This window comes from Leucobacter viscericola (assembly GCF_011299575.1).
GTDB classification, from domain to species: domain Bacteria; phylum Actinomycetota; class Actinomycetes; order Actinomycetales; family Microbacteriaceae; genus Leucobacter; species Leucobacter viscericola.
Genome location: NZ_CP049863.1, coordinates 2,069,136 through 2,126,806, shown reverse-complemented (window position 1 = coordinate 2,126,806; position 57,671 = coordinate 2,069,136). Strand labels below are relative to the sequence as shown.

Annotated in this window: 50 protein-coding genes, 3 tRNA genes and 1 pseudogene (2 of these 54 cut by a window edge); 34 read left to right on the top strand and 20 right to left on the bottom strand. The window is 60.0% G+C overall.

Annotated features, from left to right (window positions below):
- The 9 genes from G7068_RS09370 to rpmH form a co-directional block, all read right to left on the bottom strand.
- Nucleotides 1–127, bottom strand: partial view of an SRPBCC family protein gene (locus tag G7068_RS09370; protein ID WP_166291434.1) — the 5' end (the start) only. 326 nt of this gene lie to the left of the window's left edge; the window shows 127 of its 453 coding nt (coding positions 1–127); it begins with the start codon at nucleotides 125–127; its stop codon lies beyond the left edge, outside the window.
- 170 nt (nucleotides 128–297) lie between these two features.
- Nucleotides 298–1,299 carry a ParB/RepB/Spo0J family partition protein gene (locus tag G7068_RS09365; RefSeq protein WP_166291432.1) on the bottom strand — a complete coding sequence of 334 codons (1,002 nt, stop codon included), beginning with the start codon at nucleotides 1,297–1,299 and terminating at the stop codon, nucleotides 298–300.
- Nucleotides 1,300–1,301: 2 nt separating this feature from the next.
- Nucleotides 1,302–2,219 (bottom strand): ParA family protein, encoded by a 918-nt coding sequence (locus G7068_RS09360; protein ID WP_166291430.1) that lies wholly within the window; start codon nucleotides 2,217–2,219, stop codon nucleotides 1,302–1,304.
- The gene (gene rsmG, locus G7068_RS09355) at nucleotides 2,212–2,844 is read right to left on the bottom strand and encodes a 16S rRNA (guanine(527)-N(7))-methyltransferase RsmG (protein WP_166291428.1); all 633 of its coding nucleotides are present in this window, start codon (nucleotides 2,842–2,844) and stop codon (nucleotides 2,212–2,214) included. The genes G7068_RS09360 and rsmG overlap by 8 nt, the downstream gene beginning before the upstream one ends.
- 93 nt (nucleotides 2,845–2,937) lie before the next feature.
- Entirely contained in the window at nucleotides 2,938–3,441 is a 504-nt protein-coding gene (locus G7068_RS09350) for a Jag family protein (protein ID WP_166291425.1), read from the bottom strand.
- Between the two features lie 2 nt (nucleotides 3,442–3,443).
- Complete coding sequence (gene yidC / locus G7068_RS09345; RefSeq protein WP_166291423.1) at nucleotides 3,444–4,397, bottom strand: membrane protein insertase YidC; 954 nt, start codon at nucleotides 4,395–4,397, stop codon at nucleotides 3,444–3,446.
- Nucleotides 4,398–4,401: 4 nt separating this feature from the next.
- Nucleotides 4,402–4,710: a membrane protein insertion efficiency factor YidD gene (gene yidD / locus G7068_RS09340; RefSeq protein ID WP_166291420.1), complete on the bottom strand. Its 309-nt coding sequence runs from the start codon at nucleotides 4,708–4,710 to the stop codon at nucleotides 4,402–4,404.
- Entirely contained in the window at nucleotides 4,707–5,057 is a 351-nt protein-coding gene (rnpA, locus tag G7068_RS09335; RefSeq protein WP_166291418.1) for a ribonuclease P protein component, read from the bottom strand. Before rnpA ends, yidD begins: the two co-directional genes overlap by 4 nt.
- Before the next feature lie 19 nt (nucleotides 5,058–5,076).
- Nucleotides 5,077–5,214 (bottom strand): 50S ribosomal protein L34, encoded by a 138-nt coding sequence (rpmH, locus tag G7068_RS09330; RefSeq protein WP_010155609.1) that lies wholly within the window; start codon nucleotides 5,212–5,214, stop codon nucleotides 5,077–5,079.
- Nucleotides 5,215–5,561: 347 nt separating this feature from the next.
- Between rpmH and dnaA the strand changes: the two are divergent.
- From dnaA to G7068_RS09275, 11 genes and pseudogenes are all read left to right on the top strand, one after another.
- Nucleotides 5,562–6,978 (top strand): annotated as a pseudogene (gene dnaA / locus G7068_RS09325) (chromosomal replication initiator protein DnaA).
- 383 nt (nucleotides 6,979–7,361) lie between these two features.
- Nucleotides 7,362–8,504: a DNA polymerase III subunit beta gene (dnaN, locus tag G7068_RS09320; RefSeq protein WP_166291416.1), complete on the top strand. Its 1,143-nt coding sequence runs from the start codon at nucleotides 7,362–7,364 to the stop codon at nucleotides 8,502–8,504.
- An 8-nt stretch (nucleotides 8,505–8,512) separates the two neighbouring features.
- Nucleotides 8,513–9,691, top strand: a complete 1,179-nt coding sequence (recF, locus tag G7068_RS09315; protein ID WP_166291414.1) for a DNA replication/repair protein RecF — start codon at nucleotides 8,513–8,515, stop codon at nucleotides 9,689–9,691.
- Nucleotides 9,688–10,179, top strand: a complete 492-nt coding sequence (locus G7068_RS09310; RefSeq protein WP_166291412.1) for a DciA family protein — start codon at nucleotides 9,688–9,690, stop codon at nucleotides 10,177–10,179. Before recF ends, G7068_RS09310 begins: the two co-directional genes overlap by 4 nt.
- Nucleotides 10,180–10,423: 244 nt before the next feature.
- A complete protein-coding gene (gyrB, locus tag G7068_RS09305) occupies nucleotides 10,424–12,418 on the top strand; it encodes a DNA topoisomerase (ATP-hydrolyzing) subunit B (protein WP_166291410.1) in 1,995 nt (664 codons plus the stop codon).
- 16 nt (nucleotides 12,419–12,434) lie between these two features.
- Entirely contained in the window at nucleotides 12,435–14,978 is a 2,544-nt protein-coding gene (gene gyrA, locus G7068_RS09300; RefSeq protein ID WP_166291408.1) for a DNA gyrase subunit A, read from the top strand.
- Nucleotides 14,971–15,378, top strand: a complete 408-nt coding sequence (locus G7068_RS09295; protein ID WP_166291406.1) for a DUF3566 domain-containing protein — start codon at nucleotides 14,971–14,973, stop codon at nucleotides 15,376–15,378. Before gyrA ends, G7068_RS09295 begins: the two co-directional genes overlap by 8 nt.
- Nucleotides 15,379–15,453: 75 nt before the next feature.
- Nucleotides 15,454–15,530: transfer RNA gene (locus tag G7068_RS09290), tRNA-Ile, on the top strand.
- Between the two features lie 172 nt (nucleotides 15,531–15,702).
- A complete protein-coding gene (locus tag G7068_RS09285; RefSeq protein ID WP_166291404.1) occupies nucleotides 15,703–16,083 on the top strand; it encodes a hypothetical protein in 381 nt (126 codons plus the stop codon).
- A 139-nt stretch (nucleotides 16,084–16,222) separates the two neighbouring features.
- Nucleotides 16,223–16,295, top strand: a tRNA-Ala gene (locus G7068_RS09280).
- An 88-nt stretch (nucleotides 16,296–16,383) separates the two neighbouring features.
- The gene (locus G7068_RS09275; RefSeq protein ID WP_166291401.1) at nucleotides 16,384–17,472 is read left to right on the top strand and encodes a PQQ-dependent sugar dehydrogenase; all 1,089 of its coding nucleotides are present in this window, start codon (nucleotides 16,384–16,386) and stop codon (nucleotides 17,470–17,472) included.
- A 53-nt stretch (nucleotides 17,473–17,525) separates the two neighbouring features.
- Here G7068_RS09275 and G7068_RS16490 read toward each other — a convergent pair whose 3' ends face one another.
- The gene (locus G7068_RS16490) at nucleotides 17,526–18,065 is read right to left on the bottom strand and encodes a MarR family winged helix-turn-helix transcriptional regulator (RefSeq protein ID WP_244304416.1); all 540 of its coding nucleotides are present in this window, start codon (nucleotides 18,063–18,065) and stop codon (nucleotides 17,526–17,528) included.
- Between the two features lie 89 nt (nucleotides 18,066–18,154).
- On the opposite strand from G7068_RS16490, the gene G7068_RS09265 reads away from it, so the two are divergent.
- The 6 genes from G7068_RS09265 to G7068_RS09240 all read left to right on the top strand — a co-directional run bounded on the left by G7068_RS09265 (nucleotide 18,155) and on the right by G7068_RS09240 (nucleotide 23,556).
- Entirely contained in the window at nucleotides 18,155–18,940 is a 786-nt protein-coding gene (locus G7068_RS09265; RefSeq protein WP_166291399.1) for a MarR family winged helix-turn-helix transcriptional regulator, read from the top strand.
- A 197-nt stretch (nucleotides 18,941–19,137) separates the two neighbouring features.
- Nucleotides 19,138–20,490: a sensor histidine kinase gene (locus tag G7068_RS09260; protein WP_166291397.1), complete on the top strand. Its 1,353-nt coding sequence runs from the start codon at nucleotides 19,138–19,140 to the stop codon at nucleotides 20,488–20,490.
- Nucleotides 20,478–21,164, top strand: a complete 687-nt coding sequence (locus G7068_RS09255) for a response regulator (protein WP_166291395.1) — start codon at nucleotides 20,478–20,480, stop codon at nucleotides 21,162–21,164. Before G7068_RS09260 ends, G7068_RS09255 begins: the two co-directional genes overlap by 13 nt.
- Entirely contained in the window at nucleotides 21,161–21,997 is an 837-nt protein-coding gene (locus G7068_RS09250; protein ID WP_166291393.1) for a DUF4097 family beta strand repeat-containing protein, read from the top strand. Before G7068_RS09255 ends, G7068_RS09250 begins: the two co-directional genes overlap by 4 nt.
- Nucleotides 21,998–22,018: 21 nt before the next feature.
- Nucleotides 22,019–23,053, top strand: a complete 1,035-nt coding sequence (locus G7068_RS09245) for an alpha/beta hydrolase (RefSeq protein ID WP_166291391.1) — start codon at nucleotides 22,019–22,021, stop codon at nucleotides 23,051–23,053.
- A 26-nt stretch (nucleotides 23,054–23,079) separates the two neighbouring features.
- Entirely contained in the window at nucleotides 23,080–23,556 is a 477-nt protein-coding gene (locus tag G7068_RS09240; protein ID WP_205881266.1) for an NUDIX hydrolase, read from the top strand.
- 46 nt (nucleotides 23,557–23,602) lie between these two features.
- Here the strand turns inward: G7068_RS09240 and G7068_RS09235 are convergent, their stop codons facing one another.
- The gene (locus G7068_RS09235) at nucleotides 23,603–24,106 is read right to left on the bottom strand and encodes a DNA/RNA helicase (RefSeq protein WP_166291389.1); all 504 of its coding nucleotides are present in this window, start codon (nucleotides 24,104–24,106) and stop codon (nucleotides 23,603–23,605) included.
- 159 nt (nucleotides 24,107–24,265) lie between these two features.
- On the opposite strand from G7068_RS09235, the gene G7068_RS09230 reads away from it, so the two are divergent.
- Together G7068_RS09230 and G7068_RS09225 are read left to right on the top strand one after the other, a co-directional pair.
- Complete coding sequence (locus tag G7068_RS09230; protein ID WP_166291387.1) at nucleotides 24,266–24,775, top strand: peptidylprolyl isomerase; 510 nt, start codon at nucleotides 24,266–24,268, stop codon at nucleotides 24,773–24,775.
- A gap of 5 nt (nucleotides 24,776–24,780) precedes the next feature.
- Nucleotides 24,781–25,725, top strand: a complete 945-nt coding sequence (locus tag G7068_RS09225) for a rhomboid family intramembrane serine protease (protein ID WP_166291384.1) — start codon at nucleotides 24,781–24,783, stop codon at nucleotides 25,723–25,725.
- A gap of 136 nt (nucleotides 25,726–25,861) precedes the next feature.
- Here the strand turns inward: G7068_RS09225 and G7068_RS09220 are convergent, their stop codons facing one another.
- Entirely contained in the window at nucleotides 25,862–26,137 is a 276-nt protein-coding gene (locus G7068_RS09220; protein WP_166291382.1) for a cell division protein CrgA, read from the bottom strand.
- Nucleotides 26,138–26,195: 58 nt separating this feature from the next.
- Between G7068_RS09220 and G7068_RS09215 the strand changes: the two genes are divergently transcribed.
- From G7068_RS09215 to G7068_RS09205, 3 genes are read left to right on the top strand one after another with little or no spacing between them, the layout of a single operon-like run.
- Nucleotides 26,196–26,996, top strand: coding sequence for a class E sortase (locus G7068_RS09215; protein ID WP_166291380.1), 801 nt, complete (start codon nucleotides 26,196–26,198; stop codon nucleotides 26,994–26,996).
- An 8-nt stretch (nucleotides 26,997–27,004) separates the two neighbouring features.
- The gene (locus G7068_RS09210) at nucleotides 27,005–27,154 is read left to right on the top strand and encodes a hypothetical protein (RefSeq protein WP_166287124.1); all 150 of its coding nucleotides are present in this window, start codon (nucleotides 27,005–27,007) and stop codon (nucleotides 27,152–27,154) included.
- The gene (locus G7068_RS09205) at nucleotides 27,151–27,792 is read left to right on the top strand and encodes an anthranilate synthase component II (RefSeq protein ID WP_166291378.1); all 642 of its coding nucleotides are present in this window, start codon (nucleotides 27,151–27,153) and stop codon (nucleotides 27,790–27,792) included. Before G7068_RS09210 ends, G7068_RS09205 begins: the two co-directional genes overlap by 4 nt.
- Here the strand turns inward: G7068_RS09205 and pknB are convergent.
- The 7 genes from pknB to G7068_RS09170 are packed head-to-tail and all read right to left on the bottom strand — an operon-like array spanning nucleotide 27,789 to nucleotide 36,896.
- Complete coding sequence (gene pknB / locus G7068_RS09200; protein ID WP_166291375.1) at nucleotides 27,789–29,519, bottom strand: Stk1 family PASTA domain-containing Ser/Thr kinase; 1,731 nt, start codon at nucleotides 29,517–29,519, stop codon at nucleotides 27,789–27,791. The two genes, G7068_RS09205 and pknB, sit on opposite strands and share 4 nt — an antisense overlap.
- Before the next feature lie 54 nt (nucleotides 29,520–29,573).
- A complete protein-coding gene (locus G7068_RS09195; RefSeq protein ID WP_166291373.1) occupies nucleotides 29,574–31,322 on the bottom strand; it encodes a protein kinase domain-containing protein in 1,749 nt (582 codons plus the stop codon).
- A complete protein-coding gene (locus tag G7068_RS09190; RefSeq protein WP_166291370.1) occupies nucleotides 31,319–32,806 on the bottom strand; it encodes a peptidoglycan D,D-transpeptidase FtsI family protein in 1,488 nt (495 codons plus the stop codon). The genes G7068_RS09195 and G7068_RS09190 overlap by 4 nt, the downstream gene beginning before the upstream one ends.
- Complete coding sequence (locus tag G7068_RS09185) at nucleotides 32,803–34,206, bottom strand: FtsW/RodA/SpoVE family cell cycle protein (RefSeq protein ID WP_166291368.1); 1,404 nt, start codon at nucleotides 34,204–34,206, stop codon at nucleotides 32,803–32,805. The genes G7068_RS09190 and G7068_RS09185 overlap by 4 nt, the downstream gene beginning before the upstream one ends.
- Nucleotides 34,199–35,449, bottom strand: a complete 1,251-nt coding sequence (locus G7068_RS09180; protein WP_205881265.1) for a Stp1/IreP family PP2C-type Ser/Thr phosphatase — start codon at nucleotides 35,447–35,449, stop codon at nucleotides 34,199–34,201. The genes G7068_RS09185 and G7068_RS09180 overlap by 8 nt, the downstream gene beginning before the upstream one ends.
- Before the next feature lie 2 nt (nucleotides 35,450–35,451).
- The gene (locus G7068_RS09175; protein ID WP_166291366.1) at nucleotides 35,452–36,057 is read right to left on the bottom strand and encodes an FHA domain-containing protein FhaB/FipA; all 606 of its coding nucleotides are present in this window, start codon (nucleotides 36,055–36,057) and stop codon (nucleotides 35,452–35,454) included.
- A complete protein-coding gene (locus G7068_RS09170) occupies nucleotides 36,054–36,896 on the bottom strand; it encodes an FhaA domain-containing protein (protein WP_166291363.1) in 843 nt (280 codons plus the stop codon). Before G7068_RS09170 ends, G7068_RS09175 begins: the two co-directional genes overlap by 4 nt.
- A gap of 252 nt (nucleotides 36,897–37,148) precedes the next feature.
- On the opposite strand from G7068_RS09170, the gene G7068_RS09165 reads away from it, so the two are divergent.
- The 10 genes from G7068_RS09165 to G7068_RS09120 all read left to right on the top strand — a co-directional run bounded on the left by G7068_RS09165 (nucleotide 37,149) and on the right by G7068_RS09120 (nucleotide 47,347).
- Nucleotides 37,149–37,231: transfer RNA gene (locus G7068_RS09165), tRNA-Leu, on the top strand.
- A 588-nt stretch (nucleotides 37,232–37,819) separates the two neighbouring features.
- Nucleotides 37,820–38,287 (top strand): hypothetical protein, encoded by a 468-nt coding sequence (locus G7068_RS09160; RefSeq protein WP_166291361.1) that lies wholly within the window; start codon nucleotides 37,820–37,822, stop codon nucleotides 38,285–38,287.
- A gap of 240 nt (nucleotides 38,288–38,527) precedes the next feature.
- Nucleotides 38,528–39,235 (top strand): hypothetical protein, encoded by a 708-nt coding sequence (locus G7068_RS09155; protein ID WP_166291359.1) that lies wholly within the window; start codon nucleotides 38,528–38,530, stop codon nucleotides 39,233–39,235.
- A 755-nt stretch (nucleotides 39,236–39,990) separates the two neighbouring features.
- The gene (locus tag G7068_RS09150; RefSeq protein ID WP_166293091.1) at nucleotides 39,991–40,539 is read left to right on the top strand and encodes an RNA polymerase sigma factor; all 549 of its coding nucleotides are present in this window, start codon (nucleotides 39,991–39,993) and stop codon (nucleotides 40,537–40,539) included.
- On the top strand, nucleotides 40,532–41,191 hold the full coding sequence (locus G7068_RS09145; RefSeq protein WP_166291357.1) for a hypothetical protein: 660 nt from the start codon (nucleotides 40,532–40,534) through the stop codon (nucleotides 41,189–41,191). The genes G7068_RS09150 and G7068_RS09145 overlap by 8 nt, the downstream gene beginning before the upstream one ends.
- A gap of 644 nt (nucleotides 41,192–41,835) precedes the next feature.
- A complete protein-coding gene (locus tag G7068_RS09140) occupies nucleotides 41,836–44,334 on the top strand; it encodes a helix-turn-helix transcriptional regulator (RefSeq protein WP_166291355.1) in 2,499 nt (832 codons plus the stop codon).
- A gap of 448 nt (nucleotides 44,335–44,782) precedes the next feature.
- Nucleotides 44,783–45,322, top strand: coding sequence for an alternate-type signal peptide domain-containing protein (locus tag G7068_RS09135; RefSeq protein ID WP_166291353.1), 540 nt, complete (start codon nucleotides 44,783–44,785; stop codon nucleotides 45,320–45,322).
- A 71-nt stretch (nucleotides 45,323–45,393) separates the two neighbouring features.
- Entirely contained in the window at nucleotides 45,394–46,023 is a 630-nt protein-coding gene (locus tag G7068_RS09130) for a signal peptidase I (protein ID WP_166291351.1), read from the top strand.
- 5 nt (nucleotides 46,024–46,028) lie between these two features.
- Nucleotides 46,029–46,580 carry an alternate-type signal peptide domain-containing protein gene (locus tag G7068_RS09125; RefSeq protein ID WP_166291349.1) on the top strand — a complete coding sequence of 184 codons (552 nt, stop codon included), beginning with the start codon at nucleotides 46,029–46,031 and terminating at the stop codon, nucleotides 46,578–46,580.
- A 41-nt stretch (nucleotides 46,581–46,621) separates the two neighbouring features.
- Complete coding sequence (locus G7068_RS09120; RefSeq protein ID WP_166291347.1) at nucleotides 46,622–47,347, top strand: hypothetical protein; 726 nt, start codon at nucleotides 46,622–46,624, stop codon at nucleotides 47,345–47,347.
- Nucleotides 47,348–47,436: 89 nt separating this feature from the next.
- Here the strand turns inward: G7068_RS09120 and G7068_RS09115 are convergent, their stop codons facing one another.
- Nucleotides 47,437–49,212, bottom strand: a complete 1,776-nt coding sequence (locus G7068_RS09115; protein ID WP_166291344.1) for a hypothetical protein — start codon at nucleotides 49,210–49,212, stop codon at nucleotides 47,437–47,439.
- A gap of 465 nt (nucleotides 49,213–49,677) precedes the next feature.
- On the opposite strand from G7068_RS09115, the gene G7068_RS09110 reads away from it, so the two are divergent.
- Entirely contained in the window at nucleotides 49,678–52,860 is a 3,183-nt protein-coding gene (locus tag G7068_RS09110; protein ID WP_166291342.1) for a COG1361 S-layer family protein, read from the top strand.
- Nucleotides 52,861–53,045: 185 nt separating this feature from the next.
- Nucleotides 53,046–57,671: the 5' portion of an isopeptide-forming domain-containing fimbrial protein gene (locus G7068_RS09105; RefSeq protein ID WP_166291339.1), read on the top strand. 3,549 nt of this gene lie beyond the right edge of the window; the window shows 4,626 of its 8,175 coding nt (coding positions 1–4,626); the start codon lies at nucleotides 53,046–53,048; its stop codon lies off the right edge, out of view.

Here is a 57,671-nt window from a genome sequence, read left to right as displayed (position 1 = left end):
CCTCGGCAAGGTTGTCATTGCCGTCCCAACGCGGCTGCTGTGATGGATCAGCGATCAGCTCGAAGATAACCTCGGGCTGGGCCGCGATAATGCGCTCGGCAGAAACAACTCGTGCTTGTTCAGTCATGAGGCCAAGTCAAACACACGCAGGCGAAAGGCTCCACAATTTCAGCAGGCGAGGTGGATCGGCGAAGGCGGTGCGGCGATGAGCGCATCGGGGTTGGCGTGGCGCGAAGCGACACGGCGGGGGACCCCGTTTAAGCGAACGGCGTATCGCCTTCGCCGATCCACCGGAACCTAACTAAACCCCGGATCATCCAACTCTGCGAGAATCCGCTTCAGGTCTGCGATCGTCGCGAAATCGATGATGATCTGACCCTTTTTCGCCCCAAGCTTCACTGCGACGCGGGTATCAAAGCGATCACCCAGACGCTCAGCGATCTCGCCGAGCTGCGACTGCACCCCACCGGCTCGCGGCTTCGGCAGCTTGCGCTTGGGGGTCTCACCCGCGACCGCCTCTGCGGCACGAACGGAGAGTCCCTCGTTGACAATCTTGTCGGCGAGGCGCTGCATTGAGTCAGAGTCACCATCGAGCGACAGGATCGCGCGCGCGTGTCCGGCAGTCAGCACTCCAGCGGCGACCCGACTCTGCACCGTCTCGGGCAGCTTCAGCAGGCGAATGGTGTTCGAAATCTGCGGGCGCGAGCGACCGATTCGGGTTGCGAGCTGCTCTTGTGTGATCCCGAAGTCTGCGAGCAACTGCTGGTAGGCCGATGCTTCTTCGAGCGGGTTGAGCTGCGCGCGGTGCAGGTTCTCGAGCAGTGCGTCGCGCAGCATGTGCTCGTCGGCGGTGCTGCGAACGATCGCGGGGATCGTTTCGAGGCCTGCCCGCTTCGAGGCGCGCAGACGGCGCTCACCCATGATCAGCTCATAGCGGGGGCCGTCCGCGGCGGGAGTGTCAATCTCGCGCACCACGATCGGCTGGAACACACCGAACTCGCGCACACTGTGGGTCAGCTCTTCAAGAGCCTCTTCATCGAACTCAGTACGCGGCTGCGCACTGTTGGGCACGATGTCAGCAACGTCGAGACGGGTAAGTCGAGCACCCGGAACCTCACGGAGCTCTGCCTCCGCGGCTTCAGCCGCGTCCAAAATTTCCTCGGCCTCGGCTGCGACCTTTGCAGCAGCACCGTTCGAGGGGAAGAACACATCCACAGGACGCTCTTCTCCGTTTGATGGCGCTTGGGGGATCAGCGCGCCGATGCCACGGCCGAGTCCGCCTCGTTTTTTGGTCGCCATCGCTATGCCCTCTCGTTGTTCGCGGCGTCTGCCTGTTCTTTTCCACTTGCGCCACGATCGGCCATCTCGGCCGCCGCCTCCAAGTACGCCAGCGCACCAATGGAAGCACCGTCATACGCGTGCACCGTCTGGCCGTAGCTGGGTGCCTCAGAAATTCGAACGGATCGCGGAACCACGGCGTTCAGCACCTCGTTTGGAAAGTGAGATCGCACTTCGCCAGCAACCTCTTGGGCGAGGTTGGTGCGCGCGTCGTACATGGTGAGCAGAATCGTGGAGACCTGCAGGCCAGGGTTGAGATGCTTCTGGATCAACTGGATGTTGCCAAGCAACTGACTCAGACCCTCAAGCGCGTAGTACTCACACTGGATCGGGATCAGCACCTCGTTTGCCGCAACAAACGCGTTAACCGTCAGCAGCCCCAGTGAGGGAGGGCAATCAATGAACACGTAGTGGTACGTGCGCTCTGACTCACGCAGGAAAGTTTCGAGGGCCGTGCGCAGGCGCTGCTCACGCGCAACAAGCGAAACGAGTTCAATCTCGGCTCCGGCCAGGTTGATCGTTGAGGGTACGCAGTGGAGGTTCTCGTTGTCGGTCGAGACCTGAAGCGCATCCTGCAGACTGTTGTCGCCGAGCAGCACATCGTAGATGCTGGTCACCTCGGGTCGGTGCTGCACACCGAGCGCGGTCGACGCGTTGCCCTGCGGGTCAAGGTCAATCACGAGAACGTTCGCACCGCGGCGCGCGAGGGCCGAAGCGAGGTTTACGGTGGTGGTCGTTTTACCCACGCCACCCTTTTGGTTCGAGACCGTAATGACCCGCGTTGTCTCGGGCAGGGGTGATCGTGTTTCCGCGAGTCTGCGGCGTCGCCGAATCTTGTCGACGAGGTGGTCGCCGACGAGCGAATTCTCCACTTCAGCCATGGGTACCAAGCCTAGCCCGAAATACGCGTGTTGTTTCGGTCAGCTGACCCTCACCGAGCTCTTCGACCGAAATATCTTGCAGGCGATACTTCTTGAGCACTTTCTGGGCCGCCTCAATTTCGTCGTGGATCGCGGCCCCCTTCAAGAACAACATCTCTCCGCCGTCGCGCAGCAGGGGAGCGGTCAGCGGAACGAGTTTGCGCAGCGCGGTTACGGCACGAGCTGTGACCTGGTCCACCTCGAAGGCACCATGAAACTCCTCGGCGCGGCCCCGGCGAACCTCAACGTTGGTCAGTTCAAGTCCTTCGATTTGTTCGTTCAGCCAGGCGCAGCGGCGCTCCATAGGCTCAATCAGCAAAAACTCTGCATCGGGTCGAATGATCCCGAGCACCAGCCCGGGCATCCCACCACCGGTGCCGATGTCGGCCACGCGTCCACCGCTTCGAATGAGCGGCGCAAGCACAGCGCTGTTCAGTATGTGACGAGTCCACAGACGCGGAAGTTCGAGGGGCCCGATGAGCCCGAGTTCTTCACCGCGGGCAGCGAGATCCGCAGTGAACGCTCGCAGTACGTCAACACGATCACCGGCAAGCTCCGCGGTTACCGAAGGTTCCGTCTCGATCATTGCTCTCCGATTCCGCGGCTCAAATAACTACACGTCAACCCGCACGATCCCGACTGCTCGTTTCACGTGAAACAGCCCTGACCAGTTGGTGACCTATGGACGCTTGATGATGAGGCGGCGATCCCGCCCCTCACCCTTGGACTCGGAGAAGTAACCACGCTCGGCAACCTCGTCGTGCACAAGCTTGCGCTCATATGACGACATCGGCTCGAGTGCGACCTGCTCACGACCGGCGGCAATCTGCGCGATTGCAGCGTCGACCATTTTCTTGAGCTCGAGTTCACGAGCGCTGCGGGATCCGCCAACATCCACGATCAAACGTGAGAAACGGCCCGTCTTTGCCTGAACGGCGAGACGCGTCAGATCTTGCAGTGCCTGGACGGCACTTGAGCTGGCTAGGCGATCGAGGCTCTCGTCACCGCCGGTGACGGAGACATAGGCGCGACCGTTTGCAACATCGATGTCGATGTCACCGTCAAGATCCGCGATATCGAGAAGACCCTCGATGTAATCAGCCGCCAGATCACCATCGGCCTCAAGCTCTGCAAGGCTGAGTTCCTCAGTGGGACGATCACTCTCCGTTTGCTCGGTAGTCACGCTTACTTGCCCTTCTTCTTTGCGCGCTTGGCGCTCACTGGCTGTTGACGCTGGCCCTGCTGGCCAGTCTCGCGCGCCTGGCGCGCGTCTTCAACAGCTGCCTCTTCTTCCGTCAGCTTACCCTTGGCGCGGAGTCGTGCCTGACGCGCGCGCCAAGCCTCACTGCCGGGTGTCGGCATGTTACGAATCACGATGAACTGCTGACCCATGGTCCACAGGTTCGAGGTAAACCAGTAAATGTTCAGGGCGAGGGGGAAGGTCACACCCGAGAACAGGAATGCGAAGGGGATGATGTAAAGCAGGATGCGCTGCTGGCGGTACATCGGGGAGTTCTTGGTCTCGTCGGATACGTTCTTCGACATGATCTGCAGCTGCGTGAAGAACTGCGAGGCAATCATGAGGATCATGATGAGGCCGAGCATGACAACGATGGTCCAGTTGCCCTGCTCCCAACCCTGGGTGAAGGTCATCTTGAGCGGCGCACCAAACAGGTCCGCCTGGTTGAAGCTCGCGGTGAGCTTCTCGTTCATGAAGCCAATGCCGGGGGTGTTCTCCGCGGCGTGACGCAGCACGTAGAACAGCGAGAAGAAGATGGGCATCTGGATCAGGATCGGCAGGCACGAGGAGAACGGGTTGGTGCCGTGCTTCTTGTACAGAGCCATAGTCTCGCGGCTCATGGCCTCACGCGAGAACTGATCCTTCTTACCCTTGTACTTGTCCTGCACCTTTTTCATCTCGGGCGCAAGATCCATCATGCGTCGCTGCGAGCGAATCTGGCGAACGGTGATCGGGATCAGTGCCGAACGCACGACAACCACCAGACCGATGATGGACAGCAGCCAGGTAAGTCCGCCGGCGGGATCCATTCCGAACCAGGTAAAGACCTGGTGCCAGACCGCAAGCACGAGCTCAACGAGCCAACGCAGCGGCCAGAGTATTGTCTCGAAGAAATCCACCGGTTTAGGCCTTTCGCTGGGTGGGACGGACAAAACCGCGTGAGCTAATCACGAGGTAGCGTCGAAGCCCGGGCTTAACATCGTCGATGCCGCCCGAACTAAAGGGGTTACACCGCAGCAGCCGCCAGGTGGTCAAGACCACTCCGACGACAAAACCGCGCTGTTGGTATGCCTCAAGAGCGTACCGGGAACAGGATGGATAATACCTGCACACTTCACCGTAGAGGGGAGAAACGACTCTACGGTACGCGTGCATGAAGGCAATCGCAAGATTGCGGGGGAGAAGCCAAATTTCAAGCAGTGCCGATTTCATTGAGCATCGGCCTCCCTGCGAAACCTGCTCAGCGCACGATTGGCTTCACCCTCAAGTTCAGTGAAGGTTGCTGAAGCACTCGCGGGCAACATCCGAAAGACGATATCGACACCAGAAAGCCCATCGTTGATCTGGCGCTGAGCGATTAACTTGAGGCGACGCCGAACGAGGTTTCGAGTCACCGCGTTACCAACGGCTTTAGAAACGATGAAGCCGAAGCGCGCTGGATCTTCTGGAGTACGAAAAACCGCGTGGGTTATGCCTAAGGCACCGCCCACGCGGCGACCAGAACGCACGATGCGTCGATAGTCGTCACCCCGGGTGATTCGATGTTGCCGAGCAGGCATAATCGGCCCGGGTCGGGAATTAAGCTGTGAGCTTCGAGCGGCCCTTGCCGCGACGTGCGGCGACAATGGCGCGACCCGCGCGGGTGCGCATGCGGGCACGGAAACCGTGCACCTTTGCGCGACGACGGTTGTTGGGCTGGAACGTACGCTTGCTCATGAAAAGACTCCGTGACTTATGGAACAGCTCCCCGCAGCTCTGTGGCAACGAGAAAGTCGGATGTGGGGCGACGCGCTGGCACAAAAACACCAGGCTTGCAGCCCATACAAGGTAGTAAGTCTACGCGGAAAGGGGAATCACGTCAAAGTGCGGCGGAAAATTGTCATTTGATAGTGCGATTTCGCCTCAAAGCTTGCCTGTGGACAAATCTGTAGCTAGCGTTGGCCCAGATGCCTTGGGCTGCACGGAATTGACATAATTACGCGATTTTTTCTGGCCCGACCTGTGGATAAACTTGGGTACAACATCGTTCAATTTCTATTTTTGCAGACGACCGGGGAATCAGCGTGACCGAGCACGAAATTCAAGAAGTTTGGGCCAGGGTGACCCAGGCGGTCATGAGTGACCCCGCAGTCGGCCCCGCAGTCGGCGCGCAGTTGGCACTCGCGGTGCCGAGGGCCTTGCGGCCGGAACACTGTACCTCGCCGTTCAACTTGAATTCACGCTCAAGCTTCTCGAGAATCGACTTCGCCCCGCCATCATGGCCGCCGTCGCTCAGATTCCAGAAGCTGAGATGATCCAGAACTTCATCGTCATCGTTGATGAGGAAGCGCATCCGAGCCTCGATCCTGAGCCGCGCGACGAAGATGTTGCCGATTTCGGGATGAAGGTCGATACCCCTCGTCCGGTTGACGAACCTCGCCGGCGTCATGGCGCGGAGGAACAGCCGCTCGATAGTCGCCTGAACGAGAAGTACCGTTTCGACAGTTTTGTGATTGGCCAGTCAAACCGATTCGCCCACGCCGCAGCGGTCGCGGTTGCGGAGGCACCGGCCCGTGCTTACAACCCGCTCTTCATCTACGGTGATTCCGGGCTCGGCAAAACTCACCTGCTCCACGCCATCGGACACTACGCGCGAGAACTCTTCCCCGATGTTCGTGTTCGCTATGTCAGCTCGGAAGACTTCACCAACGACTTCATCAACTCGATTGCGAATAACCAGGGTGCGGCATTTCACGCTCGGTATCGCAGTGTCGACATCTTGCTCGTCGACGACATCCAGTTTCTCGAGGACAAGGTCGAAACACAGGAAGCCTTCTTCCACACCTTCAACACACTCCACGATCACAACAAACAGGTGGTCATCACGAGTGATGTCCAGCCGAAGCAGCTGCGCGGTTTCGAGGAGCGCATGCTTTCTCGCTTCGAATGGGGCCTTCTGACGGATATTCAGGTTCCCGACCTTGAAACGAGGATCGCGATCCTGCGCAAAAAGGCGCAGCGCGAGAATCTCGAGATCGACACAAGCATCCTCGAATTTATTGCGAGCAAGTTCTCGTCAAACATTCGCGAGCTCGAGGGCACCCTCATACGCGTGACCGCCTATGCGAGCCTGAATCAGCAACCGATTGACATGCCGCTCGTGCAGACGGTGCTCAAGGATCTGATCACACTCGATGCAGACAACGAAGTTCAGCCGACCGATATCATCAACCGCACGGCCGAGTACTTCGAACTTTCGATCGATGAACTGTACGGCCCGTCCCGTGCACAGCAGATCGCAACTGCTCGTCAGATTGCGATGTACCTGTGCCGTGAACTCACCCCCTCTCGCTCCCGAAAATCGGGCAGCTGTTTGGCGGTAGGGATCACACAACCGTGATGTACGCGCACAAAAAGATCACTCAGCTCATCGCGGAACGCCGCTCAATTTATAACCAGGTCACAGAGCTGACGACCCACATCAAACAGGGTTCGCGGTAGCTTTGTTTTCCACACCCCACAGGTTCCTGTGGATAACTCGGGATAACTCGCCCAAATCTGTGGACTAAATGGATCACCTTGTGGATGACAACCTTTCACGGAGGATCGGCATGATCCAGCGGATCTCCGGTCATCCACTCCACCCCCACATCTCACATTGTTGTAGTTCTCTAGAAACGATTGGGATCGAGCGAGTTATCCACAGTATCCACAAGTGTTAACACTGTTAACACTTCTCTTCTCTTTAAAGGGGCAATCGATCACGCACTCCGGACGGGTCGAAGTCTGGAATCGACAAGTTTTGTGAACTGCGGATGCTACGAGCCTCCGAGTATGCAAAGATTGTGAGGCAGTCCCCGATGTTTCACCCGAAAGGAAGCCACATGCGATTCACCGTCAATCGTGACGTGTTTAGCGAGTCGGTTTCGTTTGCGGTGAAGCTTCTTCCGCAGCGTCCAACACAACCACTCTTGAGTGGCGCGCTTATCGAAGCCGAAGGCGATCAACTGACGATCTCCTCCTTCGACTATGAAGTTTCGGCTCGAACCACGATTACCGCTGAGGTTTCCGAGCCCGGCCGCGCCCTGGTATCCGGGCGTTTGCTCAGCGAGATTGCTTCGCGTTTGCCCCACTCTGACGTTGAGGTTTCACTTCTCGAGAGTCGAGTCGAAGTTCGTTGTGGATCCGCGACGTTTAGTTTGCCCGCCATGCCGGCCGAGGAGTACCCACAGGTTCCTCGCGTTGACTCCGTTTCAGGCTCGGTTCCGGCCGAGGAGTTTGCCGATGCCATTGCTCAGGTTTCGCTTGCGGCATCCAAAGACGATGTAACACCCGTTATCACCGGCGTCCAGTTCGAGGTGAGTGAAAACTCACTGACTCTGACGGCAACTGACCGTTATCGTGTGGCTACTCGCAGCATCGACTGGGAGAGCCAGGGGGCGCAAGAGACGCTCACCGCTCTGGTACCCTCAAAGATCGTTACCGAGGTTGGCAAGACGTTCGCCAATGACGGCCAGGTTCAGGTCTCCATCGTGAAGGATGGAGAGCGCGAGCTTATTGCGTTTACCGGTGCCTCAAAGACGGTTACGTCGCTGCTCATCAAGGGAAATTATCCTCCCGTTGGTCGGCTGTTCCCGACGGACATTGACAACTATGCAGTCATGAACACGGCCGAGCTTGTTGAGGCTGTTGGGCGTGTGGGTCTGGTTCTCGAGAGGGAAGCAGCGTTGCGATTCTCTTTTGTCGAGGGAACCGTCACGCTTGAGGCTGCGGGAACAGAAGCCGCTCAGGCAGTAGAAACCGTCGATGTTCATCTCGTCGGCGAAGAGATGGTTGTGTCCCTGAAGCCGCAGTTCCTGCTCGATGGACTAAGATCAACACACTCCGAGTTTGCGCGGATCGCATTCACGCGTACGGATACTCCTGGCAAGCCCGGACCCGTGTTGATTACCAGCCAAAGCAGCAAGGAGGAAGCCGATGAAGAGAGCTTCCGTTATCTGCTGCAGCCTAACTTGCTGTTGCGCTAGGAATCGCGATGCGAGTCTCGCATCTATCACTGAGTGATTTTCGCAATTACCGCGCGGCAGAGCTGGAACTGAAGTCCGGCCCAAATCTTCTGCTTGGCCGGAACGGCCAGGGCAAGACCAACCTAGTCGAGGCCATCGCCTACTTTGCTACGGTGAGGTCTCACCGTGTGAGCAGCGATGCTCCTCTCATTCGTTCGGGTGCGGATGCTGCGATCATGCGAATGCGCATCGAAGCTGTTAATAGAGAAGTCGTTCTCGAGATGCAGCTGAACCGGGAGGGGCCGAATCGCGCTCAGATCAACCGCAACGCAGCGAGGGCACGAGAGGTAACCCGGTGGTTTGCGGCGGTAGTTTTTGCTCCAGAAGACCTTACGATCGTTCGTGGAGAACCATCAGGACGTCGTCGCTTCCTTGATGATGCGCTCGTGGCGCGTTTTCCAGTGGCAGCTGGCGCCCTTGGTGACTATGAAAGAGTGGTTCGCCAGCGCACTTCTCTGCTGAAATCAGCGCGTAGGGGTTCGAGTTCCAGTGCAATCGAGTCCACCCTCGGTATTTGGGATGAGCAGCTCGTGGAGTACGGGACCCAAATCATGCTTGCGCGAAGGGAATTGATCCGCGATCTTGGTGAGCCATTGCGCTCGGGATACCAGGCTCTTGTTGATCAGGATCATGCACCCCGACTCTCTCTCAATGAATCTGTGGCGCAAGTGCGGGTCGATGATTCGACTGTTTCACGTGAAACAGTCGATGTAGAGCAGCTCGCCAGCGTTTCACGTGAAACACTTGCCACCGAGTTTCATGAGGCCCTGCGTCTTGTTCGATCAAAGGAGCTCGAACGTGGCGTTACTCTGGTGGGTCCACACCGCGATGACCTGGTTCTTTCCCTCAACCAACTTCCGGTGAAGGGCTACGCGAGCCACGGAGAATCCTGGTCTTTTGCGCTTTCCCTGAAGATGGCCCTCGCCTCAATACTGCGAGAAGAATCATCCGCGGGGGATCCCGTAATTATTCTGGATGACGTGTTTGCGGAGCTTGATCTGCGTAGAAGGCAGAGTCTGATGACGGCGGTTCAGGGGTATGAGCAGGTCATTGTGACCGCTGCTGTCGAAGATGACGTGCCCGATAACGTCCCCTGGCATCGCGTAAGGATCAAGGCAGGAACAATCGTCGAAGAGGAAACACAGTGACCGCCTCAAACCGATCGGAGTTTTTGGCATCGGCCTATTTGCACGCCAAATCTGTCTGGCGCGGAAAGCCAGTGCGTCGGCGCAAGGTGAGATCCGGTGAGACCGAGGGGGAGGGGACCCCATTTGGTTTTGGGCGGGATCCGAAGGCTCTCGTCGATGTGCTCAGTACCATGGCTACCGATATGGGCTGGAGTGCAGAGCTTGATCAGGCTCGAGTTATCGAAGAGTGGGCTGAGTTCGCCGGAGAATCCACCGCTGAACACACCACGGTCATTGGGATTAGCAACGGCGTTTTGCAGGTGCAGTGTGACTCGACCACGTGGGCGACCGAGCTGCGGCGCCTTCGTGGAGAAATGCTGACGCGTCTGCTTAAGGAATACCCAGACGCCGAAATTCGCGACCTGCGATTCATGGCGCCCGGGGCACCCAGCTGGAGGCACGGACCTCGAACGGTTCAGGGCCGCGGTCCACGCGACACCTACGGGTAGTTTGACGTTTGTGGCGCCGACGAAAAGTTCGGGCGCAAGAATTCGAGGCTACAAATTCGCAATTCTCGAGCATTACGGAGCTGGAAGAGCGCGACACAAGCTGTTGGGGGATGATCCCGATCGAAATACCTACCTAGATGGGTCACAATACAGCCTCTAGGGCGGGATTGTTGATAGGCTGGTGTGCGGAAGTATCCGGGGTGAAAACACGCTCTGAGACGCCCAGAGAAGGATCATTCAAGGCATGAGTTCAGAACAGTCCGCAGCCGCGGAGCAGTACGGCGCTGGTGACATCCAGGTGCTCGAAGGACTTGAGGCGGTGCGGAAGCGTCCCGGTATGTATATCGGGTCAACCGGACCTCGAGGGCTTCATCACCTCGTATATGAGATTGTCGATAACTCGGTAGACGAGGCCCTTGCCGGGCATTGTGACCTGATCGACGTCACCATTCTCGAGGACGGTGGCGTGAGGGTCATCGACAACGGTCGAGGCATCCCAGTCGATATGCACCCAACGGAGGGGCGTTCGACGGTTGAGGTTGTGCTGACCGTGTTGCACGCCGGTGGAAAGTTTGGCGGCGGAGGATACGCGGTTTCGGGTGGTCTCCACGGTGTTGGATCCTCCGTTGTAAACGCGCTCTCAAGCCGGTTCGAGGTTGCGGTTAAGCGCCAAGGTTTCACGTGGAACATGTCCTTTACCGACAGTGTTCCAAATGCTCCTCTTGCTGAGGGCGAAGCAACCGAAGAAACTGGCACGACAATCTCGTTCTGGCCTAGCCCAGATATTTTTGAGACGATCGAGTTCGACTACACCACGCTGCGAACTCGTTTCCAGCAGATGGCGTTCTTGAATAAGGGATTGCGGATCGAGCTCACCGATCTTCGTCCTCAGGAGCCAGTCGAGAATGCCGAGGGCGAGCTCGTCGCTTCGCCGGCACCGCACGATGTCTTCATGTACGAAAAGGGCATCGAGGACTACGTTGAGCACATCAACGCAGCGAAGCGCGCCGAGGTTGTTAACGACGAGATCATTTCTTTCGAGTCTGAAGACGAAGAAAAGCACATCTCCGTTGAGGTCGCGATGCAGTGGACCACCTCGTACTCCGAGAGTGTGCACACGTACGCAAACACGATCAACACTCACGAGGGTGGTACCCACGAAGAAGGCTTCCGTGCGGCGCTCACCACACTGGTGAATCGTTACGCCCGCGAGAAGAACATCCTTCGTGAAAAAGACGAGAACCTCTCTGGTGATGATGTGCGTGAGGGTCTGACCGCGGTCGTATCGGTGAAGCTGGGGGAGCCCCAGTTCGAGGGCCAGACCAAAACAAAGCTTGGGAACACCGAGGCGAAGGCGTTCGTTCAGAAGGTCGTTGGCGATCAGCTCGGCGACTGGTTCGAGCGTAACCCTGGCCCGGCGAAAGACATTATTCGTAAGTCGATTCAGGCTGCGACAGCACGTCTCGCGGCCCGCAAAGCGCGTGAGACCGCTCGACGTAAGGGTCTTCTCGAGTCTGGTGGTATGCCCGGCAAGCTGTCGGATTGCACCAGCAAAGACCCCACCGTTTCAGAAATCTTCATCGTGGAGGGCGACTCGGCAGGTGGTTCTGCCAAGACCGGACGTAACCCTGAAACGCAGGCGATCCTCCCGCTTCGTGGCAAGATCCTGAACGTTGAAAAGGCGCGTCTCGACCGTGCGCTGAACAACGCTGAGGTTCAAGCCATGATTACGGCATTTGGTGCCGGCATTGGTGAGGACTTCGATCCAGAGAAGGCTCGGTACCACAAGATCGTGCTGATGGCCGATGCTGATGTTGACGGCCAGCACATTACGACGCTGCTGCTAACACTCCTGTTCCGGTACATGCGCCCGCTGATCGACCTCGGCTACGTGTACCTCGCGCAGCCGCCGCTGTACCGCATCAAGTGGACCAACGCCGAACACGAGTTTGTCTACAGTGACGCCGAGCGCGACGCACAGCTCGAGGCTGGTGCTGCCGCCGGACGTCGTCTGCAGAAGGAGAGTGGCGTTCAGCGCTACAAGGGCCTCGGCGAGATGAACTACGAAGAATTGTGGGAGACCACGATGAACCCCGGATCGCGCACACTGCTGCAGATCACCATGGACGACGCGGCCGCAGCCGACGAGGTCTTTGCCACTCTGATGGGCGAAGACGTTGAGGCTCGACGCGGATTTATTCAGCAAAATGCGAAGGACGTGCGCTTCCTTGACATCTGAGAATCAGACTCCCGAAATGACTTCCGATCAGGAAGAACCGTCCTCAGAAGCAAATCACGGCAGGATCGACCAGCGCGACCTGCAGGTCGAGATGCAGCGTTCTTACCTCGATTACGCCATGAGTGTAATCGTTGGGCGTGCGCTGCCCGACGTGCGCGACGGACTAAAGCCTGTTCACCGTCGTGTGATTTACACCATGTACGACGGTGGTTACCGCCCCGATAAGGCCTTCTCGAAGTGCACCCGTGTTATCGGTGACGTCATGGGTCAGTTCCACCCGCACGGTGACACAGCTGTATACGACTCTCTTGTGCGTCTTGTGCAGCCATGGTCGCTGCGCTACCCCCTCGCGCTTGGGCAGGGTAACTTCGGTTCCCCCGGCAACGACGGTGCTGCAGCTCACAGGTACACCGAGACAAAGATGTCGCCGCTCGCCATGGAAATGGTGCGCGACATCGATGAAGAGACGGTCGACTTCCAAGACAACTACGATGGCCGCACTAAGGAGCCGACGGTTGTTACCGCTCGCTTTCCGAACCTGCTGGTCAACGGCTCGGTGGGTATCGCCGTTGGTATGGCCACAAACATTCCGCCGCACAACCTCCGCGAGGTTGCCGCCGGAGCGAAGTGGCACCTGGAGAACCCCGAGGCCAGCCGCGAGGAGCTGCTTGAGGCGCTGCTGCAGCGCATCTCAGGCCCCGACTTTCCGACGGGCGCTCAGATCCTCGGCACCAAGGGCATTCGCGATGCGTACACCACCGGCCGTGGCTCTGTCACGATGCGTGCAGTGGTCAACATCGAAGAGATTCAGAACCGCACCTGTCTCGTCGTCACCGAACTGCCGTACCAGGTAAACCCTGACAACCTCGCGATGAAGATTGCGGAGCTCGTCAAGGATGGCAAGGTTCAGGGCATCGCAGATATCCGCGACGAAACCAGTGGTCGTACCGGCCAGCGGCTGGTTGTTGTGCTCAAGCGCGACGCGATCGCCAAGGTTGTTCTGAACAACCTGTACAAGCACACTCAACTTCAGGACAACTTTGGCGCCAACATGCTCGCCATCGTTGACGGAGTGCCGCGTACGCTCGCGATCGACGGCTTCATCACCTACTGGGTGAAGCACCAGGTCGAGGTTATCGTTCGCCGGACCGAGTACCGCCTCAGGAAGGCCGAGGCCGAGGCTCACATCCAGCGCGGCTATCTGAAGGCCCTGGACGCCCTTGATGAGGTCATCGCCCTCATCCGCCGCTCTTCGACCGTTGAGGACGCCCGCAGCGGGCTTATGAGCCTGCTTGACGTCGATCAGATCCAGGCTGATGCGATCCTCGGCATGCAGCTGCGTCGCCTCGCGGCGCTGGAGCGCCAGAAGATTCTTGACCTCGCGGCAAAGCTCGAGGCGCAGATCAAGGAATACGAGGGCATCCTCGCCTCGCCGACGGAGCAGCGCAGCATCATCGTTGAAGAGCTCGATGAGATTGTTGCAAAGTTCGGTGACGACCGCCGCACAACGATCCTGCACGGCTACGACGGTGACATGTCGATGGAAGACCTGATCCCCGAAGAGGAGATGGTCGTTACGGTCACGCGTGGCGGGTACGTCAAGCGGACCAGGATCGACAACTACCGTTCGCAGCATCGTGGTGGCAAGGGTGTCAAGGGTGCTCAGCTGCGCGCAGATGACATCGTTGAGCACTTCTTTGTGACGACAACGCACCACTGGCTGCTCTTCTTTACAAACACCGGTCGTGTGTACCGCGCAAAGACGTACGAGATTCCCGAGGGTGGTCGCGACGCAAAGGGCCAGCATCTCGCGAACCTGCTGGCGCTCGCACCTGATGAGATGGTGACGCAGATCCTCGATGTGCGTGACTTCGGTGATGCCGGCTACCTGGTGCTCGCTACCCGCAACGGTCTCGTCAAAAAGACAGCGCTCACCGACTACGACACGAACCGCACAGGTGGCATCATCGCTATCAAGCTGCGTGACGAAGACGAGTTGGTTTCGGCGTTGCTCGCGGAGTCGGAAGACGATGTGCTGCTGATTTCAAAGCAGGGCATGTCAGTGCGCTTTACCGCATCTGATCAGGCACTTCGCCCGATGGGTCGCTCGACGAGTGGCGTTCGCGGTATGAACTTCCGCGAGGGTGACACCTTGCTCTCCGCCTCCCGCTTGAGCGAGGGGAGTGGCTTCGTATTTGTTGTCACGGAGGGCGGCTACGCCAAGCGAACCGCGGTGGAAGAGTACCGCGTGCAGCAGCGTGGTGGCTACGGAATTAAGGTCGCGAAGCTCGACGAGGCACGCGGTGATCTGATCGGCGGAATTATCGTTGATGAGACCGACGAAGTGCTTGCTGTGCTTGCGAGCGGGAAGGTTGTTCGGTCCGATGTGGCCGAGGTTCCCGCAAAGGGCAGGAATACGATGGGGGTCGTATTTGCAAGATTCCCAGAAGGTGACCGTATTATTGGCATCGCGCGAAATTCGGAGCGTGGGCTCGATGATGAAGAGTCCGAGACCCAGGATGCCGAACCTGCAGAGAACAAGGAAACCGTGAATGAGTAACACTGTCGCCGACAAGCTGGCAAAGAAGACCCGCAAGAAAGCACCCTCAAAGCAGGTGCGGCTCAAGCTGGTCTACGTTGACTTTTGGTCTGCGGTCAAGTTTTCGTTCCTGGTTTCGATCTGTATGGCCATTGTGAGCATCGTCGCAACCATCCTGATCTACTCGGTACTGATGACAACGGGCGTGTTCAACTCGGTCGACGCCGTCTTCATGGACATCGTGGGTGAAGAGAACAGCCTCATGAAGCTGATCGGCTTCCAGCAGGTGCTTGGATTCTCAGTGGTTGTTGCGATCCTGAACACCATTGTTGGCACCGCTCTTGGTGCGGTTGGCGCACTCGTGTATAACCTGCTCGTGCGTGTGCTCGGCGGGTTCCAGCTCGGCTTTACGAGCAACTAAGCACGACGGCTCGCCAGGGGCGGGTTGAGGATTTTAATTTTCAGCCCGTTTCCGGTAGAGTCGTTGCTTGGTCAAGGGGCTATAGCTCAGGTGGTTAGAGCGCTTCACTGATAATGAAGAGGTCCCAGGTTCAAGTCCTGGTAGCCCCACCAAAAACGCGAAGGGCAGTCGAGAAATCGACTGCCCTTCGTAGCTTCTCTGAGGATTCAGAATCCAGCGTCTGCAATACTGTGCGGACACCGATCACGGTGATTCCAATCGGAGCAGGAACGAGGGCGGATCTTGGCGACACCATCAAACAAACGATCTCGCTATCGCGCGAGTATGGAAGAGATCAACCCGCGTGATCGCATCGTGTTTTGGGTGTTTGCATCTATTGGTGTTCTGGTGATGTCTGTGGCCTGGACTTACTACGGCATGGCGCAGCAGGAAGCCGAGAGCGATCAGGGAAAGGCCCTGAGTGCCAATACGACCATGGAGGGCACCGGGGAGCTCATGGGCGGTGTGCCTTTGCTGATCGTGCACGCGCTTGGTCTTGTGATTCTTCTCAGACTTGGCTGGCTCGGATGGCGAAGATGGGGCCTACTGTTTGGTCTCACGGCCGTATTGATTGCGAGTGTTATCGGAGTCGTCGTCGCACAGATCCTTTTCGGCGGCGAGCTTTTTGAGATTGGCGTCGGCCGTTATTACAGGGAGATTCCGTGACACAATCGCTCCCTTCGAGCGGATCCCACAAGACACGCTGACTCGTTTTGCGTCGTCGCTGAGTCGTGTGTATAGTAATTCAGGTTGGACAGCCCGTCAGGGCCAGTTCGATGAAATACAGTAAGATCGTGTTTCGCAAGGGTCCTTAACTCAGTTGGTAGAGTGCCTGCTTTGCAAGCAGGATGTCGGGAGTTCGATTCTCCCAGGATCCACAAGTCCTTCTGCAAGACCTCGACAGCGTCGGGGTCTTTTTTGTTTTTGGGGGTGTGCCTCTCGACCAGCCCCGCTTACAGTGGAGACATGACCAGGGCAACCCCGTGGATCACAACCGCGCTCGTCGCTGCAGCGCTTGTGGCGCTGACAGCCTGTGCTGCGTCGGGCGAGGGCACGGTGGCCTCCCAGAGCAGAGAACAACAAACCTCCAAAGAGCAACCGGGTCAGCTCGAGACCGTTTCGGCGAACCTCGAGGCTCCGTGGTCGATCGTGTTTCACGGTGAAACACCACTCGTGAGCGAGCGCGATACCGCCCGCATTCTTGAACTCGACACAAACGGCAAGGCCAGGGAGGTCGCGACAATCAAGGGTGTTGTTGCTGCGGGTGAGGGAGGCCTGTTGGGCATCGCGACTCGCGACAACTTCCTCTATGCCTATTCCACCGCACAGGCCGGCAACCGCATCGAGCGGTACAGACTGAGCGGCGAACCCGGCGAGCTCCGCCTAGGGCCCGCAGAGAGCCTTCTGGAGGCCATTCCGGCGGCGAGTAACCACAACGGTGGCAGGATCGCCTTCGGGCCCGACGGCATGCTCTACGCGACCGCTGGAGACGCAGGAGTACCAAGTCGTGCACAAGACAGAACGTCTCTCGCCGGAAAGATCCTCAGAATGACACCCGAGGGTGGTGTGCCGGCTGACAACCCATTCGACGGCTCCTACGTGTACAGCTACGGTCACCGTAATCCCCAGGGCCTTGCCTGGAGCACTGAGGGCGTGCTTTACGCGAGCGAGTTCGGGCAGAACACCTGGGACGAACTCAACATCATCGTCAAGGGTGGCAATTATGGCTGGCCGGAGGTTGAGGGCATTGCGGGGCAGGAGGGCTTCATTGATCCCGTGCAGCAGTGGGTGCCGTCGGAGGCGAGCCCGAGCGGAATCACAATCTCGAACGACAGCATCTACATCGCAAATCTGCGGGGCGAGCGGCTCCGAGAAGTGCCGCTCAGCGACCCAGCCTCGAGCACTGAACTCTTCACGGGCGAATACGGGCGCCTCAGGGACGTTGCGTGGGCACCGGATGGCTCACTGTGGATCCTCACCAACAACACCGACGGGCGCGGCACTCCTGGCTCCGGCGATGATCGTATTCTCCGCTACCGCGCGGGGGCGGGCTGAATCTTTCTCGGCTGAGGGGCAATGCGGTTCGGGATCAACGCAACCCCGTCACGCTAGCCGTGCCAGTTGTCGGCGAGCTTATTGAGCAGTCGGGCGAGCTCGCTGCGTTCTTGTTCGGTAAATCCACCGAGGGCCGTACGCAGCGCCTCGCGGCGATCCGTGCGCAGACCGCGTGTGAAGTGTTGTCCGCGCTCGGTGAGCGCGATTCGGGTGCGGCGGGCGTCTTCGGGATCCGCTTCGCGCACAAGAAGTCCGCGCGACACTCCCTGCTGCACCAGGCGTGATGCGCGTGGCTGATCAACGCCGATGGCTTCGCCGAGTGCACTCACGCTGAGGGGGTCGGGTGACATGGCGAGTGCTTCGAGCATACGAATGATCGCGGGGGCACCCGCGCGACCACTGGGATCAGCCCACCAGCGTTCGCCGCGTTGATGGGGCTCGTGATCCTGAAATCGCTCGCGTGGATCTCGCTGAAACATTGCACCCATTGGGCCCCTCGGTCCGCGTGGACCACCGGGTCCCGGCCGGCGCCCGCGCAGTCGCGAGAGAGCTTCGGCGATGGCATCGGCTGGATCGGGCGAGTTGGTGTTCACAGAATTCATTTTACATGTTACTTGACATGGAACTAAAGTGCATGTCACACTACATGTACATGCAACATTACAAGTAAAGGACAGACAGCATGACTTCGAACACAACTAACAACAACGATCGTCCATTCGGATACTGGCTGAAAGCCGTTGATCGCCTACTGGCTGCTGAGTTCGCCACGGCGTTTAAGAGCGAGGGTCTGAGCCGTCGCGACTGGCGCCTGCTCAACCTGTTGGATCAGCCCGAGGCCTCCAAGTCGGATCTCCACCCCCACAAACTGCGTCGACTGGCTGAGCGCGGTTGGATTACAAAGGCCGAGGGGGAGTGGGCGCTCACCGACACCGGGCGAGACGCGAAAGCGCGCTTGGGAGAAATCGCCGAGGGGATCCGTGCTCGCGTGAGCGAAGCAGTGACTCCTGACGAAATGGCAACCACTCTGCGCTCGCTCGAGAAGATCGCGGCTTCCCTTGGATGGGACGCCGACGCGCCGCTGCCACGCAAGCATCCTCGAGAAGGTGCTCGCGGCCAAGGCCCGTGGGGGCACCGCGGACGCGGCACACGCGGACACGAAGCGTTCGGGCACGACGCCTTTGGGCATGGCGGACCCAGCCGTGAAGACTTCATGCGCCGCCACTTCGCCCGCGAGCAATACGCGAACTTCCCCGTCAACGGTGAACAGTTTGCCGCGGACCACCGCTCCGAAAACGGGTATGGCCAAGAGGCCTTTGCTCAGGATCGCCCTGGCCGACCGGGCTTTGACCCCCGCGAGATGCGCGGTATGCGTGGACGTGGCCCTTCCCGCCGCGGGCACATGGCGCGATCTGCCTACGCGCGCGGTTTTGAAGCGGGCCAGGCAAGTCAACAGCGCAGTGCCTAGGGATGGCGCCAGTCGCAGACTACGCGTCTGCCCCTGAGCCCTCCTCCGCTGGGGTGAACGCAACTCAACGTTACGAGCGATTGCAAGGTTGAATTGCGTTCACACCACGAGCGGTGACGGCTGAATTCGGGATAACCCGAAAGGCCACTAGGGGTTCCAGGGTGCCTCTCAGGTGCACCCGGGCCTACCGTAGAACTATGACGAACTCCGTGGATCAATCCGCAACAGAAACTGGGCTGGGTGCAACGCCGCCGCAAGACGCGGGCGCCGCACCATCAGTCCAGGCCTCTACCCCGCAAACGCCCGCCGCGACAGAGCTGCCACGCGCACCGTTCCGCATCTTCACGACGGTTCTGCACCTCGGCGCCCTGGGTCTTATCGGCTGGGTCGTCTTCACGGTTCTTATCACCCTGTTTTCAGTGGGCCTGAGCCTGGTCATTGTGCTGGGGGTTGGCCTCATCCTTCTCGCTGCCATGGTCTACGCGCTGTACGGCACCGCCTGGTACGAGTTTGCCCGAGTCTCGGGGCTGTACCGCCTCGAACTTCCTGATCTTCGCCTCCGCCCTCAAACGCAGCAGGGTTTCGGCGGGTATCTGCGCTGGCTGGCCCGGCAGTCGGTCGACGGCCCCATGTGGCGCGGAATCGGCAGTTTCTTCTTCGCCACCTTCATGGGCACGATGGTGCTCGGCCTGTTTCAGATGGCAGCCGAACTGCTTTTGGCCGCGTCTGGCATCAATGCCGAAGGCGTCCCATTCAAGCAGGGGATAGTGCGCTGGACCGGTTCTCTGTTCTCGCCGGTTGCTTCGATTGTCGTTGCAGCACTATTGCTTGCCGCAATTGTCGGCATCGCCCTGCTTCACCGCACCGTGACCGTTGCAATTGTGCGCGCGGGATCCCGAGCCGCAAAGCTCACGCAGCAGGCACAGACCTCAGACAGGCAGCGCGCCGGCGCGGTACGTGCCGCAGACGTCGAGCGCACCCGCATCGAGCGGGATCTGCACGACGGGGTCCAGCCGAGGCTCGTTTCGGTTGGTATGACGCTGGGCCTCGCACAGCAGAAGATCGACAATGACCCGGAGGGTGCCAAAGAACTCATCTCCGAGGCTCACACGTCAACCAAGGCCGCGATCACTGAACTGCGGCAGTTGGCGCGAGGGATCCACGCCTCCGTGCTCGATGACCGCGGCCTTGATGCGGCACTCTCGGCACTCGCAGGCCGATCCCACATTCCCGTGGTGCTTGACGTGCGACTGCAGGGTCGCTGCAGTCGTGAGGCTGAGACCGCCGTCTACTTCGCCATTGCAGAGTCGCTCACAAACGCCGCGAAGCACTCGCGTGCGAGTGAGTGCAGAGTGGTGGTGCGGTTACGCGACGACAGCACACTCTGGGCGCGCGTTGAAGACAACGGCGCAGGTGGGGCCCGGATCCTGCCCGGCGGCGGACTCGACGGCATTTCAAACCGCATACTTGCCGCCGGCGGCACCATTCGTCTCGACAGCCCGCAGGGCGGGCCAACTGCCTTGGAGGTGAGCGTACCGTGCGCATCCTAATTTGTGAGGACTCCGTACTGCTTCGTGAGGGGCTCGTTCGCCTCCTCGAGCACAGCGGACACGAGGTGGTCGCGGCGCTGCCCGATACCGAGCAGGTGCTTGAGTCCGTTGTGAGTGAGTCACCTGATCTGTGCATCCTCGACGTAAGACTGCCTCCCACGTTTACCGACGAGGGCATTCGTATGGCGCTGGATCTGCGTCAGCGTTATCCCGAGCTGCCGCTGCTGGTGCTCTCGCAATACGTCGAGGAGCGCTACGCGAGCGACCTGATCGCTGCGAAAGGTGGCGCATTCGGTTACCTGCTGAAGGATCGGGTTGCCGACGTGACAGAGTTTGTCGAATCGCTTGAGCGCATCGCCGGGGGAGCAACCGTGCTCGACCCCGAGGTTGTGGCGCAGTTGCTTACCCGACGCGGTCGAGACGACCAGATGGAATCCCTCACCCCGCGCGAGCGAACGGTACTCGCCGCGATCGCAGAGGGCCGATCCAACCAGGCGATAGCCGCGCTGCTGTTTCTATCAGAGGCGAGCGTCGAAAAACACATCACCGCGATCTTCCAGAAGCTTGGCCTCGAGGCCGACGAGTCCGGCAACCGCCGCGTGCTCGCCGCAATCGCACATATTGAAAACGCCGGTGGAACGCCCGGCACGACACAGACGGGAACCACACGATGAGCACCACCCCAACACCCACAGAAACCCCCTCGCGCGCTTCACGGCCCATCATGATTACGACCGCGGTGGTTGGTGGCTTCGCCCTGCTCACGGTCGGATCGTCGGCAGCGCTGGCGGCCCTCAGCACAGGCACGAGCGACGACGGCTCTCTTTACACCTCGAACGCGACAGTGGATAACTGGATCACCGGCATCGATATTGATGCCAATGCCGCAAACTTCACCCTCGCTTACGGTGACGTTGTGGATGCCACGCTTGAGGCTAAGGGACCGCGTGCCAGCAAGTGGAAGCTGTACACCGAGGGGAATGACCTGAAAGTCGAGAGCCCAAGCGGGTTCTTCTCGGCCTGCCTCATCGGATGCGCCAGGGGCGGAGACACTGTCACGCTGACCCTGCCCAAGGAGCTCGAAGAAAAGGCTCTTGATGTAGACGCCTCGCTCGGCGCCGGGAAGCTGAGCGCAGCGGGCCGTTTCGGTGACTTTGACCTCGACATGAGCGCCGGCAAGGTGGTGTTCACGGGAGCAGCCCGTTCGCTGGACGTCGAGATGAGCGCCGGTGCGTTTAGCGGTGTCGTTGCCGGAGTGCGTGAGGCGAGCTTCAACGTCTCTGCAGGGTCTGCGAAGACTGAGATAACGGGAGTGGCACCGCGTGAGGTTGACGTAGAGGTGAGTGCCGGATCGGTCGACCTGACCCTTCCCAACGAGGCTTACCGCGTTGACACTGATGTCTCGGCCGGCAGCGTCAACAATAAGCTGCGCACAGACCCGACCTCGAAGAACCTCATCTCAGCTGAGGTCAGCGCGGGAACGGTAACTCTCCGCCAAGGGAAGTAGCTGCACCCATAGACTGAGCACATGACCGTGTGGCGCGAAGATGTTCTCGGGGAAGGCTTCGAGTGCACCGATTTGGATCTCGGATCTGACGACGAAGGGCCGCTCGTTGCCACGCTCGTGCGGTCGTTACCGACTCCGCGCGGTTTCTTCGACAGGCTGTTCAAACACGGTCGCCTGCTCGAAGACGTGGACGTTCTCTATGTGCACGGCTGGTCCGATTACTTCTTTCAGCGTCACCTCGCTGAATTCTGGACCAGCCGTGGTGCAAGGTTCTACGCGCTAGATCTGCGCAAGTATGGCCGCAGTCTGCGCGAGGGGCAGACGCCCGGGTACATCGAAAATCTAAACGATTACAGCGTCGAGATTGAGCTCGCCATCAACGTGATGCGTGAGGCTCAGGATCAGGCCCAGCCCCCGAGACGGCTCGTGCTCTTTGGGCACTCGACGGGTGGTCTGGTGCTCAGCCTGTGGGCCGGAGCGCATCCGGGCAGGGCCGACGCCCTGATCCTGAACAGCCCGTGGCTCGAGTTTCAGCTCTCGAGCACGGGCCGGCAGGTCATCATGCCGCTCATCAGCCTCCGCGCCAAGTCGCGGCCTCACGAGGTGGCCCCGCAGCTCGACTACGGCTTTTACACGCGGGCGCAGCGGCAGGTCGGCCCGCAGGATGAGATCGCGGTGATCAACACCGTCTGGCGGCCGGAGCGCACACACGCGGTCTTAACGGGCTGGATGCGCGCGATCCTGGCGGGCCATGCCCAGGTGACCCACGGCCTGCACATTAAGGCTCCGATTGGGGTGCTGCTGTCTTCGCGTTTCGTGCTGCCGATGCGGTGGAGCGAAGATTTGACCAGAGCCGACACCGTGCTGGATGTCGAGGAGGTGGCTAAGGCCGCGCTCAAGCTCGGCTCGTCGGTCACCGTCGAGCGGATCGACGGTGCACTGCACGACGTGTTTCTCTCGGCCGAGGAGCCCCGCAGAGAGGCGTACGCGCGCCTGGAGCGGTGGGTGGAGGGGTGGCGTGCTGCGGATCGCGCAACACGACGCTGGGAGTCGTAACGCCCGTGACAAGATAAGCTCTGAGCATGGATCTTAGAGTGGCTGCATACGCAGTGGTGGAGCGGCGGGGCAAGATCCTGCTCACCCACTGGCGTCGCGGTCATTTGCACGGCTGGACGCTGCCGGGTGGTGGGCTTGAAAGTGGCGAGGATCCGCGCGACGCAGTTGTGCGCGAGGTACTTGAAGAGACGGGCCTCGAGGCTCGAGTTGGCAAACTTATCGGGGTCGACTCTCGCGTGATGGTGCGCGAAGAGGTGCCGGCTGACAAAGACCCCGAGCTGCACACCATTCGAATTGTGTACCGTGCGACTGTGAAAGACGGTCCGCTTCAGCACGAGATTGGCGGATCCTCAGACGAGGCCCGCTGGGTGCCGATCAAAGAGATCCGCTCGCTGCGCACGCTCTCGCTCGTGCAGACCGGTCTGCGCATGGCCGGCATCGGTCGTCGCCCGGGCCAGCAGGGCGGCAAATCGGGTGGCAAGTCAGGCAAGTCCCGCAAATAACAACGGCGCCCGAGCCGAAGCTCGGACGCCGTTGAAAGCTCAGTGGTTATTCACCCTCGGGTGCGACCCAGAGTTCATCGTCAGTGCGGAATGCCTGCCACAGCGCGTATCCGACGCCGACGGCGGCAGCGATCCCGAACCCGATGGCGATGACGCCACCCGCGCGACGCTTCTTCTTTGCGGGCTGCAGGAATCCGGTGCGCTCACCGAAGCCGCGTACCTGGCGTGAAGCCTCAACCTGCTCGAGCTGGTCGAGCTTTTGAATGGTCGATGCCAGCGCACTCGCAACAAGCGGTGTTGCCGTGCGGCGAACCGTGTTTGCTGCGCGGCGTGCAGACTCGACGCCACGATCAATTGTTGGCCTCGCAGCCTCAAGCGCCACGTCAACGCGAGGCGCAACGTACTCGTCGCTCAGCTTTCGCGCCTGGCGGCTTGCTTCGTGCAAGACCTCGCCCGCGTGGCCGAGTACGACGCGCTGGTGATCGAGCAGCTCCTGTGCTTCTCCGCGCAGACGACGGAGTTCGCGACGGCGCTTACGTGAGAGTTTCATACGGGTCCTCCTACCTCAGCAAGACTGTGACCTCCGGTGAAGTCGCTTGCCCCGCTTCCACGCTACACCGTAGAGGGGTGGATTGTTGAGAGTTCAGTGCTCAAGACCCTGAGATTCTCAGCAGCACCAATGTCAGTGGTCACATCTACACTAGAGTTCATGACACTTCACAGCTCTGTAGCCACTGTCCACACCAACCACGGCGATATCGTCATCAACCTCTTCGGCGATCATGCACCGAAGACCGTGAAGAACTTCACCGACCTTGCTGAGAAGGGCTTCTACGACGGAGTCATCTTCCACCGCATCATCCCCAACTTCATGATTCAGGGTGGCGACCCCACGGGTACCGGCACCGGCGGCCCCGGCTACACCTTTGACGACGAGATCCACCCCGAGCTCGTTTTCGACAAGCCTTACCAGCTCGCTATGGCCAACGCCGGCAAGCGCCCCGACCTGACCGGTCGCCTCGCAGGCACCAACGGTTCACAGTTCTTCATCACGACGATCGCTCCCGATTGGCTGAATGGCAAGCACTCCATCTTCGGTGAGGTCGCAAACGACGAGTCGAAGGCTGTTGTCGACGCAATCTCGGCAGTACAGACCGCTGCGGGCGATCGCCCGCTCGAAGACGTCGTCATCACCGGCGTCGACATCGTCAAGGCGTAATTCCAGTGGCGGCGAACGGATCGACCCCGGCCTTCGGCGAGCGTGCCTCGTACGGGCCGAACGACGTCTGCTATCGCCACCCGGGTGTGCACAGTTTCACGCTGTGCCAGCGCTGCGGCCGCACGATCTGCCCCCAGTGCCAGATCACCTCTCCCGTGGGAGTGCTGTGCCCGGAGTGCGTGAAACAGACTCAGTCGGGTGCAGCGCAACGCTCTACACGTAAGGTGCGGGTGGCCGGGCGCAGGATCGCTGCGCTCGATTCCCCGGTGACCTACGGCATCATGGCGCTCTGCGTGCTGGTGTTTATCGTGCAGTCGTTGAGCTACTACTTCGGCGGGAGCGAGGTCACTCGGGCGCTGTGGTACGCACCGCTGTATTCACTGCCGGGTGACGTTGGCCCCGGGTTTGAACCCTGGCGCATGTTCACCGTCATGTTTACGCACTCCACAGGAACGCTGCTCCACATCCTCTTCAACATGTTGGCGCTGTGGATGTTTGGCCGAAATCTTGAGCAGATGATCGGCCACATGCAGTTTCTGGTGCTGTATCTGTTTGCGGGTATTGGCGGATCGCTGGGCTCGATGTTCTGGGCCTACGTCGATCCGAGCACCCTTGTCACACCGACGGTTGGTGCCTCGGGCGCGATCTTTGGTGTGCTCGGGGCGACCCTCGTGGCGTACAAGGCCGCGAACGTAAACATCACCTCGCTTGCGGTGCTCATCGCAATCAATATTGGGATCGGGTTTTTGCCCGGTGTTGGGATCGCCTGGCAGGCACACCTCGGTGGCATGCTCGTCGGTGCACTTACCATGTGGTTGATGCTGGGTGTGCGTGGTCCACGAAAGAAGACCCAGCGAATACTGACACTCACGTCGCTCGGTGTGATCCTTGCTGCACTCGCTTGTTCGTATCTTGTCGTTATGCCAGACATCTCTCGCTGGTTATCGTAAGAGACAAAAACAACTGAGGCCCCGGCGTTTGCCGGGGCCTCAGTTAGTTATCCACAGGGTTTTCCCCACCTGGGGAGGAATTACACCGGTGTGATTAAGGTGTGATTTCGGGCGGAAATGCCTGCTTCTGCAGTGCTTACTTCCACCACGGAGTCATAAGGAAGCCGATCAGCACAAAGCCAAAACCGACGAAGATGTTTGCCTGGCCGAGAGCCGGCACTGGCAGTTGCAGCGTCGAGCTCGTGACGTAGAACAGCACGATCCAAATGAGGCCAAGAAGCATAAACCCAAACATGACCGGCTTAAACCAGACAGGGTTCGGAGCGTTCTTCCGAGCCGCTGCTGCCTCCTCGCGACTCAGCGAAACTTCCGCTGCCTTGCGCTTGCTTACCTCTTTACGTGCTGCTGACATGGCTATGAGTCTACCTGGATAAAGCAGGGACTCAGCGAACGCAACTTAGAATATCCTTATGGTCGATAGTCGTGAGAGGCCGCGTAAGCGCCGCCGAGCTCGCTTGAGTCCCCTCACAGTTATCGGGGAACTCCTGCTTCTCGGTGGACTTGGTGTGCTCGGATACATTGTTTGGCAACCCTGGCACACGGGTGTCACAGTGACAGCAAAGCAGGAAAAACTCTCGGCTGCAGAGTCTGCAAAGTGGGACAAGGTTGAGCAGGCACCCTGGGACGGCACGGTTCCCGTGACCGCAACACCGGCGCCAGCAGAGGTCTTCGCGGTGCTGCACGCTCCCGAGTTCGGCACCACCTACGCAAACCGGATCGCCCAGACGACCGACTGGTGGACGGTGTTGAACCTTGATAACAAGGGCATCGGTCACTACGAGACCACCCAGATGCCGGGAGAGCCCGGTAACTTTGTGCTCGCCGGTCACCGCTCCGGTCCGCTCATCAACTCTTTCCGCGAGGTCATGAACCTTCGGGTTGGTGATCCTCTGTTCATTGAGACAAAAGACGGCTGGTACACCTACCGCTTCCGCGATATTGAGTACGTGCTGCCGACGGAGACCGACGTTACGAACCCCTTCCCGAGGCTTGAAGGGCAGCCCGGTAAAGATCAGATCATGACCTTTACCACCTGCCACCCCAAGCTGGCGGGCAGTGCCGAACGTGCGATCGCGTACTCGGTGTTTGAGGCCTACCAGCCGCGCAGCGCGGGTCCGCCCGCTGAGCTCGTCAAGTTGAATCCGACAATGAAGGGTACGCAGGCTCCGAGAGGAGACGGGAAGCCCGAGACAGGAGGGGACACACAATAATGTTCTCGATGATTTGGCGATTCTTCCCGGGACCAGCTTGGCTGCGCGTGATCGTGCTGCTTCTTGTGCTGGCCGCGCTCGTCTACGCACTCATCACCTACGTATACCCGTGGGTGACCCTGCAGTTCCCACCCGAGGATGTGACGGTGAACTCATGACAAACATTCTTGTCATCGACAACTACGACAGCTTTGTGTACACCCTCAACGGGTACCTGCAGCAGCTCGGTGCAAGCACGCGCGTTATTCGTAACGACGAGCTGACCGCCGGTGAACTCGAGCGTCTCGTCACCGAGTTCGACGGTGTGCTGATCTCACCCGGACCCGGCACCCCCACGGATGCTGGACTGTCGATCGCGATGGTCGGGATCGCGCTACGCTCCGGTGTGCCCCTGCTCGGGGTCTGCCTGGGGCACCAGGCGATCGCCGAAGCCCTCGGTGGTGTGGTCACCCACGCCGAAGAGCTGATGCACGGCAAGGTCTCGCGGGTGCATCACACCGGCGACTCGTTCTTCGACGGAGTCGCACCCGAGTTCAATGCAACGCGGTACCATTCCCTCGCCGTTGTGCGCGATACCGTACCGGACTCGCTCACCATCACTGCAGAGACAGCAAACGGCATTGTCATGGCCCTACGCCACCGTGAGCTGCCCATCTACGGCGTGCAGTACCACCCCGAGTCTGTACTCACCGAGGGTGGGTATCAGCAGCTCGGCAACTGGCTGAAGGCCGCCGGACACGCCAACGCAGCGGAGATCGCTGCATCGCTCTCTCCGCTGCTTGCGAAGGACGCCTAGCCCGCGCAGTACGTGATGTCGAGCTTGGAGCCCTGCGGTTGGGTTCCGACGATTGACTGATTCAGGATCGGGAAGCCGTCCTGAGGCACACAACCGGTCTCGGCGGCAGAACTCACCTTGACGTTCACCCCAAGGCCGAGTCCGGACAGCTGCATGCGTGCCGCTTCGAGGGGCTGATTTGTCACATCGGGGACGGCAACCTTACCGCTGGACACGGTAATTTCGACGCTGTCACCCGAGGTGAGCGAGGTTCCCTCTTCGGGTGAGACTGAGAGCACTCGACCCTGTGCCTCGACCGGACTATCGGCCGTGGTCACAATGCCAACCTTGAGACCAAGCGCCTTGAGGGCCGCCGTGTACTCGTCCTTGTTCATGTGACCGACTTTGGGAACCTTCGCCGTCTCCGGGCCGGTCGAAACATAGACGGTGACCTTGTCACCCTGCTCGAGAACAGTCTTTGCCTCGGGGTCGGTTGAGATGACCTTGCCCGCCTCAATGTCTTTGCTCGTCTGCTCGATGGTCAGAGGAACTAGGTCGAGCTTCTGGAGTGCGACAACGGCCGCGTCACGATCCTTGTTGACGAGTGAGGGCACGACGCGCGACGTATCCGGCTGAAACTGCTGGGGTACAAGTGTCACGAGCCAGAAGACCACGGCAATAATGACCGCGCCAACGGTGAGGATCGCGGCCCAGGTCCACATCACGGGTGGTCGGCTCTGGGTGCGGGTTGCCCCGCCGCCCTCGGCGAGCTGCCGCAGCGCCAGATCTGACTCCGACACCTCTTCACCGCCCGAGAACAGGAGGGTCTCTGACTGGGTCGGAACCGAAAGCTTTGGCATCTTGCCGCTCGCCGCGATGCGCAGTGCATCGCGGAACTCAGAGGCAGACTGGAAGCGCTTGGCGCGATCCTTCGCGAGCCCGTACAGCACAACTCGATCGAGCTCTGCCGGAACCTCGGGGTTGCGCTCGCTCGGCGCGGTGGGGCGTTCGCTCACGTGCTGGTACGCGACCGCGACGGCGGAGTCGCCGCGGAATGGCACGTCACCCGTGAGGAGTTCGTACAGCAACACCGCGGTCGAGTACAGGTCTGTGCGTGCATCGATGGACTCGCCCTTCGCCTGTTCAGGCGAGAAGTAGGCGGCGGTGCCGAGGATCGCGGTCGTCTGCTGCAGAGTCGACGAGGTTTCAGAGACGGCTCGCGCGATCCCGAAGTCCATCACCTTTACCTGGCCACTCTTCGTGACCATGATGTTTGCAGGCTTAATATCGCGGTGCACAATGCCAGCGCGGTGCGAGTACTCAAGTGCCGTCAGAACGGCGTCAACGACTCGGCAGGCCTCAGTCTGCGAGAGGTTGCCATCGGCGAGGATCTCGCGGAGGTTGTGTCCCTCGACATACTCCATCACGATGAACGGTAGCCGCTTCGGGCCGCTCGCCGTCTGAATGAGATCGTCGCCGGCGTCAAACACCCGCACAACGGTCGGGTGAGCCATGCGTGAAGCCGACTGGGCCTCCTGACGGAAGCGCGAGCGGAACTGCTCGTCTCCGGCCAGGTCGGCCTTCATCACCTTGATCGCAACCGAGCGACCGAGCTTGGTGTCTGTGCCACGGTAGACGGTGGCCATGCCACCCTGGCCGATGAACTCCCCAATCGCGTAGCGACCGGCGAGCACACGCTGTTCGCCGCCGTCAGCCGTTTCGGGCATGATCACCTCTTCCGTGCTCATAGATCGTCTCCAAGTGTAGGGGTCGTTGCCTAATAAATCGGTGTGTGCCGCGGGCTAGTTGCCGTCTGTGGGTTTCGACGGGGCCTTCACCGTGATCTCGACGGGGTCCGACGGATCAGAGGTGCGCACAACTGACGATCCATTGCCGCAGGTAACGGAGTAGGTGACGGTGATCGTTCCGTTGGGGTCGTCCGCGTTCAGATCGCTCGCGGTGACGGTAACGGTCGGGCTCGTGACCGATCCCGGTGCAGATCCCGACCCCGTAGTTTTAACTTCGTAGGCCTGCAGGCTGAGACCGGTCGGGCACGAGGCCACCGGCCAGCTCACCGAGGAGGTGCCGCCCGAGTTGATGGACGCGGGGCTAGCGGAAGGTGCTGCCGGCTTTGTGACGCCACCAAAGGCAACGTTGTAGGTCAGGGTGATGAGCTGGTCAAACGGCACCTCAGCACCCGTCGGGTTCACGCCGGTGACCTTACCGACCTCTTCATCTGGAGCGGGGTTACCCTCTTGCTTCACAACATTGGTGAAACCTTGAGCGTTGAGCTGGCCAATTGCCTGATCGACGTTCATGCCGAGCAGGTCGGCCTCGTTCACAGCACCGGTGGTCGGAGCTGGAGGGGGCGTGGTCGTTTTGGCCGTCGTCTTCTTAGGCGTTGTAGTGGTCGTGGTCGTTGGCTTCTCGTCGCCGTTCCCGTTGTTCATCAACGCAAAGACGGTGCCGCCCACAATGAGCAGGATCAGCACGCCGAGCGTAATGAGGGGCCACGTCCAGCGGCTCTTCTTCTTTTTGACCGGCTCTTCTTCTTCACCTTCGAGAGCGTCGTCAGCGAGAGCGGTGGTTGCGGCGGTCTGACCCGCCATCACTGTGGTCTGCGGCAGCGCCGTGGTGGCAGCATCGTCGAGCATGGTTGTCTGCGGCAGCGCGGTGGTCGCGGGCGCCGTCTCACCCAGAATCTGGGGTACGTAGCTCGCTGCGAGCTGCACGTTGCCGCGGTGCAGCGCAGCGGCTGCCTGCGCGAGCTTTGCTGCGGTCTGCGGGCGGCCTGCTGCATCTTTCGCGAGGCAGGCGTACACGAGGTTGCGCACGGGCTCTGGCACGTCGTTCGGCAGGTCCGGAGGAGTGTCGTTGATCTGCGCCATGGCGATCGCGACCTGCGACTCACCCGTGAAGGGACGCTTTCCCGCGAGGCACTCGTACGCGACGATGCCGAGTGAGTAGATGTCGGTCGTGGCGGTCGCCGTGTGGCCACTCGCTTGCTCGGGCGCGAGGTACTGCACGGTGCCCATGACCTGGCCGGTCGCGGTGAGTGGCACCTGGTCGGCGATGCGCGCGATCCCGAAGTCCGTGATCTTGACGCGGCCCTCGGGGGTAATCAGCAGGTTGCCCGGCTTGATGTCGCGGTGCACGAGGCCAGCGTCGTGAGCGGCCTGCAGCGATGTCGCGGTCTGGGCCACAATCCCGAGCACACGATTGGCGGGAAGCTTGCCCTCGCGTTCGATGATCGTGGAGAGTGGCTCACCCGGAACCAGCTCCATCACGATGTACGCGGAGCCCTGCTCCTCGCCATAGTCAAAGACGTTTGCGATGCCCTCGTGGTTGACGAGAGCGGCGTGGCGGGCCTCGGCGCGGAAGCGCTCGAGAAAGCCAGGATCGCCCATGTACTCGTCTTTGAGGATCTTGATGGCGACGGTGCGACCGATAATGCTGTCGCTTGCCTTCCACACCTCGCCCATGCCACCGACGGCGATCCGCGAGCTGAGCTCGTAACGTCCGCCGAATGTGATCCCTGCAGATGGTCTCATTCGCTCAACACCGCTTCCATTACTCGTTTGCCGACTTCTGTCGGGAGGTCGTAAGATCCTCCCAGGTTGTTATATGCCGCTCCGCCGCCGCTTTCGATGACGACCGCGACCGCCACCTCCGGGTCATCAACCGGGGCGAACCCGGTGAACCAGAGCGTGAACGGGACGCCGTTGGCGTCATCCGTGTTGCTGTTTTCGGCCGTACCGGTTTTCCCCGCGACTCGCACTCCGTCGATCCCCGCTTTTTTTGCAAGTCCGCCGGGATCGGTAACCCCAGCCTCCATCATGCCAGCAACCGACTTCGCAGTCTTCGCAGAAATGGGTTTGCTGAACTCTTCGGCCGAGAATTCCTGTTCAACTTTCAGGTCGGGTGAGATGACACTTTTCACGAGCTGCGGCTTCATGACCGTGCCCCCGTTTGCGATTCCGGCAGAGACCATGGCCATCTGCAGGGGAGTTGCACGCACATCGAGCTGGCCGATAGACGAGAGTGCGACCTGCGCCTTATCCTTTGGAATCGGAGCCTCACTCGGGGTGACGGCAAGCGGGATATCAAGATCTTGCCCGAAACCGAATGCGTTCGCCATCTTGGGCACCTCATCGCGGTCCATCTTCATCGCGAGCTCGGCGATGGGAATGTTGCACGAGAAGACCAGAGCCTGCTGCAGTGTTGCAGTGTCGCCGCCACCGCAGGTGGTGCGCGAAGCATTTTGCATCTCCGCTGTTGATTGGGGAAGCGCGAGTGCAGCGGGATTCGGGAATTCGGTTGTCGGCGTCGCCGCGCCGCTTTCAATGGCCGCGGACGCGACCACAAGCTTGTAGACCGAACCGGGGTGGTACAGGTCGCCAGCGATCGCGCGGTTGTTGAGCGGCTTAGAGGGGTCTTCACTCAGCTGGCGGTAGTTTTTGATGATTTCCGCGTCGTCGTTCGAGGAGAGCTGATTCGGATCGAAGCTCGGCGTCGAGTAGAGCGCAAGAATCTCGCCGGTCTTGGGGTTCAGTGCAACAACCGCACCCTCAAATCCACCCTCGGCCATCGCGTCACGAGCGGCGGTCTGCGCCTTTGCGCTGATCGTCGTCTCAACCGAGCTGCCCTGAGGATCAACCCCGTTGATGGTGTTCATGATGCGCGTGAAGAACTGCGAGTTGGCGGTGCCAGAGAGCTCCTGGTTCATCGCATCTTCAAGTCCGGTTCGGCCCTGGCGGGTTGAGAAGTAGCCGGTGATGGGTGCGTAGAGCTCCCCGTCGGAGTACTGCCGAACGTAGCGATAGGCGTCATTGGTGGGCGTCGAGAACGCAACCGGATTGCCGTCGACGAGGATCGAGCCGCGCTCGACCTTGTAGCCGTTTTTGACGGTGCGCTGGTTCAGCTCGTTGGCGCGAAGATCGTCGGCCGCCACGAACTGAATCATGGTGACGGAGAAGAACAGCACGAGGAACATGCCGAACACCGTACGGGTAATGAATTTGAGCTGTTTGTTCATGTGCGGATCACCAGCTTCGGCCGATTGCGGACAGAGTTGGAGAGCAGCATGAGGAGGCCTATGATGATCCAGTTTGAGACAAGGGAGGACCCGCCAGACGCGAGGAAGGGCGCGGTGAGCCCGGTGAGTGGAATGACGCGGGTAACGCCACCAAAAACGATAAAGACCTGGAAGGCAATCGTGAAGGAGAGACCAGCCGCGAGCAGCTTTCCGAAGTCGTCCTGCCCGGCGAAACCGATCCGAAGACCACGACCCACAAGCAGCAGGTAAGCCGCGAGCACAACGAACAGCCCGACGAGGCCGAGCTCTTCACCGATGCTTGGGATGATGTAGTCGCTGAATGAGAGCGGAGTGTCTCGAGGGAAGCCCTGGCCGAAGCCCGTGCCGGTCATGCCGCCGTTCGCCATGCCGAAAAGTCCCTGCACCATCTGGAATCCGCCACCGCTCGGATCGGCGAACGGATCGAGCCAGTTTGTGAAGCGGGTATTGACGTACTCAAGCGTCTGGCTCGCGACAAGGCCACCGACGAGGAAGAGGCCGACCCCAAGAATGAGCCAGCCGATCCTGCCCGTCGCCAGGTACAGCATTGCAAGGAAAAGTCCGAAGTAGAGCAGCGAGGTGCCAAGGTCGCGCTGGAACACAAGCACCAGCATCGCGGCGAGCCAAAAGACGAGCAGGGGACCGAGGTCGCGTGCTCGAGGGAACCGGATGCCGAGGAACTTCTTTCCGACCATCGCGAGCGAATCACGGTTGCGGACCAGGTACCCGGCGAAGAAGATCGCGAGCATGATCTTTGCGATCTCGCCCGGTTGGAAGGAGAACGGACCCACGTGGATCCAGACGCGCGCGCCCTGAATGGTTTGGCCAATGCCGGGCAGCATCGGCAGAACCAGGAGGATGACCGCAGCAAGGCCCGTCAGGTAGGTGTAACGGAAGAGCACCATGTGATTGCGGATAACCCAGAGCACGATGATGGCCGCTACAACCGCGATGGTCGACCACAGCAGCTGCTGCGGGGCGTCACCCCTCGGCTCCTGGTACAGGGGCTTGTCGAAGGAGATGCGATAAATCATCGCTACCCCGAGAACGTTAAGGAACGTCGCAATCGGCAGGATCAGCGGGTCGGCATCGGGTGCGATGCGGCGAACGGTGAGGTGCAGCGCAAACACGGCGACGACAAATAGCGCACCGCTGGGGAGCAGTTTCGTTGTTGGCGCCCCCACCATGGTGAGGTCGATGATGACGACCGCGGCGATCCCGACCGCAATTGCGAACACGAGCAGCGCAAACTCTAGACCCTGCAGTTTGCGCGGGGCACGCAGCGCAGTGATGCGCTGCAGCACTGTTTCGCTGGTGCGGGTCTTCTCAAACGTGCGTGGTTCAGCGGCGCTATCACTCATTGGTGTCTCCGATCCGGAGCACTATGTCACGTGCTTCCTCGATCGAGCCCGCGCTGAGCGTGCGCTCCACCTGGCGACGCTCATTGCCGTCGAGTGTTTTGAGCGGGATCCCGGTGTCTTCTGCGACTGAGTGCAACGAGAGTGAGCCAAGATCTTGCTGGACGCCGCGGAAGATGATGACGGTTTCGCCGTCGGTGCCGACGTAGTAGCGGCTCTGGGTCCACTGGTAGCCGAAGAACATTGCTCCGCCGATGGCAATCAGCACGGCAAGAGCGCCGAAGATCCACAGCAGGCGGCGGCGGCGATTGCGGCGCTTCGTTTCTGCGATCAGCTCGGCCAGGTATTCGTCGATGCGGGACTCGAAGTGGCTCTCTTCGACAACCGGAGCCTTGCGCACAGGCCGGCGGCGGTTGAGCAGGCGGTTGCGCGCTGTCGACACCGAGCCATCGCGTGGTTCGGGAGCGTTGGCCGCGGATCCGGCAAAGCGCGGGTTGGGATCTACGATCTCGTGAGGTTCTGCGGTCGTCTCCACGAGCACAACGGTGACGTTGTCGGGGGCACCGTGGGCGAGGCTCTTGTCGATCAGGGCATCGACAGCACCCTGAAGCGAGTTGCGGCGACGCAGGATCTTCTCGATATCTGGATCTTCGACGTATCCGCACAGGCCGTCTGAGCAGAGCAGCCACACGTCACCCGGGCGAGTATCGAGCACCTCGGTGTCGACCTCGGGCGAAGAATCGACGTCACCGAGCACACGCATGAGCACGGAGCGGCGCGGATGGATCTTCGCCTCTTCTTCCGTGATCTTGCCGCTGTCGACGAGCCGTTGCACGAAGGTGTGGTCGATCGTGATCTGCTTGAGCGTGTTATCGCGCAGCAGGTAGAGGCGAGAGTCGCCGATGTGGGCGAGGGCGAGCTTGTCGTCGACGGTAATGAAGCCCGTGAACGTGGTGCCCATGCCAGCGAGTTCTGGCCGATCCCCAACCGTGTCGCGCAGCTTGCGATTGGCGGCAAGCACTGCCTTGCGGAGAATCTCGGTTGTCTCTTTGGGGGAGCCGGTCGGTTCACCGTCGCTCTGCGCGATCTGCTGTGTCGCGAGTGCGGAGGCGACATCGCCACCCGCGTGACCACCCATGCCGTCAGCGACGAGAAAGAGGTAGTCGCCAGCGAAGGCCGAATCCTGGTTGTTGGAGCGCACCATCCCAACGTGGGATCCGATGGCACTCTCATAGCCGACGGTCACGCTCAGGGCCTCAGCTCAAATGTGGTCGTACCGATGGTGATCGGTGTGAACAGTGGCACCTGAACGGGCTTGGTGACCTTAATGCCGTCAAGCTTGGTGCCGTTTGTGGAGTCGAGATCGGTGAGGGTCCAGTGATCGCCCGTGCGAGCGAGTCGAGCGTGGTAGGTCGAGGTGTATTCGTCAACGATGACGAGGGTCGACTCGCTGCTGCGGCCGATGGTGAGGAAGTCGTCGTCGAGGGGGATCGCCGTGCCCGTTGCCACACCGGAGGTGATGACGAGCTGGCGAGCGATACCGCTGTTGCCAGCCGAGGGGAGAGCGCCGCCGCTCGGGGTGATGATTGGGGAGTGGCCTGCCGCGAGGGGGGTAGTTGGGCCAGTTTGTCGTGCGACGGGGGCAGTTGGTGCTGCTGGCGACGCTGCCTGTACGACGGGTGAGGCAGCCACGAACGGCTGCGGTGATCCTGACGCCTTCTTACCGTCTGACTTCATGCGCCGCACCGGTGCCCCGAAAAGATCGCTGCGGAGCGCGTACACGATTGCGAAGATGAAGAACCAGAGCAGCAGCAAAAAGCCGATGCGAAGGATTAGCAGGGTGAGTTCGCTCACAGTCCCCTCCAGAAGTCCTGGTCGATGCTGTCGGCCGCGGCTGAGGGCATTTCTTCGGGTTTGCTTGCCGGCTTGCTCGCTGCCCTACTGGGTGCCTTGCTTGCTGGTTTTGCCGACTGGTGAACCGTTGTGGGTGCACTGGCCTGCGGGCGAGCTTTGGCGGCGGCTTTGCGGCTGCGCCCGGGAGCCAACTGAAACACGAGAGAAGTCTGCCCGATTGTGATGACGATTCCGGGGGCGAGTGCGGCCTCACGGAAGCGCTGCCCATCGATTTTGGAACCGTTCGTTGAGCCGAGATCGCGAGCAATGCCCGCTGAGCCGTCCCAAATAAGTTCAAGATGCTTACGCGAGGCTGCGTTATCGGTGATCCGGATCCCGCAATCGCTGCCGCGACCGACCGTTGTTGTGCCGCGGGAAAGTTCGTGGCGCACACCGTCGACCTCGATGACCGCGACCCAGTCGACTGCACCCTCAACCTGGCTGGCCTCAACCACGAGTACTCCCGTGGTGACTGAGTCGTCTGAGCGGATCTCTACGTCGGGTTCGCCGAGCAGCTGGTAGTGCTGGGTGGAGGCGTGCTTGAGAACGACGCCTCTGAGCTCGCGCTCAAGGGTTTCGCCCATGCCCTGCAGCCGCGCGGCGTCTTTTGGTGAGACACGTGCGACAAAGCGATTGGGTGCGAGCACACGATCACGGTCGACGATGACCGCGCCGATGTCGAGCTCACGTTTGAGTGCCGAAGCGATTTCTACGGGTTGTACGCCCGAGCGGAAGGTGCGTGCGAAGGCGCCGTTGACGGCGCGCTCGAGTCCGCGTTCGACGTTGTCCAGGATGCCCACGTGGTGATCGCCCCCTCTTCTGGCCGGTCTCTTATTTGCTATTTCACTACCGACTCTATTGGTGTCGGCTGTTGACTCGGTGCTAGCTTGCCGCGCGGCGTGAGGCTTGTGGCCCTTTGGTCTGCGAACTTTCTGGCACCGCGCAACGATCTCGCTGCACGAGTGGCTTTAGTTTAGCCCGCTTTGGTGGGAGCGAGTTTATGCTGCTAAGCTAGTGGAGTTCTCTTGGCGACTTCGCTGAGCGAGTGACTCGCGCGAGTGGCGGAATGGCAGACGCGCTGGCTTCAGGTGCCAGTGCCCGCAAGGGCGTGGGGGTTCAAGTCCCCCTTCGCGCACGAGATAAGGAATGAGTTCGGATCAGGTGTTGATCCGGGCTCATTTTTGTTTTCTGAGAGTGCCGGTAACCCGGTAACTCGAAAGTGTTCGTGCAAGACAATCGCACCGCACCGCACCGCACTGCACTGCACTGCACTGCACTGCACCGCACCGCATAGCGCGGGCGGGGCTTTCGCCGTAGAGAACCTCACCAAGCTTCATGCGGCGTGCAACATGCGGGAATCAAACGGTGCTTCAATAATTGCACCGACGCGAAGAGTCGCCGGTCGGGATGGCTTATTGAGCCCTTACCGCGCGATGGTTGCTTGGGTGCTGAGGGAAAGCGTGCTGCCTACCACCGTGCCTGGATGAGAAAACTTGGACTGAGCGCAGGGAGCTCGTGAAATCGACCCGCCTGAGTGGACAAGGATAGGCTGCGTCTTATGGCGCGCAATAGACGACACTTGCGGACTCTTACAGTTCCAATTGCTTTTGGAGTTGTTGCGTGCGTTACCGCCTGTTTTGGTGGCGTAACGACGCAAGTTTCGAATTCCTCTTCCGCTGAAACTTCTAGCCCGTCAAGTTCGCCCGACTCTCCAACCACAAGTGTGACCCCCGTCGAAGATCAGTTTGAGATACCTGAGGACTGTGACGAGCTGATCCCGATAAGCGTGATCCAGTCGTTTGATCCTCGCCTCGAATTGCATACGCACAGCGAGGAAGCAGAAGCGCAATTTGCGGTACTGCTCGGTCCAAAAACGATGGCCGCGCTCACGAGTGGAAGAGAGTCAATCTATTGTGGGTGGGGAATTTCTCACACAGATGCATTCGGCTATGTTGGCGCAGCCGTCATCAGCGATTCAGTCAAGAAGGACTTGCTCCACTCGCTGCGTGATTCTGTTTATGTCGAGCGTGAGGCAACTACCAATGCGGAGGCGATTTTCGTGCGTTCTCAAAGTGTCGAGCACCAATATATGTCTGAAGTTGATTTCGATGGGAATCTTCTTGTTGCCTCCGCTTACTCAATCTCGGGTGATTTCGCGAAGGCCGCGCTGGAGAGCCTGCGGAAAAATTGAGATAAGTGAGCAGGAAGGAAGCGATCGGAGTTCTTGGTGTTAATTGCTTGGGTTGGTATAGGGGGTGGGGCGGTTATGTTGGCTTTATGCAAGCCGCTTGCCGACTTGTTCGAGCGCGGATACCGCGAGACCCTTGGGGATGAGCGCAGTGCAAGGTCAATGACGCCTCGTTACGTGGCAGCCATGGGTATCTTCTCGATCTTGTTTGGGTTGTTCCTTCTTGTGAAGGATTTCGTCTAAATGGAACTTGGACCGAGCCAATCTCGGAAGAACTTGCAAGTCGCTCCAATTTTAAAGCCCTTTTGGAAGATGCCCATGTATGTGGCGACCGGCGTGATTTTCCTTATTGTCTACCCACTACTGCTTGTGAACCTCATCAAGACTCTTCAACGCGGTGAGAACCCGGGGTGGGGTAGTTTTTTGGTCACGCTGGCCCCATATGCACTGCTGGCCTGGTTACCAATAAGGTCCTGGAGGATGGGCGCACGTTCAATGCGCGAAATGCGGAAGGAACATGGAGCCGGCCAGACAGTTGTAGTAAGGCATATTCGCTTTGGTCTTCGGGGCGCACATGATCTGGGGGTGCAGCTCGGGAAGCCAGCTTTTGTGTTTGGCGACCTTCGCGGCATACTTTTTGCTTCCTCGTTAGGTCTCGTATTCTGGAACTGCGAAATGGCGAAGACCGAGGGAGTCCTTCCGTGGGAAAGTATTCAAGCGATTGAGCCCACCCGTCTGGATACGTCCCTTTGGAAAAGTAACGGCATCCGGTTCACCTGTCGAGGCCGGGATGAGAAGAATACTTCGTTTGCAGTGGGCATTGAAATTCGCTCCGAAAAGTTCTCAGGGGCGCTCCCCATACGGAAGAAAAGCGCGGAGAGCTTCGCGGAGAGCTTGATCCGAACCAAGAATGAGTTTCAGAGATCTGGTGCAGGTGAGGAAGCTCCGTGAGTCGATCTGACGCAAAATGGTTGAGGATCCCTCGATTCTGTACTTACGCACCAGGTGGCATTTAGAGAACGAAAGTCTCTTTCGCCTACTCGGCGTGAAGGTGTTTCCTCGTCATTAAGGCTCGATAAATTCGAGCTCTAGACCGGTTACGCCGCATGCCACGCGCCCTTGATGCGGATCCGTTCACAGAAATTCAGAATCTGTTTCGAAAGCGAATCGATCTGCCTGACGGGGAGGATCCGGGGGTCATTTCCCATAGCCAACAAGGACCCTTCGAGTTGGGTTGGGCTTAGAGAAGGAATAACGCCGGAGGCGTAGCTGAGAAACGTTTCGAAATCATTGAAGCAGCCTTGATTCAGTGGGATGAGGAGAACTTCACTGGGTTGAAGGGCTAGAAGCTAGAAGGTCAAGATCGCTGGAATAATTGGGGCCTTAACATGGAATCTTGTTGTGGGACGGCGCGTGGATCACTTGCGGCATAAGGCCTCCGGGATTTCGCAAGACACCCCACGAGACTGAATGCAACCCCTGACCCGGATTTATCGGGTTGGGGATTGTTTTGTTTTTGCGTGACCCGAGTGAAGACGAAACCACAGAGGGCTCGAAATCTGCCATGTAACGTTTGCGAGCTGTGGAGCGAGTACTTAGTTGTGGAACCAAAATGCATAATTCCTGAAGATGTAGACGAACCATGTGAGCCTGACGCCGGCTTGCTGGATGTTCGTCGAATCGGTCAGGATCCAGCACAGCTGGAAATGTTCTACCGCTGTCATGTGGCCGCCGTGGAACGTTTTGTGGCGCGTCGCATTCAGGATCCACACGCTGTTGAAGACATCACGTCTGAGGTGTTTCTCGCGGCAGTTCGTTCGTGTCGGCGTTTCGATCCAAGCGGCCCAGCGCCGGTCGCCTGGCTGTTCGGAATCTCCTTTCGACTGACCGCCGACTATCAACGAAAGTCGGCACGACGTTGGCGAGCTCAATCGCGGCAGAAGGGGCAACGGGAACTTGCCGACGACGCGATTGAGCGTCTGGAGCAGCGAATCGATGCTGAACGTGCCGCGTTTGCGCTTCGAGACGAACTGGCAAAGATTCCCGCGCAGACCCGAAGTTTGCTGGAGCTCACAGCGCTTGACGGGTTGAGCATCACCGACGCCGCAGCCGCTTTAGGGATCGCTCCCGGCGCTGCGCGCGTCCGTCTGCACAGGGCGAAGACCCGCCTACGCAATGAACTCGCCGACAGCCCTCTTCGTGCTGTCGCAACTGAATTAGATGACGCTTCACGAAAGGAACTCCACGGTGAATAATCTCGATAGTGACCAGACAGCTTTTTTGGCTGAACTGCAGCAGTACGCTTCCCGGCGGCAGCAAAAGTTGCGCCGACTTCGTTTGGGCGGGATCGGCGTCGCCGCTGCCGCGGCTCTTATGGTCGTCGGGCTGATCGCGTATATTCCCGCTTTGTCTTCCCCTGCCTATGCCGTCACTGATGCTCCTCAGGGAGGCACCCGGATCACCCTCAACTCGCTCCACGATGCAGATGGGCTTGCTGCAGAGTTGGCCAAGCGCGGCATCACCGCAACGGTGACCTTCGGGGGTACAGACACAGGTATCCGCGGGGTCGAGGCCTACACCCCTGAAGAAGTCGCCGCCGGTAAGGCCGGGGATGTCCTTGCGCATGCACCGTCTGACGAACCAGACGTGTTGTCAGGCACCCCTTCTCCAAAGAGCTGCCCGGACTTGCATTCGAAGTCAATGATCGGTGTTGAAGTCATTGACGGGAAGACTGTCATTGATGTTCCTGATGGGGCGCTAACAGCTGGCGAGAAGCTGATGATTACTACGTCGGGAGACGATCGAAGCCAGGCTGCGCTAGATGTTTCCTGGACCACCCCGGAGGGCGTCTGCAGAGCGGGGTCGATATTTATTGATGCGGATCTTTCTGCCCAGTCCCGTGATTGAGCACAGCAACGTCGGCCACCCAGGCTGACACCCTCGCAGCCCCTGTTCTTAGGGCACAGGCGTTATTGCGCATGTCTACTTATGTCGCATCTGCGTGCCACTTACATCCCAGTCCCTGCGTACTGACGTTAGTTCGTAGTTGAGCCCCTGACTGGTCGATGTTGAGTAACTTTTTCTTACGCCCAACCTCATGAACTCGAGGTTCGGCGTCGCGGGGTGGGTTTTCCGCGGGAGTGCCTGACGGTTCTTCCACCCCGTCCTAGAGTTTCGAACCAGCTATCTGTGAGGCGCTCGCGACAAATCCCTAGTCAAAGGCTTCGAATCAGGTAGGTGTCATTCGAGAAATGGTGCGGCAGTTTCTGTCCACCGCAGAAGGCCACCCGGCCTTCGGGGCCCTAGCGCACCCCCCAAGTAATCCGCGCTGGGGCCCACCCTAAACTTTCTCTCAGCGCACCCTGGGAACGTTCAATAGGACGCCCGATATGATCAAAATGCGCCGCGCTGAGAACACAGTATTGCGTAGGAGCACGGGGAGTATAATCGCCCTAATCTGTGCAGTTTCGTGAGAAAGCGGGCACCAAATTTTTGTAGGACGTGAAGATAGCCTGGCCCGTGCAGAGAATCTTGTGCAGGCCGGTATCAGTGTGGATATCGTAGGCGGACACGGCAGCGGGCGCAGCACTTTTCTCAACGCGCTGCGACTGCGGCTCGAAGACAAAGACTGGACCGTTGTCACGATTCGGGGCGTCGCATCTCTTCGACAGCACCCCCTTGGCGCGCTTCACCTTGCCGGAATCGGTGGTGAGAATCGCAAGCTTGGCAACCTGCAGGAGACGGGAGCTGCGCTCCAGCAGATCCTGAAGGGCAAACGAGCAGTCCTCTTTCTTGACGATTGGGATGACCTCGATGAGTCGTCGTGGGGCGTCACAGAATCGACCCGTCGGGCGACCGGTGTGCCTGTTGTACTGACCCGTCTGCAGGGCCTGCGAGCGAGACACACTCCAAGCGGGCTGCGCGCCTCGACGATTGAGTCTTCACAGGTGATCGACATGACGCCGCTTCGTTTTGAAGACATGGAGCGGGCGCTGGTTGATCATCTCAACGCTCCCATTGAATCGAGCACTCTCAGTCACATCTATGGCAAGACGGGTGGCAACATCGGCCTTGCCGTGAATCTCGTCGACGCAACCATTCGAGACGGGCAGCTTGGCCCCCGTCGCGGAAAATTGGTGGCGTTAAAAGACCTGTGGAGCTCAAGCCTGCGTGGGGTGCTTGAGGGCTACCTGGAGGACCTGGACGACAACACGCGAGACGCGTTGGAGATCATCGCCATCACGGGATCAGCGACCCTCAGCACCGTGAGGAAACTCGTTGACTGGGAGACGCTCGAGCTGCTTGAGCAACGCGCACTCGTGACGTTCATTCAAAACGGTCAGTCCCATCTCGTTACGGTTATTCCCCCGATGCTTGTTGAGTTCTTCAGGCACGAACCGCTCAACGCTCGCAGAGTGCGCCTCACAGAACTCATTCGAGAGAGGCTGGGCAAAATCGCATCAGACGAGTCGATTGTTCTCGATCGTCCCTTCAGTCACGAGCCAGCGTCAGAGCGCGATGCCGTGTTTGTGGGTCTGCTTCACGAGCGTGAGCGAGCGTTGCGGATTGTCACCGCGACTGAGTGGGAATCCGCTCCCGTGCCTTCAAACGCCATTCGTTACATTGAGGCGCTGAGTCAGACAATGACCCCCGCAACAAAAGCCGTCGCCAATCGGGTTTTCGCGGAAACAGACAGAACTGCAGAGGGCGCATTTGAGCGGGCAATGTTCGCGTCGCTTCAGGCTCGGTGGCTTGCGTATGCCGACCAGGATCTCGAGGCAGCTCTTCAGTGCTCTGCGAAGTATCGCGAAGAGCTTGGTGTATTTGGCCGGATCCTCGATGCCGCAGAAATCGAAATTGAGTACAGTCTCGGGCGTTTGCCTGATGACTTTTCCGAGCGCCTCGAGGTGACCGAGGATCTCCCGGAGTCAGTAAAGATCAAACTGCTGCAGGTGCAGCTGTTCGTGCTTTGCGGGACCGCGCGCTTCGACGATGCACAACGGGTCTACGCCGAACTCGAGACTCTGACGACCCCTTCGAATCCGGCTCGAATGCTGAACGGCTTGTCGTTCCTCGGCAAGGGCGACTTCACTGCAGCTCTGGAACTGTTTACACATGGTCTAGACGAGGCAACCAGCTACCTCGAAGTTGAAGGTGTTCGGTTGTTCGGATCCGGCGTGATGATCACTCGGGTGTACACGGGTGACACCATCGGCCTAGACGGGCTTGTTGAGTCGGTGCTGGCCGCGGGGCATCCAACACCCTTCCCAGCAGGAAACCAGTTGGCTCTCCTCTCGGTCGGTGCGCTCTCTGCAATTCGCAGCGGTCACATCGCCACGGGTGAGCAACGTATTGCTGATATTGAACTGCTCACGTCGGCTGACGGCCCGCTACCCGGGCAATCTCGGTCGTGGGCGCACGCGCAACTGCTGGTGTTTAACGGCCAACCGGTTGAGGCAGCCGACCTTCTCTGGAGTGCTGCGGAGAACCTCTGGGAACGGCGGGCGCTATTTGCTGCGCTGTCGGGGTTCTTGACGGCTGTCGAGCTTGATCCGACGAACGAGCGAATTCGTGAGGCTCGGTCGTATCTCGCCCAGGTCGAGGGAACGCTTGTCTTCGATTCCCAGCTGCAGTACTACGAGGCATTTCTCGCCGTCGACCTCACCGGAATGCTTGAGGCCGCGGAGGTCTTTCTATCGTCGGGGCGCCTCGGTACCGCGATTCGGGCTTTCCAGCACGTCAGTAACGTGGCGAGGGAAGACGGCAATTCAGATGTCGCCAAGGCCGCCAGTGACAAGCTCATGGAACTGCGTGAGCTTTATGGGCACGAACGATTCGATGTAGCTCGTATTGCCGCTGGTGCGGTATCTCTCACAGAGCGTGAACGAGAAGTAGCCCGATTGGCCGCAGTGGGGCGTTCAAATCAGGAAATCGCGACTCGCCTTGTACTGAGCATTCGAACCGTCGAAACTCACATGCACCGCATTATGCAAAAGCTTGATGTCAACAGCCGACAGGAGATCCGAGCGAACCTCGTTGACGTTCTCTAGCGCCTTTTCCGGCTGAACGTACTTACTTGAGTTGTTGGACTACGTAGATAAGTACGTATCACCCCAATTCGTTTGCCGGGGCTGGAATCATTATTTGTGTTAGCCCCATTGCCAACTAGGCGATGTGAATCAGGTTTCGGGGGAAACCTATTCGTTGCCAGAAGCTGACCACCAGCCTCGGCACAGCACGCTAACACCGCTCTGACTCAATTTGAGGGAGTGATGAATTCTCGCCTGTATTGGCGTACCCAAAAGTAGCGAACCATAAGGAGGTTAGACCATGCCAGCCAAGGGCACGGCCATCGCTTGTGGCAACTGCTTCGCCTAAACAAGCACGATCTCTACAACCAACATCTTGGCGGGGCGCCTCGGACACCTCCTTCCCCGTCTCTTCAATGAAGCACGCCAAAAAGCCGCTTCACCATCACCACAAACAAAGGAAACCCACATGAACAAGCTGACCAAGAGCTCAATTGCTGCCGCTGCCGGAATCGCCCTTCTCATGGGTGGCGCTGGAACCCTCGCGTTCTGGAACGACACCATCGATGCGGGCACCACCGGAACGATCTCGGCTGGCACCCTGTCGCTGTCGAACGCAACCGCCGGCAGCTGGACAGATCAGAACGGCAAAGCCGTTGACGTTGCCGCCTTCCGCGCAGTTCCCGGTGACACCCTTACCTACAAGACCAAGGTCGATGTCGCCGCGATCGGTGACAACCTGACAGGTACGATCGGCATCGGCTCGGCCTCCATCGCCCCGGCGACCGCGGGCACCGCCGACACCCAACTCGCAGCCCTTCTCACTGACTCGGCTACGTTTACGGTCAACGGTGCAGCGGGAAGCACCTTCACCGCGACCGGAACCGCTCAGGCAATTGACGTCACCGTCACGGTCGAGTGGCCGTCGGGCACCCCCGCAGCTGACAACCTCGCGAAGCTCGGCAGCGTGTCACTCGCTGACTTCGCTATCACGGCTACCCAGGCCTAATCCTCACCGGGTCGGGGGCACGCGCCCCCGACCCGGAACCCGTGGTTCTGATTCTCCGAAGGGAAACATCGATGACAACGCTTGCGATTTCCGCAACCGCTAGCCCTGTAACGGAAGCCCCGACTGCCGGTGTGTTTCGCCGGTCGCTGAGGTTTGTGGGCAGCACGCTCGGCATGCTCGTGTTGGTGGGGCTTCTGCTGGTCGCGGGCGCCACCATCGCGGTTCCCGCGGTGATCGGGGCCACACCCCTCGCGGTTCTTACGTCTTCGATGGAACCGACCTACCCGCCCGGCACCCTCGTGGTTGTGCAACCCACCCCCGCGGAAGACATCCTTGTCGGTGATGTGGTCACCTTCCAGCTGCACTCGGGTAAACCCGCAGTCGTCACGCACCGCGTCATCGAGGTTGCGGTAAACGCCACAGGAGAGCACGTCTTCCGAACGCAGGGGGACAACAACCCCGAGCCTGATCCTCAACCCGTCCGTGAGGTCCAGCTCAAGGGAAAGCTGCTCTACGCGGTTCCCGGTCTGGGTTGGGTGCAGAACGCACTCAACGGAGAACTTCGCGCTCTCCTCGTTCCTGTAATTGCCGGCGGGCTGTTTCTCTACGCCGCGATCACACTCGCTAGGGCCGCTGTAGATCGCCGGCGTCGCAAACGCACGGAACTTGCAGCCGAAACGCAATCGCGAGAGGACGCCTAAGCACCATGAAGAAGCTCACCAAGAGTCTTATTGCTGCAGCTGCCGGCACGGCCCTCCTGCTCGGCGGCGGCGGCACACTTGCCGCCTGGAACAGTGGAGCCTTTGCTTCCGTTACAACAACTATTAGCGCAGGTGACCTCAGCCTCACCGCGCCCTCCGCGGGAACGTGGACGGATCAGACGGGCACCACCGTTACTCTCGACACCTTCCGCGTCGCACCAGGCGACACGCTCACCTACGAGACCACAATGGATCTCACTGCAAGGGGCGACAACCTGCAGGGAACGCTCGCCCTCGACCCCGCGTCAATCAGCCCGGCCAATCCCGCCAAGGCAGAGGATGTTGCGCTCGCCGCACGCCTGACGAAATCAGCAAGCGTCACAGTTGACGGGCGCACCAGCGCCGCATTCACCGCGAAACCGGGATCCCAGACCATCCGCGTCACAACGACAGTGACCTGGCCAGGCGGTAACGCACCAGCCACTGACAACACGTCAATGCGGGGAAGCGTCACTCTGAACAACATGAAGTTCACCGTTACCCAAACGCAGCCCTAATTCACTCCCGCCTGTCACCTTTCACGCGCTATTCTCTTGACATGAGAGCTACCAAACGCACCGTCGCTGTTCTGTCTGCTTTTGCTGCGGCACTGCTTTTCGCTGGCTGTGCAGCCGCTCCGAAAGCCGAGTCGCCGACCGCCTCTCCCTCGCCCACCGAGGGCTCGGGCGACCACGACATTGACGAGATGGCGGGTGCGCTGCTCGACAACGGTCGCATGTTCGTTGTGACCACTCAGGGATCGTCGACCTGTATTCCGCAGGTGAAATCCGCAACCGCCAAGGGACAAACGGTTGCAGTAACGCTGGTCGATCCTGCCAGCGATTCAGTCTGCACTATGGACTTGGTGCCGCGAGCCAGTGCGGGAGAGCTCCCCTCTGGCGTGGACCCCACAAAAGACGTCACGCTCCAGGTGACGTATGGCGACAGGGTCGGCACCATTGAGATCGACGGCACATCGATCACCGGTACCCCTGGAACTCCGACTGACAACAAGCCGTCTGCCAGCTGGATCGACGACGACACTCTCGTGTTGCTGACCTGGGGTTCGTCAGGCTGCCCGCCGGTCGTGGAATCGCTGTCAGGATCCGGGAACAGCGGCACGGTGACGTTTGTGACCGACAAGACCAAGGTCTGCACCGCAGACATGGCTCCGCGCGTGACGCTCATCACATTTGACAAGGGCTCAGTTGACGACGACGGTGCGTTCACCCTCAAGCTCGTCGGCGATAACCTCGACGGCACCGTGGAGGTTGCGGCCAGCTAGGGTAGGGCGGCCGGAAGACGAAACACCAACGGCCCCGCAGCACCGTCGAAACGGAGCTGCGGGGCCGTGAGTGTGTTGCGAAGCCGGTACTACTGCTTGTGAGTAACGGTTAGCCGGCGGAACAGCAGCAGGCCCCCGCCCAGCAGCAGGGCCGTTGCTGCGGCGATGCCGAGAGGCAGAAGATCTGCGCCGGTTGTCGCCAGTGCGGCCTCAGGCTGATTAGCGTTGTCTGATGTCGTTCCGTTGGTTGGATCCGTTGGCTGAGGGCCGTTAGAGGGGTCCACGGTCGGATCAGTCGGGTCGACGGGCGGAGGCGTTACCGACTCCGTCACCACGGTGCTCACGTCGTTACCCTTCAGGTAACCAAGATCGGTGCCCAGGTAGTAGGTGTTGTCGATCTTGTCACCATCGTGGGTGCCGGTGGTGTCCACTCCCACAGTGATCTTTGCGGACTCTCCGACCGCAAGTGCGTCGCAGTCCACGCGCAAGAGGTTCTCAGCTGCGTCAACCGACGGCACACACTTGCTGTTCGTCGATGTCGCGGTGTCGGCCTGCAGGGGTACTCGGGCATCAACGTTGTCGGCGATCCAGAAGGAGGCAGAGTCCTTTGTGGCATTGATGTCGAACGTGTACGAGAGGGAGTCACCCGGGTGGATTGCCGTCTTGTCGACAGACTTCACAGTGTTCACCGCGGCGGCGGCGATTGCGTAGGGGGTCTGCCAGGTGCCAATCTTGTTGGGTGCATCGGCGGTCTGCTGATCCCACGTCACTGCTGCGTTACCAACGAACTCGGGGTAGTCGCCGGTGGGCGTAGGGATCGTCTCGACGTTTTGGTAGTACACCAGGAAGAGCTTCTCGTCGCGAGGCAAGCTGTTGACGTGGTACTCGATGTGGGTTCGCTGTGTGGCCGGATCCTTCGAAATTCGCACCTCGTGGTCTCCCAGCGGATCGCCGTACGCACCGCCCACCTCAGTAAACTGCGCAGAAACGACGTTAACACCCGGAATATTGGGGAACCCGGGCTGGGTCAGGTCGAGCTTCTGTGCCGCGAAAATGAGACCGGAAGGGGTGTCGGCCATGCCGCCGGTTGGAGTTGCCGAGTTGTAGACGGTGTTCAGAGCGGGCAGGGTGGCGTCAAAGTTGACGCCCGTGGGGCCATCGTGATCACTCATCACTGCGCCGTTGATGCTGGTGCGGACGATGTTCAGCTCGGGGTTGGTGAGGTCAATCGTGCCGATACCCATCTTCTTGTTGAAGGAGGTGTCGAGCCGGGTCTCTGCCGAAGTGGCCGCGTCGTATTCGGCGCGGGTCGAGTCATACTTACCGTTGTCGACCGAGGTATTGATGACGGTGGGCGCTGTGCTCGGCTCCTTAACGTTGACCAGCTTGGTGTCGGTGAGCTCGCCGTCGTTCATGATCTTCACGGGCAGGTCGCTCAAGCGGCTATCGTGCCGGAATCGCGACGTTTCAAAGTAGAGCGTCGAGGGGTACTCGTGCGCTCCGGCTTCTGCAATGGTCTCGTAACTCACGTGGTAGACGCTTCCGTCCCACGTATCGCCATCGGTGTCGGTGTTGAAGGCGCGGCCCTCGAGGGTGATCTGCAGAGTGCCAGGCTTCATGTTTGCAGCCTCAAGCTTGATCGAAGCCTCGCTGTACACGAGCGGGGATGCGATATCGAATGAAACCACTGAGGATTTCTGATCGCTGGCACCGTACGTGTAGGTCAGTTCCATAGGCGCCGAGCTCGTCGTGATGAGCGTCGGGTTGAGAACAGCGTCACGCACGTACGTGTCGCTCTCGGGCAGGGGCGCGGCGGTTGCCGCGGTGGGGGCGAGTACAACCAGGGAGGCCGCCAAGAGGCTCACCCACCTGAGTTTCGCTGATTTGGTCGTCAATTTATCTTCCTTAATATCGCTATGCGCGATTCAGAGCAGTCGCCGGGGAGGACGACCGTTTGTTTCGGATTCTTGCAACCGCTAGGTGAGCGCGCCACGGCCGCTTCGACCCCTACGCCTAAATGCACAAACCCCACTTCTGTGAATCGATGCTGAATTCTTTCAGCCTCGCCGACACGTGCAGGCAACTCAAACCGGTGGCGAGTTCTGCACCTCGAGTGGCGCAAATTAGGAGTTTGAGGTGGGAGTCAGCTTTGAGTCTGGGTGGGCTCGACCCCAGGGATAGGTGCCTTTGATCTTTTGGACGCACCGCCTTCACCCGCCGTAACGATCAGGGTCAAGGGGGGTGTTGAAAGAGGCTGTTGCACACTAGTGTCGTGAGCAGTACGCCCAAATTCGTTTCGCGGTTTGGGCTCGCGATACAAGGGAGTTTGAATGAGTCTGCACGGGGGAGCGCGGAGAGTTCTGGCGGGAGCAGTCGCCGGCACGATGCTGCTGGCCACGTTTGTGTTGGGACCGCTTCCGGTGGGATCCATTGCGCCCGCAGACGCGGCGACGACCTGTGGCCCCCCGGACGTGGCCCTGGTAAACGCGGGCTTCGAACAACCCACAATTCCGGCAGGAAAGTATAGAACCCTAGCCGCATCCGCCGTTCCCGGTTGGGACACCACCGACTCCAAGGGAATGATCGAGATCTGGAGCAGCGGCTTCAACGGGGTTCCCGCGGCGGCAGGCACGCAGTTCGCTGAGCTCAATGCATTCTCGGCGAGTATGTTGTCGCAGGATGTGGCCACAACACCGGGGCAGGTGATTCACTGGTCCCTTATGCATCGCGCTCGTTCGGGAACCGATGTCATGGCGGTAGAGGCAGGAGTGCCGGGAACAACCCTGACCGAACTCAGTCGTTTCGGTGACAATGTGGCCGACGGTTGGGTCGAGCGCTCAGGATCGTATGTGGTGCCCGCGGGGCAGACCCAGACTCGGTTTGGGTTTGAGGCCATCTCCTCGGGTTCGGGTAACCCATCGCAGGGCAACTTTCTCGATGCGATTAGCTTCGGAACCGCACCGTGTGTTGTGGCGACCAAAACCTCCACGGTCGTTTCGGGTGCTCCTGTTGTGGTGGGCAGCACCATGGAATACACCGTGTTGATGAACAATCAGGGTGGCAGCTCAGCTCAAATAGCGGCCATGACCGACACGCTGCAGCCCGGGCTTGAATACCTGCCCGGGAGCATGTCCTCTGCCGGGCTGGACGGCTCTCACAAGTACAGCGATGCTTCAGGGGACGATCAAGCCGAGTACGATTCCGCCACCAACAAGATCACGTTCCGGCTAGGGCTCGGGGCGAACGCAACAAAGGGTGGATCACTTCCGCCGGGTGAAACCGTGCGATTTACATTTCGGGCGACCGTAACTGCGGCAGCGGCGAGTACAAACGTGACGAACAGCGCCACCGTGAGCTATCAAGATCCGATTGACGGCCTGACCAAACAATCGGTGACCGACCCTGTGCGAGATGAGGTGGCTGCCGCGGCGGATCTCGAGGTCTTGAAGTCGTCGCCGGCCAGAGCGGTCGCGGGGCAGCCAATTACGTGGGCGGTGAGCGTAACAAATAAGGGCCCTGACCTTGCTGAAGACGTCACTTTGAGTGAGCTCAGCCACGATGGGCCGGTTCTGGATGTGAAGGAGAACGGGGTCGATCTGGACTGCCCACTTCAACTGGACGTCAACGTGTGTTCGCTCGGTTCAGTACTGCCCGGTGAATCCCGCACGCTCATGGTGACGACTCAGCTTGATAGCGACACCACTGCCGAGGCCGCGTCAAATACCGCGGTTGTGACGTCCTCGACACACGAGATCGATCCGAGCGATAACACCTCAACAGCTACGGTCCCCATCACCACAAGTGCGGATGTCGCCGTCACCAAGACATTTACGCCCGCGAACCCTCTGCCCGGTGACGAGATCACCTACGACCTGGTTGTGAGCAACGCCGGCCCCTCTACGGCGCGTCAGGTGACGTTGCTCGACGGGATTGATCCCGGAACCACCGTGCTTGAGGCGACCATTGAGGGTGGTGACTGCGCGATTCGCGCGACGAGTGTTCTTTGCTCACTCGAGTCGCTCGCGGCGGGGGATGCGCGCAACGCGAGCATCCGTGTGGTCGCAGACCCCGTGCTCGCCGAGCCGCTCGTGCAAAATAGTGCGACCGTGGCAGCCGCGACGCCAGATCCTAACCCTGAAAACAACACCGCGTCGGTTTCGTTTAACGTGCCGAACACGGCTGACCTTCAATTGAGCAAGACCGCAGCCGATGCAACGCTCACCCCGGGTGCCGAGACGGAATACACGCTGACGCTGAGCAACATCGGACCTGCGCCAGCGGTGAACGCAACGGTCGAAGAGGTCCCTGATCCCGATCTGACGATTCTCAGCATGACGGGGAGCGACGGCGCGGTGTGCGACACATCGTCCTGCTACTGGTCGAGTATTGCTCCGGGGGAGAACAGAACCGTCACTGTTGCTGCGCGGCTTTCAAGCGACACTGCGCTTTCCGAAATCGGAAACACGGCGAGTGTGAGTTCGCCGGTGCCCGATCCAACGCCGGGGAACAACGTCGCCACAGTCGTCCTGCCCATCGAACGGAGCAGCGACCTGGTGGTGTCGAAGCAAATACTGGCCTCTCCAGTGCACCCGGGTGACACCGTTACCTCCAGAATCACCGTGACCAATAACGGACCCGATGTCGCTATCGCTCCGACCGTGCGAGAGGCCAACCTCTGGCTGCGGTCGCCGACAGTCAACACCGAGGCTGGGCGGTGTGTAAGCGCGGGACCACTTGCGGCCTGCCGGATTCCGACACTCGCTGTTGGTGCCAGCTGGGTTATCGACGTCGAGAGCACACTCGCCCCCGATTATGCGGAGGAGTCCGTTTCCAACACGGTGGCCGTTGACACGCGAGACGATCCGAACCCTGACAACAATGTGGCCACGGCTTCCGCGGCGGTTGATTCGATAGCCGACCTCAGCATCGTGAAGTCGTCCGAGCTGGCTGAGGCCCAGGTCGGTGCCCACAACGATTACACGATCACTGTGCGCAACAACGGACCCGATGCCGCTCTGTCTGTGGCGGTTATGGATCTCGCAGGTGATGGGGTGGCGGTGCGCACGGGGCGCTCCGCGGTCGGTAACTATGCGACGACCTCACTCACCTGGTTTGTGGGCACCCTGCCAGCTGGCGCGAGCAAAACGCTGGTGCTTGGCTCAACGCTGGAGATGCCGGGCACGCTGTCGAATACGGCGATGGTGACTTCGGCAAGCGCGGATCCAAACCTGGCTGACAACAGGTCCACGGCCTCGACCGTGGTCAGCGGTCCGCCGGTTCCACCGCCGGTTCCGCCAACACCGCCCTACACGCCGCCGCTGGTCAACACGGGGAGCGGGGGGAATGCCGCACCGCTCGTGGCGTTTGTCGCTCTTGCCGTCGGGTTGGGGCTGCTGAGTCGTAGGCGCAGGTTGGGAAGAGCAGAACCGACACCCAACTTTGCGGGGTGCACAAGTAGGATCCGGGCCGGACTGCAGAGGCGCGATCAACGCATAGTCAGCGCCCCAACGTAATATTGCTAGGCCCTGTCGGGAGGGAGCCCGTGAGTGTTATGCTGACGAAAATTGTCGGCTGCACTTGGGGGGTGCCCGTGTACAAAGGTGTGACTTTTTCCAGGCCAAGAGCAATTTCGTGGCGATACCCAACCGCCATAGCCTTGGTCGCGGGAGCGTTAGTGGTTGCCCCTGCTCTCCCAGCCGTGGCAGCGCCGCTCCCCTCGGTGACGATCTCACCCGCGGCATTGACCGGGCTCGTTGGCGAACCGGTGACCGCGACACTGACCTTTGACAATGTTTCCCCCACCCTCGCCGATATCGGGTACTCCCCGTACGTCGACCTGGTGCTTCCGAGTGCGGGTGCCGATGGAGATGACGGCGTCGTGTTTGGTTCCGCGTCTTATCAGGGGTCTCCCGTCAGCGTCACCACGATTGATTGCCCAGACGGGGGCGGCACTGTCGTTCACCCCCTCACGGACGCTGACGTCGCGTGCGCCGATGGCACTCAACTCGCGGTGCTGCAGATTCCTTTTGGCAGTTTCGCGCCTGATCAGCCCGCAGCGGGAGTTGTTGTCAGCCTCAACACGTCACCGCTCGCCGATATTGGCGTACCGTTGGACATCACGGCGACACCCGGCTTTGCCTTCGGCGACTCAGCGACGGGCACGACCCCCATCGTCGGCGAAGCCACGTCGACAACCTACACGCCGCTTCCCGTCGAATTTCACAAGCAGTACACCGGGCCGGAAAACGAGACGGCCACCGGCCCAAACTACACACGCACGTACCGGCTAGTCGTGAATGTGCCCGATGGTCAGACGGCGCAAGATGTGATCGTAAGTGACTTGCTGCCGCCGACACTCGCGTTTGCCGGTATCAGCTCGATAACACCAGCGACGGGGGTCGTTCAGGCCGAACCCGACGTTGGAGTGCCCTCGAACGCCCCCGACAACACTGTCAGGGTGCGCTTTCCCTCGGTGACCGGAACGTCAAGCGAGGAAGACGCGGTCGTTGAGATTCAGGTCTTTGTGCCTGAGCTGGATGCCGACGGCAACCCGGTGATAGATCCGGGAACGGGAGCTCCCGTTTCGATTCGCGACGACGGCGCTGTGGCAGGGGTCATTCGACCGGCCGATCCGCGTGATCCGATTCAACCGTTTCAGGTAGACCCCGAGGACACCTCAATCGACGATCACGTACTCACCGCGCGAGCCGCAGCCGTGCAGAAAACAGCCAAGCCGCTCGCCGCTGATGGAGATATCAATCCCGGTGATGCTGTTCAGTACAAACTCCGAACTCAGATTTCGGACTTCGCGACGTTTGACACGTTCGTTCTTGACGATCTTCTTGGCGACGGCCTCGAGTTTCAGCCGAATTCTGCAACCTTCACGGTCGTCGAACACGGCGTGACAACAACGGGTGCCCTGACAGCAATCGACGTTGATACCTCCGACCACACCTGCGGTGGTGGCACAACCTCGCTCGCAATGGATATTCGGCAGGCGCTTCTCGATGCGGGTGCCGCCGATGGGACACTTGAGGGCGGTCGAGTTGGCGGCAGTTTTGCGGCCACAACGATCACCGTTACCTACAACGCCACGATCCTCGACGCTTTTCGCTGTAAGCCAGACAGACCTCAACTGGTTCCCGGAGACGTGGTAACGAACCACGTGAGCGCAAACGGGCAGCTGCCCAGTGGCGGTTCTCCAAGCGATGATTCGTCAGCCGATTTGACGGTTCAGGTTCCCACAATCTCCAAGACTGTGTATGCGCGAAACGGTGAGGTTATTCCAGAGGGGGCCCCGACCCCCGTTTTCTCCGCCGGCGACAAGATTACGTTCAGGTTCACGTTCCCTCTCGGATCCTCCGATATGCAGTCGCTGTCATTCACCGACTTCCTGCCCCTCCCGGTGCTTCCGATCCAGGGGACTCCTACCTACATACCGACGAGGTGCGGAATTCCAGCGACGGGTTCAATCTGTCTTGGGCCAGGTAACTCTCTTCCGGTCCCGTTGAATCCAACGTTTACCGCCGATTTTTCGAGCAACAGTATCTCCGCCGACTACGGCACATTCCACGTGCCCGATAACCCGAACAACCTCGTTGACGTTGTGTTCACGGCTACGATCGCAGACGAACCGTTCAGAGCTGAGTTGAACCTCGTGAATCAGCTCGAGGCGCGGTGGACAGACACCGATTTGCAGGAGCACGTGTCGACAGCGGTGGCTCCATTCACCGTCACGGCTCCGGCGCTGCGCGTGACCAAGGGCATCGTGGGAACGAGCAATCCGGCGGCCGTTTTTGAGGGCGGTCCGCGCCAACCCGGCGGCGGGATCACCCTCGGTGGCCCTGGAACGACTTGCGCGGCGAGCATTGCGGGCGGAACCCTCACCACCGCGAACCTGAACGGTGCCCCCGATGCCGACGTGAGCGGAGTTGACTCCTCAGACCTCGTCCGGTTCGCCGTTGTGGTGGAGAACACTGGAAAAGGGGTGAACGGTGCGTTTGATGTAACGCTTGAAGACAAACTCCCCGCGGGCTTCCGCATACCGGATACCGGCCTGAACATGTGCGTCACGGATGGTACGGGGGCGCCGTTCAGCGTGGCGTCTGCCGACGGCATGTTTAGCGCTGCGCCCGGCACAGATGGGCCCCTGTCGGGCAGCCTCGAGCTTGCGGATCCCGGCCCGACGCAATCACCCGGGGGTGCGCTCGACCCGCCCGCGAGTGATTTGTCGAGCGGGCGCAACCTTGTGGTTCTGAGTTATGAGTTGGAGACCACCGAAGATCTACCGGATCTTGGTGAGGCCGTCAACACCGCGACCATCACCAACTATTCGGCTGAGGATGGCGGGCAGAATTTCACGCCGGTCACCCCCGCTGCCTCGTTGACGAATGACGCCAAAGTCACCGCGCGGCTGCCGCAGGTCGACAAGGCTGTGGTGTCAACCGATCAGCCGTTCACCTCGGGCAGCAACGTTGTCGTTGGCGAATCAGTGAACTATGACGTGACGGTCACTGTGCCGGAGGGAACACTCGCTGATGTCTCGGTGACGGACACACTCCCAGCGGGCCTCGCCATGGTGAGCTTGGACAGCATTGAGGTGCCCAGTGATGCCGTGACGACCGACACTCCGGGTGGCTTTAACGCCCTTCTTGCTGCGGCCCGTGGTTCGCTGGCCTCGCCGGGTCACGAGCTGAACGTTGACCTCGGAACACTGACGAATACAGACACGGACGATACCGTTGCCGAGACCATCGTGCTTCACTACACCGCTATCGTTCTCGACGTTGCCGAGAATCAAGCAGGATCCGTCGCGCGCAATAGTGTTGTGCTTGACTACGCGGGGCACAAGCTCCCCGCAAAAACCGCGGCCGTTACGGTGGCGGAGCCGGCGATCCAGGTGGCGAAGTCGCCTTCTCCGGCCATCGCTGACGGGGGTGACACGATCACCTACACGGTTACGGTGACGAATACCGCTCCAAGCACGGTGGATGCGTTCAACGTCAACCTGAATGACGTGATCCCCGACACGATCGACTATGTGCCGGGGTCCCTTGAGCTGGTGTCTGGGCCCGATCCCACCTCGATATCTGACGCGAATGCTCCGGCGCTGTCGGTCTCGTGGGATGAGCTGGCACTGGGTGAGAGCGCGACCCTCAAGTATCAGGCCACGATCCCAGCAGACGTGGAGGCGCCGCAGCTTGTCACCAATACCGCCAAAGCAGATTGGACGAGTCTGCCAAGCGGTACGACACCGGATTCACCATTTAATGCGGATGGCCGGGAGCGGACCGGGGCTGGTGGCGTCGATGATTACACCGTCAGCGCCGACGGGAAGTTGCAGGTGGGCACAGGTGCCATCGACAAGGCGTTGAACTCTACCTCTGAGCCGAGCACGACGGGCCAGACTCTCACCATTGGCGAGGTGGCGACGTACGACGTGCGAGTGCGTTTGAGCGAGGGACAGCGCAACGACCTTGTGATTACCGACCAGATACCGAGTGGAATGGCCTATGTTGCTGATTCTGCGCAGGTGCTGACGGCCGCGGGTTCGGGCACAGCTCCGTATGCGCTTGCCAGTGACTTCAGCGGTGTGCTGCCGACCCCCACGATTACGGGAGGTGGGTCTGACGGCGAAGACCTCGTCGTGAGCTTCCCGGGGGAAACGAGCGTTACCGCCGACAACAACGCAACAAACAACGCCTTCGTGATTCGGCTCAAGGCCGTGGCGCTTGATGTTCCCGCAAATGTTGGTGTTGCGCCGACACCATCGTCACTAACGAACGTGGCGACGGTGACTGCTGAGGGCCAGGGAACGGCCACCTCAAAGCCCGTGGTGAGTCCGATTGTTGAACCGCGCTTGGCCATTGTGAAGACCCTTAACCCGGTTCAGGGGCAACAGGGCGACCGGGTGAGCTCCACGATCGCGGTGACAAACACCGGCACGTCAACCGCGTTTGATGTACTCGTGGAAGACCTACTGCCGCCGGAATACGTAGCTGGCAGTGTGACCGCGGATTCGACACCTGCCGGGTTCGTGTTTGCCCAGAGTGGCAGCGATCTGAGCTGGCAGGGCGGCGATATCGCCGCGGGACAAACGGTCCAGTTTGTGATTTCCGCTGATCTGCAGGACGACCTCGTGGCGGGCACCCTCGTGACGAACACGGCAACGGCATCGCAGGCCAGCACGTTGCCGGCGACGGCGGACGGCGAACGCATTGAACCCTCGGTGACGACCTCTGCCACCCTCAACGTTGTTGACGCGGATCTCTCCATTTCAAAGGACGATCAAGACGTGCTTGTTGCGCCGGGAGATCAGCAGACC

Excerpts from the sequence above, each read along its gene's own strand:
- gyrA (WP_166291408.1), top strand. The coding sequence starts at position 12,435 with ATGACTTCCGATCAGGAAGAACCGTCCTCAGAAGCAAATCACGGCAGG.
- pknB (WP_166291375.1), bottom strand. The coding sequence starts at position 29,519 with ATGAGCACGGAAGAGGTGATCATGCCCGAAACGGCTGACGGCGGCGAA.
- G7068_RS09150 (WP_166293091.1), top strand. The coding sequence starts at position 39,991 with ATGTTCTACCGCTGTCATGTGGCCGCCGTGGAACGTTTTGTGGCGCGT.
- G7068_RS09185 (WP_166291368.1), bottom strand. The coding sequence starts at position 34,206 with ATGAGTGATAGCGCCGCTGAACCACGCACGTTTGAGAAGACCCGCACC.
- G7068_RS09265 (WP_166291399.1), top strand. The coding sequence starts at position 18,155 with ATGACTTCGAACACAACTAACAACAACGATCGTCCATTCGGATACTGG.
- G7068_RS09130 (WP_166291351.1), top strand. The coding sequence starts at position 45,394 with ATGACAACGCTTGCGATTTCCGCAACCGCTAGCCCTGTAACGGAAGCC.
- G7068_RS09220 (WP_166291382.1), bottom strand. The coding sequence starts at position 26,137 with ATGTCAGCAGCACGTAAAGAGGTAAGCAAGCGCAAGGCAGCGGAAGTT.
- G7068_RS09275 (WP_166291401.1), top strand. The coding sequence starts at position 16,384 with ATGACCAGGGCAACCCCGTGGATCACAACCGCGCTCGTCGCTGCAGCG.
- yidD (WP_166291420.1), bottom strand. The coding sequence starts at position 4,710 with ATGAAATCGGCACTGCTTGAAATTTGGCTTCTCCCCCGCAATCTTGCG.
- G7068_RS09205 (WP_166291378.1), top strand. The coding sequence starts at position 27,151 with ATGACAAACATTCTTGTCATCGACAACTACGACAGCTTTGTGTACACC.
- rnpA (WP_166291418.1), bottom strand. The coding sequence starts at position 5,057 with ATGCCTGCTCGGCAACATCGAATCACCCGGGGTGACGACTATCGACGC.
- G7068_RS09210 (WP_166287124.1), top strand. The coding sequence starts at position 27,005 with ATGATTTGGCGATTCTTCCCGGGACCAGCTTGGCTGCGCGTGATCGTG.
- G7068_RS09125 (WP_166291349.1), top strand. The coding sequence starts at position 46,029 with ATGAAGAAGCTCACCAAGAGTCTTATTGCTGCAGCTGCCGGCACGGCC.
- G7068_RS09235 (WP_166291389.1), bottom strand. The coding sequence starts at position 24,106 with ATGAAACTCTCACGTAAGCGCCGTCGCGAACTCCGTCGTCTGCGCGGA.
- G7068_RS09360 (WP_166291430.1), bottom strand. The coding sequence starts at position 2,219 with ATGGCTGAAGTGGAGAATTCGCTCGTCGGCGACCACCTCGTCGACAAG.
- recF (WP_166291414.1), top strand. The coding sequence starts at position 8,513 with ATGCGAGTCTCGCATCTATCACTGAGTGATTTTCGCAATTACCGCGCG.
- G7068_RS09240 (WP_205881266.1), top strand. The coding sequence starts at position 23,080 with ATGGATCTTAGAGTGGCTGCATACGCAGTGGTGGAGCGGCGGGGCAAG.
- G7068_RS09365 (WP_166291432.1), bottom strand. The coding sequence starts at position 1,299 with ATGGCGACCAAAAAACGAGGCGGACTCGGCCGTGGCATCGGCGCGCTG.
- G7068_RS09295 (WP_166291406.1), top strand. The coding sequence starts at position 14,971 with ATGAGTAACACTGTCGCCGACAAGCTGGCAAAGAAGACCCGCAAGAAA.
- rsmG (WP_166291428.1), bottom strand. The coding sequence starts at position 2,844 with ATGATCGAGACGGAACCTTCGGTAACCGCGGAGCTTGCCGGTGATCGT.
- G7068_RS09190 (WP_166291370.1), bottom strand. The coding sequence starts at position 32,806 with ATGAACAAACAGCTCAAATTCATTACCCGTACGGTGTTCGGCATGTTC.
- gyrB (WP_166291410.1), top strand. The coding sequence starts at position 10,424 with ATGAGTTCAGAACAGTCCGCAGCCGCGGAGCAGTACGGCGCTGGTGAC.
- G7068_RS09285 (WP_166291404.1), top strand. The coding sequence starts at position 15,703 with ATGGAAGAGATCAACCCGCGTGATCGCATCGTGTTTTGGGTGTTTGCA.
- G7068_RS09250 (WP_166291393.1), top strand. The coding sequence starts at position 21,161 with ATGAGCACCACCCCAACACCCACAGAAACCCCCTCGCGCGCTTCACGG.
- dnaN (WP_166291416.1), top strand. The coding sequence starts at position 7,362 with ATGCGATTCACCGTCAATCGTGACGTGTTTAGCGAGTCGGTTTCGTTT.
- G7068_RS09245 (WP_166291391.1), top strand. The coding sequence starts at position 22,019 with ATGACCGTGTGGCGCGAAGATGTTCTCGGGGAAGGCTTCGAGTGCACC.
- G7068_RS09110 (WP_166291342.1), top strand. The coding sequence starts at position 49,678 with ATGAGTCTGCACGGGGGAGCGCGGAGAGTTCTGGCGGGAGCAGTCGCC.
- G7068_RS09120 (WP_166291347.1), top strand. The coding sequence starts at position 46,622 with ATGAGAGCTACCAAACGCACCGTCGCTGTTCTGTCTGCTTTTGCTGCG.
- G7068_RS09135 (WP_166291353.1), top strand. The coding sequence starts at position 44,783 with ATGAACAAGCTGACCAAGAGCTCAATTGCTGCCGCTGCCGGAATCGCC.
- G7068_RS09195 (WP_166291373.1), bottom strand. The coding sequence starts at position 31,322 with ATGAGACCATCTGCAGGGATCACATTCGGCGGACGTTACGAGCTCAGC.
- G7068_RS09260 (WP_166291397.1), top strand. The coding sequence starts at position 19,138 with ATGACGAACTCCGTGGATCAATCCGCAACAGAAACTGGGCTGGGTGCA.
- G7068_RS09155 (WP_166291359.1), top strand. The coding sequence starts at position 38,528 with ATGGAACTTGGACCGAGCCAATCTCGGAAGAACTTGCAAGTCGCTCCA.
- G7068_RS09230 (WP_166291387.1), top strand. The coding sequence starts at position 24,266 with ATGACACTTCACAGCTCTGTAGCCACTGTCCACACCAACCACGGCGAT.
- G7068_RS09215 (WP_166291380.1), top strand. The coding sequence starts at position 26,196 with ATGGTCGATAGTCGTGAGAGGCCGCGTAAGCGCCGCCGAGCTCGCTTG.
- rpmH (WP_010155609.1), bottom strand. The coding sequence starts at position 5,214 with ATGAGCAAGCGTACGTTCCAGCCCAACAACCGTCGTCGCGCAAAGGTG.